Source organism: Sphingobacterium sp. HSC-15S19 (genome assembly GCF_050433745.1).
In the GTDB taxonomy this organism is placed as follows: Bacteria; Bacteroidota; Bacteroidia; order Sphingobacteriales; family Sphingobacteriaceae; genus Sphingobacterium; species Sphingobacterium siyangense.
In genome coordinates this window covers 115,343-173,013 of the sequence record NZ_JBNPWQ010000002.1, presented here as the reverse complement: position 1 = coordinate 173,013, position 57,671 = coordinate 115,343, and the positions used below count along the sequence as shown (strand labels likewise).

Genomic DNA, 57,671 nt, shown 5'->3' with positions numbered 1-57,671 from the left:
ATGATTCGTTCCTTCCTAAGTAAACAAAACACCTTACATTATCAGGCCGGCGGCGGTATCGTATTAGATTCAGACCCCGAAATGGAGCTACAAGAAGTAAATAACAAAATTGCTGCGCTACGAAAAGCATTACAATTAGCAGAAACATTATGATCAGACCATTGGAATACTGTGTCAACAAGCAACATATCCATGATTCGGTAGACACCATTGACAACCGCATCGTTGAGCTATTGGCATTACGAAAAACCTATATCGGCAAAGGCAAGTCCTTCGAGGATGAGCAAAACGAAGAGCAGAATATCATTCGGAACCTGGACAGTAATTATGTCCTACTGGCAAAAAGATTTCATTTGCCAATCGAATTTATTCAGTCCATATTCCAGGAAATTGAAAATTATATTAATCAAGATTTTATAGCAAAAGGTTATGAGCAACAATAAAATAGTCGTTATAGACAACTACGATTCGTTCACCTACAACTTGGTCCATTTGTTACAGGAATTAGATCAAGAATATGTTGTATGGAGAAATGATAAATTTAAACTGGAAGATATTGATGCTTTCGATAAAATACTTCTTTCGCCGGGCCCAGGTATTCCAGAAGAAGCTGGATTATTACTTGATGTTATCCGTACCTACGCTCCACATAAAAGTATATTGGGTATTTGCTTAGGCCAACAGGCTATTGCAGAAGTCTTTGGTGGTACACTATTCAATATGGAAAAACCTTTGCATGGCGTAGCAACAAATATTTCTGTTGTTGATGAGTCAGAGAAATTGTTTCGGGACTTCCCAAAAGATTCCAAAATTGGACGCTACCATTCTTGGGCTGTAAACAAAGACACCCTACCAGCTAGCCTCAAGGTAACGGCAATCGACGAGAATGGCATCATTATGGCCTTAACCCATACCGAATACGATGTAAGGGGAATGCAGTTCCACCCAGAGTCGGTATTGACCACAAATGGTAAAAAATTAATTGAAAACTGGTTGGGAATCTAACATCTAAAAAAATGACTATACTTGATAAAATCATTGAACGAAAAAAAATAGAAGTAGAAAAAGCAAAAGCTTTAGTTCCTTTTGAGGAACTATTAAACTATCCCTATTTCAGTGTGGCTTGTCTATCGTTGAGAGAATCTATTCTTGATCCTGAAAAAACAGGAATTATAGCGGAATACAAAAGAGCATCGCCATCAAAAGGAGACATCAATAGTACTTCAGCAGTGGAAGATGTTGTAAAGGCATACGAGGAGGCAGGTGCTTCGGCAGTCTCGGTTCTTACTGATAGCGAATTTTTCAAAGGCAATTTAGAAGATCTATCGAAAGCACGCGAGGCTATTAGCATTCCTATCTTAAGAAAAGAATTCATCGTGGATAAATATCAGATCACCGAAGCGAAAGCTTATGGAGCAGATATCATCCTCTTAATTGCAGCATGTCTGAAAAAGGAGGAAATACAGGAATTTGCAGCCTATGCACACCAATTGGGTTTAAATGTTTTACTTGAGGTGCACAACGAACAGGAACTGTTGGATAATCTTTTCGATGACATTGACGCAATTGGTGTCAATAATAGAAACCTTAAAGATTTTTCAGTCGACATTCAGCATTCTTATGATCTCCTGAACAAAATACCAACAGAATATATTAAAGTGTCTGAGAGCGGTATATCTGATCCTTCGACAATTAAAGCTCTAAAAAGAGCTGGATTCCAAGGATTTTTAATTGGTGAAAATTTCATGAAGACAGCCGATCCTGGACAAGCTATCAAAGAATTTGTAAAAGAAATATAAGGAAATCAAACCCTGACGTTAGGAAGACTATACTTTCACTTAACTCTGAATTTGGCGGGGTTAGCGATTCGAACGGTCAACGTTCGACAGGATCTGAAGAGATCAAAAATCGGCTCTAAACTCGTGACAGTTAGCTAACTTTATACTAATGCCAAATTTTGTACCTTTGTAAAAAATTATCGAAGATGTCGGTCAAGATTGGTGAAAATATTGATTTGGGTAAATTCCCATTGTTATTAGCTCCGATGGAGGATGTAAGTGATCCTCCGTTTCGCTATGTGTGCAAACAGAATGGTGTTGATTTAATGTATACTGAATTTATTTCCTCGGAAGGCTTAATTCGGGATGCTGCAAAGTCAATTCAAAAACTTGATATTTTTGAATATGAACGTCCTATTGGCATTCAGATCTTTGGTGGAGATATTGAAAGTATGCGTCAATCTGCTGAGATCTGCACAAAAGCAGGGCCTAATTTAATCGACATCAATTACGGCTGTCCAGTTAAAAAAGTAGTCTGTAAAGGAGCTGGTTCATCCCTGCTACAGGACATCGATAAAATGGTTGCAATGACAAAAGCTGTCGTTGAGGCTACGGATCTACCCGTAACGGTGAAAACACGTCTTGGCTGGGATGACAACACAAAAAATGTATACGAAGTTGCCGAAAGGTTACAAGATGTGGGGATCAAAGCACTTGCGATTCATGGACGTACGCGCGCGCAGCTGTATAAAGGTCAGGCGGACTGGTCTATGATTCGTGATATCAAACGCAATCCGCGCATCAAGATTCCAATTTTTGGCAATGGCGATGTAGACTCTGTCGAAAAAGCTGCGGCATGGCGGCAGGAGTTTGAAGTGGATGGCATTATGATTGGCCGTGCAGCAATCGGATACCCCTGGATCTTTAGAGAAATAAAACATTTTTTCAATACTGGTGAGCGTTTAGAAGGACCAACTATTGCCGAACGTGTCGAGGTTTGCAGAACACATCTGAACAAATCCATTGAATGGAAAGGTGACAAATTGGGTATTTTTGAAATGCGCAGGCATTATGCGAATTACTTCAAAGGAATCCCCAACTTTAAAGAACACCGAATGAAATTGGTTAGCCTTCAAAGCCAGGCAGAGATTCTTGAGGTACTTCATGAAATTGAACACAATTTCTCGGCAGAAATGGTATAATCCTGAAGTCCACAATTTATAAAGAAAAAGGTCGTGCTAAGTTAACATTAGCACGACCTTTTTTCGTTTAAGCGTCTTTCTTTATGAATCGCTTGAGCTGATTTCTTTCCATCAGAAATACACCTCCAATGTAAGCAATCAAAAGCCCATTACCAACGAAGGTATTATGATTAAATACAAAATAGGATAGATAGGAGAAACATATTCCTACAACTATATACATCAGGATCTTGCCCAATTTATAAGGTATAGGATAATGTTTTTGTCCCCATACATAAGATAGCACCACCATAGAAAAGTAGGCTAAAAATGTGACTATTGATGCTCCAACATAACTGTATCTAGGAATCAGATAATAATTCGCAACGACAGTTATTCCTGCGCCTACCAATGAAATATACAAAGCGTACCGCGTTTGGTCAGAAAGCTTATACCATACCGAAAGATTCATATAGATTCCCAGCAGCACATAATTGAATAGTAATAGCGGAACGATGAAAAGTCCAGACCAATATAAGTCACGAGTTTCCACATTTCCTTTAATAAAATACTTCAGCCAGTCGATATTCGCTGTAATCCCCAGCATAACTAACATCATGGCAATTACGAAATATTCCATAATCAACGCATAGGTCTTCTTTGCATTAGCATTTTTTGCATAAGAAAAGAAAAATGGTTCGGCGCCCAATCGAAAAGCCTGAACAAAAATACTCAGAAACATCGCTAATTTTCCAACGGCTCCATAGATCCCCAAATCGCGATCACCAATATCCTTAGGCAGGTAGATTGGCAATACAATTTTATCTAAATTTTCGTTGATAATATAAGAAATATTGGCAATTAAAATCGGAAAGCTATACGATAGCATCTTTAAGATTAACTGCTTTTCGGGTTTAAAATAGAAACCCCTCATCTCAGGAAGGAGCAATAGAAAGGTTGCTGCACTTGCCACAATATTAGAAATAAATACATAACCTATCCATTCATTTCTATACCAGCCGGAACACCAAGTGCCCAAAGCACCACCATCTTTTATCAAATAGGGAACTAGCGCAATAAAGAACAGGTTAAGAGCAACCATAATACCGATGTTGGCCAATTTAATGGCACCAAATCGAATAGGCCTTCCCTCTGATCTCAATTTCGCAAAAGGAACAATAGCTAATGCATCCAATGCCAATATGAGGGCGAAATATTTTACATAGCTCTCGTAATCGGCATTGTAAGTTCCCTTATTCAACCAGCTACCAAAAGTACCCGCAAAGACGAAGGCCGTTATAAAAAATAATACTGCCAGAGAGGCAATGACGATAAAACTGTTATTGAAAACCTGCTTTTTATCCTTTTCTTCGACTTTTTGGAGAAACCTAAAAAAAGTTGTTTCCATACCAAATGCCAAAACAGCATTGATCATGGACGCCCAGGCATACATATTGGTAAATATTCCGTAGGACGCAGGTGGATATTTGAGCACATATAATGGCGTCATGACGAAATACAGCATACGAGCTATAATCGTACTCAGGCCATAAATCATGGTCTGTCCGGCGAATTTTTTAAGTACTGACAAGGCGAAAAGACTTAAGATTGAACTCTTTTAACTACTTCAAAATTGGAAAAGCCCTTCATTTCGCCTTCCTTTACCTCAACACTTTCAACAATTGCACCCTCCGGTCCTTCTTGGCAGAAGTCCAACAGTGAATCTAGTGCAAAATCATCACCCTCGCCCTCGATATAAACAGAACCATCTTTTAAATTGACAACAAAGCCTCTAACACCGACTTGATCTGCAACCGCCTTGGCTGTCAATCTAAAAAAGACACCCTGTACTTTACCTCTTATTGAAATATTCAAATGTTTCATCTGTAACTTATTTTTTCTTCCATCGGTCAGATGGAACTTACCATGACTATAGTTTCGTTATTATAGTCATGGACGGTTCAATAAGAGCAAAAGTACAGAAGTTTTGGGGAATTAAATACTACGCTAAACGTTTTACCTTAACATCTTCATTTAGGCGCATGTGTTCCATACCTTGCAACAACACAATCCCAGGTTTTTTACCCACTTCAAGTGAGCCAAATTCATTCTCAATGTTCAACGCGATAGCACCATTGATTGTAGCCCATTGAATAGTCTGCAAGAAATCCAGATCCTCAAAGTGCGCATGCAATACCTTTAGCTCCTCCAAAATGGACAATGTGTCGTTTGAAGCTAAACTGTCCGTTCCAATTACCAAACGCTGTCCGGCATTCATAAAATTCTGAACCTTTGGTAATGTTCCCTCAATATAAAGGTTGGCCTTTGGACAGAGACACCACATCACATCACGATCCATACGCTCTACAAAATCCAAATCTTTAAGAGAGGTATAGGTATTATGAACCAACAATAATTTATTTGGATAAGGCAAATAAGGAAGATAAGACTGAATCGAATTTCTTGCCTGCGCCTTAATCGCATCAGCATTTTTTCCTATACTTTTATAAAAGTCCAAGAACTCACCCATTTTATAACGGAACAGTTTATTCTCCTCTTCACTTTCTTGATTGTGAATACTGATAATATTTGTTTCCGGAACCATCTTCTTGAATTTTTTAAAAAGGACCTTCGAACAAGAATAGGGAGCGTGCGGAGTAATGGATACATGCCCATTCCTAAACTCTTGGGTCAACGATTTAGCCTCCTTTAACTTAAAGTCAGCTTCTTCAGGTTCAATTCCGAGCACCTCCACAAATGTGTGATATAATATCTGTGAATCTTCCTTCAATTTTGAAGAATTATCAGTGTTGGCGTGATCTCCGACTGCGACAATACCATTTTCGTACATATCTCGATCGGCTTTGGCCATAGCGTCATCTATTTTTTTCATCGATGCCGACCGCGTTGTCATCACCTTACTGAGAAAGCTCGGAAGCCCCGTACCTTTAGGAACAATACCTTTCATATGCGACAATTCAATGTGGCAATGTGCATTGATAAAACCTGGAATTATCACTCCTTCATATCTCTCAACCTTCGTTTTATCTGAAGGTGTAAATGAAGTTGGGTCATAGATACCTTGAATTACCCCCTCCTCATCTACCGAAACAATACCGTCTTTTATTGGCATTGAAGTAATCGGCAGAATATAATTAGCGCTTAAATATTTTAACATTTTATCTCCTCACTATCAATTTAGTAACTAAAATTTTTTGACCTGTATGAATACATACCTTTAGTAGAAAAATTCATGCCAAGGTACCTAAAAAGAACAATAAATACCAAAAACAACAATTTGCACAAATTTTTAACCAAAAAGAAATAATACCGCAAATCCGCTCTTTTTCATTTGTCATAAATTACTTCTTTATACTTCATTTCAATTTTAAATTTATATATTCGCAGCATCGAATAGGGGTGCCTTGTTTTGTCAGGAACACAAATAAAGGCTGAGATTATACCCAACAGATTAAATTCTGTACACCTGATCCAGATAATGCTGGCGTAGGGAGAGGTTAGTTAAATAGTGCGGTCGTAGTAACCCCTTGCTATGATTTGTTTAACTCAAACAAAATACATTACCATGATCAAATTTTTGATTTGTAGCTCCTTAGCTACTATTTCAAGCCAAATTGCCATTGCGCAACAAAATCTGACAATTAAAGCTGTAGACAATACCAATCAGACCCCCTTACAGTATGTTTCCATATCTATAGATGGACAAGCATCCTTTGCTGGCCAATCGGACAAAAATGGGCTGATTAAACTATATCGTATCAATACAGGTAAGCACCAGATCCAGGTATCTTCTCTTGGATATAAAACATGGAGCCAAAATGTGGATGTTAAAGACAATTTGGAGCTTACGGTAGCGTTAGAACCTAGTACAATTCAAATGGAAGAGGTGCTTGTTCAATCTACCCGTGCCAAAAGAAATGCTCCTACAACCTTTAAAAACATCTCCAAAGAAGAAATAACACGTAACAACCTCGGCCAGGATATCCCATTCCTTTTAAATCAGACTCCATCCGTGCAGGTCAATTCCGATGCCGGGGCAGGCATAGGTTATACCGGAATGACAATCAGGGGATCAGATAATCAACGAATCAACGTAACATTAAATGGAATCCCTTTAAATGATGCCGAGAGCATGGGTTCATTTTTTGTAAACCTTCCCGACTTTGCCTCTTCTACCGAGAGCATCCAAGTTCAGCGTGGTATTGGGACTTCGACGAATGGTGCCGGATCATTTGGAGCCTCATTAAATATTCAGTCCAATACGTTAGTCGAAACCCCTTACGCAGAGCTCAACAATTCATTTGGCTCCTACAATACCTGGAAAAATACAGTCAAGGTAGGTACCGGGCTAATTAACGACAAATTTGCCTTTAATGCCAGATTATCTCGAATCAGTAGCGATGGTTATATCGAAAGAGGTAGTTCAGACTTACAGTCTTTTTATGTGGACGGAGGTTATTATGGCAAGAAACATATTTTAAAAGGAATTGTATTCTGGGGAAAAGAAAAGACATATCAAGCCTGGAATGGCGTTCCCGAACCATTGATTACTGGCGATCGATCACGCATGGATGACTATGCAGATAATGCACTCGAAATCTCGGGCGCAGAGAAAGATCGTTTCATGAACGCCGGCCGGAATTATAATCTATATACGTATCAAAATCAAACAGATAATTATACGCAGAAACATCATCAACTTCATTATACCAATATCCTGAACGACAAATTGACGCTCAATACAGCCCTACACTATACAAGAGGTTATGGTTACTATGAAGAAATGAGACCCGGAGATAAACTAAGTAAATACGGCTTGCCTAACGTCATCATTGGTAAAGATACCATACAAAAAACAGATCTCGTCCGCAGGAGATGGCTTGATAATTATTTTTATGGCATGACCTATGCCCTAAATTACAGACCGAATGATCAGCTTGAAATTACTTGGGGTGGAGCTTATAATCAATACAAAGGAAAACATTATGGCCAGGTGATTTGGGCACAATATGCATCAACAGGTTTTCTTGACGATAAATATTACTTCGGGAAATCACAAAAAAATGATTTCAGTAATTTCTTAAAGGTCGATTATAAACTAGATAAGTGGATATTAATGGCCGATATTCAATATCGGAATGTAGATTACCACATGTATGGTGATGATGATAAGGTGAAAAATTATAATTATCATCCTAAGTTTAATTTCTTAAACCCTAAAGCTGGTGCAACTTATTTGCTAAATGACCATTCAAATGTATACGCTTCCTATGCCTTTGCACAAAAAGAACCTGTTCGCAAGGATTTTATAGAGAAAAATAGCGCCTTACCAGACCCTACCCCAGAGAAAATGCAGGACATCGAATTTGGCTATCGCTTTACAAATGAAAAATTCAACATCGGATTGAATGGGTATGGCATGTTTTACAAGGATCAGTTGATCCCAACAGGTGAAATCAGTGATACTGGCTCTCCAATTCGACAAAATGTCAAAGATAGCTATAGAATGGGACTTGAATTCGATGGATCATGGAACATCAGCAAACAGTTCAACTGGAAAGCAACAGCTAGTTTCAGCCAAAATAAAATTAAAGACTTTGAAGAGGTAATCGGTAATACAAGGATATTTTATTCGAAAACAGACATTGCTTTATCTCCGGGAACGATTTTGTCAAGTAATTTTTCTTATAGTCCGATAACATCACTGACATTCTCTCTACTATCCAAATTTGTAGGAAGACAATATCTAGATAATTCATCTGCGAAAGAGAGGAGCATTTCCTCTTATTTTGTCAACAATCTGTTAGCAAATTATAGCTTTACAGCATTAGGTATCAAAAACATCAGTGCAACTTTACAGGTCAACAACATCTTAAACGAAAAGTACGAAGCCAATGGCTACACCTTCGGTTGGATGGAAGGTGATACCCGAAAATATTATAATTTCTATTTCCCACAAGCACCAACAAATTTCCTATTGGGCCTGAATTTCAAATTTTAGAAACAATTTATTTAAATAAAAAAACGTCTCTTTTTTCCTGAGGAAGCAAGAGACGTTTTTTATTTAATATGGTGGATAAATTGCACATTACATCGTGTTTAACAATCGGAATTTTTACCTTTGGTTTTATACTTTTCATTATGCGCGCAGTTATACAACGAGTGAAAAACGCCTCTTGTACGGTAGATAATCAGATTACAGGCCAGATCCAGAAGGGTTTAATGATTTTATTAGGAGTTGAAGAAGCAGACACAACAGAAGATCTTAAATGGTTAGGACAGAAATTCATCAACTTACGCATCTTCGAGGATGAACAGGGCTTGATGAATAAATCGATACAGGATATAGACGGAAATATCTTACTCATCTCACAATTCACCCTCTTTGCTCAAACAAAAAAAGGAAACAGACCTTCTTTTATCAGAGCAGCAAAACCGGATAAAGCCAAACCAATGTATGAAGAGATGGCTTTATTGTTAAGTCAATTGCTCCAAAAAGAGGTTCAACTGGGCATATTCGGAGCAGATATGAAAATCGACCTACTGAATGATGGTCCAGTTACCATCGTCATGGATACAAAAGATAAGGACAACTTTTAATTTTTTATTGAAAAAGATGACAATTAAAGAAGCACAAGACATTATTGACAAATGGATCAATAGTACCGGAGTACGTTATTTCAACGAACTGACAAACACCGCTATACTCATGGAAGAAGTCGGTGAGGTTGCCCGAATAATGGCTCGGCAATACGGAGAGCAATCTTTCAAAAAATCAGACAAAGAAGTCAATTTAGCAGATGAAATGGCCGATGTATTATTCGTTTTGATGTGTCTTGCCAATCAAACGGGAATTGATCTAACAGAAGCTCTGCAACAAAATCTTCAAAAGAAATCAATTCGGGATGCCGACCGCCATAAAAACAACGAAAAACTTAAATAATTGGAGATCGTATTGTTTGTACAACTCTTTGAGATAATATTTAAAGTTTTAAATCGAGTACGATGTATAAATTCATAACCTATTCGCTCATAGCGAGCATATGTCTTGCCTCTTGTGCTACAAAACAACAGCTAAATTCTAAGGTCGAGCAGGCCAGTACTTTTAATAAGGCTGCCGTAGTCACAGCGCATCCTTTGGCTTCAGAAGTCGGCGTAAAGATTTTAAAACAAGGTGGAAATGCAATAGATGCTGCAGTTGCCGTGCAATTTGCTTTGGCAGTTGTTTATCCAAATGCAGGAAATATTGGCGGCGGCGGCTTTATGCTCTATCGCGATCATCGGGGTAATTTAGATGCCCTAGATTTTCGTGAGAAAGCTCCTCAAAAAGCATCCCGGGATATGTATCTCGATGCCCAAGGTAATGTTATTCCTGAGTTGAGTCTTTACAGTCAATTGGCCTCAGGCATCCCTGGGTCTGTTGCCGGTATGTGGGAAGCACACAGAAAGTATGGCAAGTTGCAATGGAAAGATCTCGTACTCCCAGCAATACAGCTCGCCAGAACAGGTTTTAAAATCAGTCAACGACAAGCCAATGAGTTTGAAAGCCATAAAGATCGTTTTGTCAAGCTGAATCCCTCTGGTGCTGCAATTATCAAAACCACAGCTTGGAAAACAGCTGACCCATTTATCCAGGAGGAACTCGCGAAAACGCTGGAAAGAATCGCAATAGAAGGGCGAGACGGCTTCTATAAAGGTAAAACGGCCGACTTAATTGTTGCCGAAATGGACAAAGGGAAAGGCATTATCAATCATCAAGATTTACTGGATTATCAGGCAATTTGGCGTACCCCAATTTCCACAAATTACAGGGGGCACAAAGTTATTTCCATGCCGCCGCCTTCGAGTGGGGGAACATCTCTTTTGGCCTTGCTCAAATCAGTCGAACAGTTTCCACTTCAACGCTGGGGCTTTCAAACCGATTCAACCATTCGTGTCATGGTCGAAGCTGAACGCTATGTATATGCCAATCGGGCCAAATATTTAGGAGATCCTGATTTTATTAGGGTACCCGTCCAACAGCTTATTGACTCCAGCTCAAATGCACATAAACTCAATTCATTCAATTTCCGTAAAGCGACATTAAGCAAAGATGTCAATGCAGATGTCATTCCTGGCTATGAAAGTGAACAAACGACACATTTCAATATCGTAGACGAGCAAGGGAATGCAGTATCCATTACAACAACACTCAATGATTCTTATGGCTCGGGAGTATTTGTGGCCGGCGCAGGTTTTCTCCTAAACAATGAAATGGATGATTTCTCTGTGAAGACCGGTGTCCCAAACATGTATGGGCTTACAGGGGAAAAAGCGAACGAGATTCAGCCCGGCAAAAGAATGCTCAGCTCAATGACACCCACTATTGTAGAAAAAGATGGCAAACTATTCATGGTTGTGGGAACCCCGGGGGGATCAACCATCATTACCTCTGTTTTTCAGACTATCCTCAACGTTATTGACTTCCGACAAAATGCACAATCTGCTGTGAGCCTGCCAAGATTTCATCATCAATGGCTTCCTGATCGCATTGATGTCGAAAATAACGCTATCAATTCCAATTTACGTGGCCAATTGACAAAAGATGGCTATACGATAAATCCGAGAGGGGCAATCGGCCGTGTGGAGAATATACTTGTATTACCAAATGGTAAATTACAGACAGGAGCCGACCCACGTGGAGACGATACAGCGAAAGGTTATTAGATTAAAAATGATTAAACTATTTGATGCAATCCCTATCTTACAAGAAACAACATATTATGATTCAAAGGAACTACAACAGGATTTTCAGAGCAACATTAGCGACCATATTTACGTTGATTTTATTTTCAAACTGCAAAATACTTCAAGGGCCTGATCTTACAAAGATACAAGTTGGTATGACCAAAGCACAAGTTATTCAAAAACTTGGAAAACCAGACGCTATTGTGGCTGCTAAGAAGTATCAGGAAGGCATCTTAGAAATATACGAATATAATACTCCTCAACTTGAAAATCCAGTAGATTCAGCCTCAGGATTTCGTCAATATTGGTTACATTTTTTTAATGACGAGCTGCAGGAATGGGGTACTAAACGTAATTATTCACCTCGAGAATACGATCATTATTACGAGAAATACAGAAGGCGTCATTAAGTACAAGGCATAAAAAAACCTGTTATCTAAGATAACAGGTTTTTTTTATAAGGATGAATCTTACATCATTCCACCCATACCGCCACCCATTGGAGGAGCACCAGCACCTACAGGGTTTTCTTCAGCTTCGTCAGCTAAGACACACTCGGTAGTCAATAACATTGAAGCAACTGAAGCTGCATTTTCCAATGCTACACGAGATACTTTAGTTGGATCAATTACACCAGCAGCGATTAAGTTCTCGTAACGGTCTGTACGTGCGTTGTAACCGAAATCTGCAGTTCCTTCTTTCACTTTTTGAACGATTACTGCACCTTCAATACCAGCGTTATTACAGATCTGACGTAATGGCTCTTCGATAGCGCGTTTAATGATGTCAATACCGATTTGCTCATCTTCGTTGTCACCTTTAAGGTTTACCAAGGCTTCAGTTGAGCGAATGAATGCAACACCACCACCAGCGATAATACCTTCTTCAACAGCTGCACGAGTTGCATGTAAAGCATCATCAACACGGTCTTTTTTCTCTTTCATTTCAACCTCAGTAGTCGCACCTACATATAACACAGCTACACCACCTGACAATTTTGCCAGACGTTCTTGTAGTTTTTCGCGATCGTAATCAGAAGTTGTTGTTTCGATTTGTGAACGGATTTGAGCAACGCGTGCTTTGATATCCTCTACATTACCAGAACCATTGATAATAGTTGTGTTATCTTTGTCAACTTGAACTTTTTCAGCTTGACCCAAGTAAGATAACTCAGCATTCTCTAATTTGAAACCTCTTTCTTCAGAGATAACAGTACCACCAGTTAAGATAGCGATATCTTCTAACATTGCTTTACGACGGTCACCGAAACCTGGAGCTTTAACAGCTGCAACTTTCAACGAACCACGGATTTTATTAACAACTAATGTTGCAAGTGCCTCACCATCTAAGTCTTCAGCAATGATCAATAATGGTTTACCAGTTTGAACTTGTTTCTCCAAGATAGGCAACAATTCTTTCATGTTACTGATTTTCTTGTCGTAGATCAAGATGTATGGGTTATCTAGTTCCGCTTCCATTTTGTCAGAATTTGTCACAAAATATGGCGATAAATAACCACGGTCAAATTGCATACCTTCCACAGTTTTTACTTCTGTTTCAGTACCTTTTGCCTCTTCAACAGTGATAACACCGTCGTTACCTACTTTTTCCATTGCTTGAGCGATCAAAGCACCAATTACTTCGTCATTGTTCGCTGAAATAGTAGCAACTTGTTTAATTTTATTGTTGTCTTGACCAACTTCTTGAGATTGAGATTTCAAGTTAGCAACAACAGTTGCAACAGCTTTGTCAATACCACGTTTTAGATCCATTGGATTAGCTCCAGCCGCAACAGATTTGATACCTGGAGCAACGATTGCTTGCGCTAATACAGTAGCAGTTGTAGTACCGTCACCAGCTTGATCAGCTGTTTTGGAAGCTACTTCTTTTACCATTTGTGCCCCCATATTTTCTAAAGCGTCTTTCAATTCGATTTCTTTCGCTACCGAAACACCATCTTTAGTAATTACTGGAGCACCAAATTTTTTCTCAATAATTACGTTACGTCCTTTAGGACCCAATGTTACTTTAACTGCATTAGCTAAAGTATCTACACCTTTTTTAAGGGCCTCGCGAGCCTCAACGTTATATTTTACTTGTTTTGCCATTGTTATATGAGTATTTAGTATTTCTAAGAAGCATAATTAGGCGTTGAAATAGAACCGTAAACCAATTTTATCTTTTAATACGTCTAATTTTAAAGCTTCACTAAAATAATCTATTGAATTCTTATTTGAGCCAGCAAGCTCATTTTTAAATAACCTGTTCGTATTAATTAGATAACAGCGTAAATATCAGACTCACGCATAATTAAGTACTCTTTTCCTTCATAAGTGATTTCAGTACCTGCGTATTTTCCATACAATACTTTATCACCAACTTTAACAGTTAACGGCTCGTCAACTTTACCTGTACCTACAGCAACTACTGTACCTTGAGATGGTTTTTCTTTCGCTGTATCGGGAATATATAACCCTGAAGCTGTTTTTTCTTCTGCAGGAGCAGCCTCTACTACTACTCTATCTCCGATAGGTTGGATACTTAATGCCATAATTAATTTACTTTTTATCTGTTATTGAATTTATTTTAATGTTATAATCGTTATAAACACATCATCTTTTATGCCAATTGTAAATAAGACAGCTTATAAGACAATTTTTCACAGAAAAGTTAATATCTCCATCGACAAAAATTCATTTTGCTGTCACACTGTCATTCCCGGCCTGCCAGTCTTACTTCCGTCGACCGCCATCCCAATAAAATTAACGGTACAGGTCTGCCTTAGACAAAATACCCAACATAAAAAAGCCCCGTCTGTGAAAACAAACGGGGCTCATAATTCTTTAATGACAACTATTTCTTAGCTTCTTCTGCTGGTTTTGTTGCCGGTGTAGTCACTGGGGCCTTTTCTTGCGATTGAGACGGAGCAGCTTGCTCTTGTCCCGCAGGAGCACCAGCAGGTTGTTGTCCAGTACCCAAATTCAATGGACCTTGTTGTTTAGGCGCTTCAATTTGACCTCCCAATCCACCTTTAGATGTACTTGGAGACGTACCAATAACATTTACACCTAAGCTAAATACCATAATGGCAATAACCATGATCCAGGTACCTTTTTCCAAAAAGTCACCTGTACGTTTTACTCCCATAAGATTCGTTCCACCTGAAAAACCAGATGACAAACCACCTCCTTTTGGATTTTGGATTAAAACCAAAAACGCTAAAATAATACTAGCTAATATGATTAGACCGATTAATAATCCTTGCATCTCTTTATGTTATTAATTTAATTTCTTTTCTAATTCTGTTATGCGTGCCGCAAAGTAAGCATTTTTTTCTGGATATTTCAAAACTAATTTTTTGTAAACCTCTATTGCTTTTGGATATAAGCCTTGCTCCATATAGATCTTTGCAAGCGTTTCGGTAACAAGTGAATGTTGATCTTCCGAACTTTTCCTAGCTTTATTCTCCAAGTCTAATTTTTCCGCTTGCAGAGGCTGAATCATAGGCTCCTCACGAATAAACTTCTCGATCACCTCATCAGTTTTACGTGGTATTTGAAAAGATATGGTCGTTTTAACCTCATCACTCAACTTTGCTTCAGGCGATTGTAAGTGAAAGATATTCTCCCGGATCTGTTGATCGAGTAGCTGACTATCCAGTTTCTCATGAATTTTAGCAATATCGTCATTGGAGGGCGTCATCGGGCCTAATGGAGATTTAACATAGGGCTGATAGGTATCAGCATATTCTAATCTCGTCTTATGCAACCACCATAAGAAACTGTATGGCATGGTATCATCATCATAGACCGAAACACGCTCTTGACCATCATCCATTATTTCGGCAACAGATTCCGATAGAACAGGTGTTACTAGTGCCGACTCCTCTGAATCGGCAATAATTTCTTGCTGCTGATCGCTTGACCGAAAATAATCTTTTGCAACCCCCGCTTGAATCAAACGATCCAATTCATCAACCTCCACCTTGGATAAAACTGGTTCAGCAACAATTTCGCTCTCAGTTTCAATTTCGACAATCCCATCATCGTCGCGAATTGCTCCATCCACTAGAAATTCATCTGAAGGCATTATTGTATCAGGCTCTGCCGCTGATTTACAATGCATAAATTCATACAACCAACTCGGAGAAGATGCATAGAGCAAAGTAGACGATAAATTCTGAACTGAACTATGCTTGCCAAAAACTTTACGCTCATAGACAAATCGCAGGCTTTGGGCATACGGGTATTTTTCAATCAATGCTAAAACAACATCTTCGGCCACGGTGTCCGGATGATTGATTGCTTGAAAAAAAAGCTCGTTATTGGATAATGATATATTAAGATTCATCTTGGAAATAGAATTACCAATTAGCAAACGCTTTATTGTATATATCCTCAGTTAACATTTGAATAATTTCTTTACCCAAGGTCTCTTCTTGCGCGCTCTGAAGGTTTCCTGCAAATTCTTTAAATCGCGTAAAAGGTTGCTCAAAATCATCCTTCGGATTAATTTTATTATGATAGGTAACCTTGATTGTAATAGTCAATCTATTCATAGCTGCACGATCTGTCCCAGCTTCAACAGCTGCCGGACTTATCGAATACTCTGTAATAAATCCCTCAAAGGTAGCATCACCATCTTGATTCACCTGACTCAATCGAGATTGGTTACGGATACGCTCTTTCAGTGCCTCCGTAAAATTCTGACTTAAGGTCGGATAAACCAAAGGAGCTATATTTTCGAAATATTGAATATTGACTGTTTTCATTCCCTCAGGAATGGATCCACCAGTAAATCCATATTTTACCCCACAACTATTCATTACAAACAAAAAGGTTGTGGTGAGAAAAGCATATAAAATTTTTCTTGACAACATCTGTAAACCTTAATCTAAATTTAAGTCTTTAATTTTTCTGTACAAAGTTCTTTCAGAAATTCCCAACTCTTGCGCAGCAGCTTTACGTTTACCGCGGTGCTTTTTCAGTGCTTTCTTGATCAGATCAGACTCCTTATCAACAAGCGATAAAGATTCTTCAACTTCTTGAGCATCCTGCAGATATTCATCCTGTGCAACAGGACTTTTTAATACATTTGTCGTATTTGCCGGAGAATGTATCGTTAGCGTTGGGGTTGTATTATAATTTTCTGGATCCGCTTTCAATTGTGGTTCAATCTCTTGGTACAATTGATTAATGTAGGGAGAATTTTGATCAAATGTGCTAGAATCGACACCTTTCTGAATTAATTCAACCACCAGTTTCTTCAGATCAACCATATCCTTCTTCATATCAAATAAGACTTTATACAGCAAGTCTCTTTCTGAAAAATCCTCTTTTCCACCATTATTTGAAGGAACGACCGCTGGCAAACTCGTTCTGGATTCATTGGGCAGATAATTTTGAAGTGTATATGAATCAACAATGCGTTCTTTTTCCAAAACAGCGATTTGTTCCGCAACATTTTTCAGTTGACGCACGTTTCCAGGCCAGCTATAGTTGCGTAGCATATTCTGTGCATCTTCTGTCAGTTGAACCCCAGGTGTACGGTATTTCTCAGAAAAGTCCACAATAAACTTGCGAAATAATAAGTTGATATCTTCAGGTCTTTCACGTAAAGACGGTACGCGCAATGGTACAGTATTTAAGCGATAATAAAGATCTTCGCGAAATTTACCTTTTTGTACGGCTTCAAACACATTCACATTTGTCGCAGCAACCACCCGCACATTTGTCTTCTGTACCTTGGATGACCCTACCCGTATATACTCACCGGACTCCAATACCCGTAATAATCTTGCTTGTGTACCCAAAGGCAACTCACCTACTTCATCTAGAAAGATTGTTCCACCATCAACGACTTCAAAATATCCCTTCCTGGCTTCATGGGCACCCGTAAAAGAACCTTTTTCGTGACCAAACAACTCGGAGTCAATGGTCCCCTCTGGTATAGCTCCACAATTGACCGCAATAAAAGGGCCATGCTTACGGGAGCTCAATTGATGGATAATATGCGAAAAAACTTCTTTACCACTCCCACTTTCACCCTGTATTAATACGGAGATATCAGTTGGAGCCACTTGTCGTGCAATATCGATAGCACGGTTCAACAAAGGCGAATTACCGATAATTCCAAATCTATTCTTTATATCTTGGTTATCCATAAATTTCCAGTTGGAAATAAAACAATCTAAGTTTTCTTAATCAACAATCTTTCCTAATAATGTCGCAGAAGTACATGACTCGATAAGTACATTCACATAATCACCTTGTTTAAATCGAGGATCGATTGGAAATACCACCAATGCATTTTGATCATTACGACCGCAAAAATCGAACTCAGACCTTTTTGAAAATCCCTCAACAAGCACTTTACATACTTTGCCAACAAAATGTTGATAACGATATAAGCTATGATCGCGCTGTTTATTGATAACTTCTGTTAAACGACGTTTTTTTACATCCTCTGGAATATCATCTGCGTATCTTTTTGCAGCCAAAGTACCTGGCCTTTCCGAGTAAGCAAACATATAGGCGAAATCGTATTTGACATAATCCATCATAGATAATGTTTCCTGATGCTCCTCTTCCGTTTCAGTACAGAAACCTGTAATAACATCTGTAGAAATAGCACATTCAGGAATAATACGACGAATGGCATCCACACGTTCCATATACCATTCACGGTCATATGTACGATTCATCAATTCCAATACACGGGAATTTCCAGATTGAACTGGCAAGTGAATATAATTACAGATGTTTTCATGCGAAGCTATTGCATATAAAACTTCATCTGTAATATCTTTTGGATGGGAAGTAGAGAAGCGAATACGTAAAAGCGGGCTGATTTCAGCAACCATCGTAAGCAAGCTAGCAAATGTTATAGTTTCACCCGGTTCCTCCCCTTCAGCTACTGGAGCAGTATATTTGTAGGAATCCACATTTTGTCCCAACAACGTAACCTCCTTATAGCCTGCATTAAAGAGATCTTGGGCCTCCTTGACGATAGATTGCGGATCACGGCTACGTTCACGTCCACGTGTAAAAGGAACAACACAGAAAGAACACATGTTGTCGCAGCCACGCATAATCGAAATAAAAGCTGTTACACCGTTTGAATTCAAACGAACAGGATTAATATCGGCATACGTTTCCTCTCTAGATAACAAGACGTTTACAGCTTTAGCTCCATCGTCAACCTTATCAATCAAATTTGGCAGATCGCGATAAGCATCTGGCCCTACAACGACATCAACCAACTTTTCTTCCTCTAAGAATTTCGATTTCAAACGCTCGGCCATACACCCCAGCACTCCAACGATCATTCCAGGATTTTTTGCTTTAGCAGCTTCAAATTCCTTTAGACGATTGCGCACTCGCTGTTCTGCATTTTCGCGGATTGAACAGGTATTAATAAAAACCACATCAGCTTCCTGATAATTCTTGGTTGTTTCAAATCCCTTATCCAACAAAATAGAAGCAACAATCTCACTATCCGAAAAATTCATCTGGCAACCGTAACTTTCAATATACAGTTTGCGTCCATTACTTAAAATCGGATCCTGTTCTAATAATAATGCCTCACCCTGACGAGATTCGTCGTGTTCCTTAGTGGTATGTGTTAAATCTAGCATAGCTCGATATTCAATAGAATATAATTTTTATTATTTTCGATGGCGTAACCAATGCAATGACCGATCTTTTGCTGATCTGATTTTATGCCCTTAGTTATTTCAAAGACTACAAAGTTAGAAATTTAAATCCATATAATGACAGTTTGTCAGACAGAAATATGGTTTATCCTTTGTCAAATTTTAGGAGCAAATGGACCATATAAAAATTCTGACACGCTGTATTTCACAAAAAAAGCGTTGATTAAATCAACGCTTTCTTATGATTCAAGATCAATAAATTTGTTTCAGGAGAATATTCCTAAAAATGCTTACTGACCTGCTTGTTGTTTTGCTTCTTTTTTCATTTGATCACCTGCTACAATAACGATTTCAACACGACGGTTTTGAGCTCGTCCTGCTTCCGTATCGTTACTTGCAATTGGCTCAGAGAAGTTTCTACCTTCAGTTCTAATACGCGAAGACGCTAAGCCTTTAGATACCGCAAATGCACGTACAGAATTTGCGCGGTCCAAAGACACTTTTTCATTCGCAGCCAACGTACCTACATTATCTGTATGTCCGATAACCAGGATTTCAGTACCTTGTTCTTTGTTCAAGGTTGTTACCAAATTTGCGATATTATCTTTAGCTGACGCTTTTAAATCTGATTTATTGAAGTCAAATAAAATACCTGAATCAAACTTAACCACGATACCTTCCGCAGATTGCGTAACTTCAGCACCTTCAACAGTTTTAGAAATCTCAGCAGCTTGCTTATCCATTTTTTTACCAATCAATACACCGGCAGCTCCACCAATGGCAGCACCCGCTAATGTACCGATAGCCGTATTACCGGCTTTGCCACCGATCAATGCACCTAAAGCACCTCCAGCAACACCACCGATTACACCACCTTTAGTCGTATTATTTGTATTTTGGATGGTAGAACAACTTCCAAATAACATAGCTGAGGTTGCAACTGTCAAACCTAATACAGCTAATTTTCTATTCATTTTCATATGTATGCTATCTAAGACTTTTAATATTCAAATTAAATACCGTTCTACTAAAATCAAACAAAGTGCCAAAAGACATTTTTATCAACTTTTTTGTTACAAAACACTGAAAAAGGCCGTTAAAACTTCCAAAAATGACGTCGATACGCTACATAATTTTAAATCACCTTTTCCTACTCGTACAAACAGCTAACAGTAACAAAAGCAAAATGTTTTTATTTTTCTTGAGTCTTTACTTCAATATCAGGTAAAAGAGCTCCTTTAGGCCTTCCCTTTGCATTAAAGTCGTCCATAGATTGTTGTACGTAATGCATTAAATCATACTGTCCCCAATGCTCAGCCAAATCAAAAGATGGACGGTAACGTATCATAAAAGCATCTAATTCTGTACTATCCAGCTTCGTCAGATTTTTAACAGCTTCACGAGAGAAAATACGATCAACTTGTAATTCATCCTTCTCTTTGTCCATAAATCGCCCAAAGCGTTTTGCATTCTTGGCTTCCCTTCCAAAAAGATTATAAAGGGCGGTTGCAGGACTACCCAGATAGGTTCCGAACTTATTTTTACCCCCATTATAAACACCCTTTTTAGCGTAATTATTCATGGCATCATTTAATTCGGCCTCTTTCGTTTTTCGCTCAACGATGACGGTCTCCAATCGTATCCCTTCTTGCAATTCCACATAAAACTCATTCAGGTTGGTCAGCACGGTTTTAACAGGTGAATACCCGACTTTGGTAAAAGACAGGGAGTCTCCTACCGATGCATCAATCGTAAAAACACCAAAAGAGTTACTCAACGTTGATCTGTGCGTGCGCATATTAAGCACCACAGCATCTCCAATGCGATTACCGTTCCCCTTTTGCAGCACCATTCCCGAAACCTTCTGCTGTTGTTGCGCAGTAGCTCCAAAATAGGTGAATAACAGCAAAAAAAGCCCTAATATATGTATATGTATTATTTTCATCCTATTATCTCTCTTCAATTACCCCAATTGGTTTCAGTGCGATTGTAAATCAACAATTTCATTGGGTCAAACATTCATTTCCGTAAGGAACAGCTTATAATTTATTTCAATCTTATTAATTCCCAGCTACACCTAACCTACTTTGTTAAAAGTAATAATAGTTTGACACTTGTACTGTTAAAAAAGTTTAAATATTCTTTGTTTATCATTTGTATGGATAAAAAACAAAATTAGCCCCTTCAGCAACTACAACAAACAAGCACATATAGTCTTTCGCAGGCTTATAGTTCTGAATAAAAGACGCTTTACGATCTTCTTGAATAATATCCATTTCTACAAACTCTTCCAGTGTCGAGGCGTTTATGCTCCATTTCGTCTCCAGTTCCTTACGATCTAATATCACTTCGCCAACGGAAACTTCATGCTGATGTGCGACAAAAATTGGGTAGTCAGAATAACCTTCTTCAACAATCTCCAGCGCTACTTCGCGGATTGATTCACTATAAAAATCGAGATCTACCTGCAGACTTTTTAATGGACTTTGCTCTGTAGACGGTGTATTTTCTTCTCTTGCAGATCCTGCAAATAAATCTTCTACTTCCATACTGTATGCTATTACTTCTTTAATTCCAATAAAACCACATTCTCAACGTGTTGGGTATGCGGAAACATATCTACTGGCTTGATCCGCTTCACCTCATATTTTTCGCCCAACAACACCAAATCGCGTGCCTGTGTAGCAGCATTACAACTGACATATACAATACGCGGTGATTCCATTTCTAACAAACGAGCTACAACGTCAGCGTGCATTCCTGCACGTGGTGGATCTGTAATCACCACATCTGGTTTTCCGTGTTCAGCTATGAAGGAAGGGGTCAACACATCTTTCATATCTCCAGCGTAGAACTTTGTATTCGTAATATCATTGATCGACGAATTGACTTTAGCGTCCTCAATGGCAGTAGGAACATACTCTACACCAACAACTTCTCTCGCCCTCTTAGCGACAAAGTTTGCAATTGTACCCGCTCCTGTATACAAGTCATACACCAACTCATCCCCCTTTAAATCGGCAAAGTCACGTGTGATTTTATACAGCTCATACGCTTGTGCAGAGTTTGTTTGATAGAACGACTTAGGCCCAACTTTGTAACGCAAGCCCTCCATCTCCTCATAGATAAAATCACGACCGGCATATACATGAATATCCTGGTCGAAGATTGTATCATTGCGTTTCTGGTTTACAATATATAACAGGGAAGCGACTTGAGGAAACTTTTCTTTAACAAATTCCATCAACAACTCAACCTGTCCTTCTTCCGGATATGCAAACACAACGATCACCATCATCTCCCCGGTTGAAGAAATACGGATAATCAAATTACGCAATACACCTGTGTGTTCACGCAAATCGTAGAACGTCATATCTTGACTAAGAGCAAAATCACGGATACTATTACGAACTTCATTTGAAGGATCTTCTTGCAAAAAACAATGATCGATATCTAAAATCTTATCAAAACGTCCAGGCACGTGAAAACCCAGTGCATTCATTTCTAATTGGGACGAATCTTCATCAACAGAAGTCAACCATTTTTTGTTTGAAAAAGTATATTCTAATTTATTTCTGTAATATTCTGTTTGCACAGAGCCTAAAATACTTTCCATCGCTGAAGTATCTACTTTCCCAATACGCGACAGCGCATTATCGACAGATTGTTGCTTAAATTTTAACTGAGCATCATAGGTCATATGCTGCCACTTACATCCACCACACACTCCAAAATGTGCACAAAACGGATCTACGCGATAAGATGAAGCCTCTTTTAAACTGGTTACCCGAGCTTCCGCAAAATTCTTTTTCTTGCGCATAAGCTCCACGTCAACAACATCACCAGGAACAGCTTTTTCTACAAACAAAACCAAATCTTCGGTTTTTCCAACACCTCTACCCTCTTCGGCAATATCAATGATGGCAATATCTTTCAAGAACTTTTTATCTTGCGGAATTCTTCTACTCATAGGGTGCAAAAATACAAATTTATACCGATTTTCCATCTGCATAAATTATTTATAGGCATTGATTATCACTGGTATAAACGGGTTCTTAACAGGCTCGTAACTTCGTAAAGGAAACAATGGGACAAAGGAATATGAGCAAAAGCAACTCCCCTACAAGAGAATCATAAGAAAAGAGAGCTATACTCAAAAGATGGCGCCGCGATTTGGGCAGAGATGAAAGGCTTAGGATAATTTTACTGAACTGTTGCCTGAACAAGATAAGGAAGGATCTCTTTCTGAAACGAAATAAAGTTTTTTCGTACATCGGCATCTGAGACGGCCGTAAAAGCAAAAGAAAACACAATGCTTTTACTGGACTTGATCAAAAAGGTCAGCTTTTCTTCGCTAATCGCTTCATTTATTTTTTCATTCTGAATGAATGTGCTTAGGAGCAAAAACTCCAAATCTTCAGAAAGCGTTTTTAAATATTCTTGTGCGTTCGCAGATTCCCGGATAAACTCCCAACCGATCAATTCATTGCAAGCCGTATAAGTCAGTCGGCTTACCCGCAAAATTGTTGAAGCCAAAAACGAAGCCATATCATCTTCATATTTGGTTGTTTTCAAAATATCCTGCAGACTCGCACGAAGATAATCCATGAGAATGGCATGCAAGATCATCTCTTTACTATCAAAATACTTGTACACCGTCGCCTTCGCAATCTTAGCTTTTTTTGCCAATGTGTTTACACTGGTTTTATGGTAGCCATTTTGACGAAAGAGCTCACGTGCTGTTCTTTTTATGGATTCAATAATATAATCTGGTTCCATATACGTTAGATCGTACGAATGTTGAAAGTCATCTACAAAGCTTAAAGACCAAAAAGCATCACATTATTCTCTTGCCTAGTTATCGTAGAGAATAATGTGATGCCACAATCTTTACAATGATTAATTTATATTAATTCAGTCTCAAATTGAGACAAGAAACGTGTGTCATTTTCTGAGAAAAGACGTAGGTCTTTAATCACATATTTAAGGTTTGTGATACGTTCTATTCCCATACCAAAAGCAAAACCCGAATATTTTTTACTATCGATACCACAGTTATCAAGCACGTTAGGATCGACCATACCGCAGCCTAAAATTTCTACCCAGCCAGAGTACTTACACAAGTTACACCCTGCCCCTTTACAGATTGTACAGGAGATATCCATTTCTGCCGAAGGTTCAGTGAAAGGAAAATAGGATGGACGGAAACGTACTTTGGTACCTTCGCCATACATCTCTTGAACAAAATGATATAAAGTTTGTTTCAAATCCGCAAAAGAAACATTTTCATCTACATATAAACCTTCTACTTGATGAAAGAAACAGTGTGCACGTGCTGATATAGCTTCATTTCTATAAACACGTCCAGGCATTATCGCACGAAACGGTGGTTTACCGGCTTCCATTAAACGCACCTGAACCGAAGAGGTATGCGTTCTCAATGTAATGTCATTACCTTCTTGTTTTTTGATAAAGAAAGTATCTTGCATATCACGCGCAGGATGTTCCGGCGGAAAATTCAACGCAGAAAAATTATGCCAGTCATCTTCAATTTCCGGCCCTTCTGACACAATAAAACCCAATTTCTTGAAAATTTCAACAATTTCTTTACGAACTAAAGAGATTGGATGTCTAGACCCTAGCTGAAAACCTTGACCAGGCAATGTTAAATCACTCGCTAATTCCTGGGATTTTTGCTTCTCACCAGACCCGAACTTTTCTTGTACTTCTTTGAATGTATTTTCTGCTAACTGCTTAAATTCATTCAACACTTTTCCCAAAGTACGTTTCTCTTCAGGCGTAACTGTTTTGAATTCATCAAAAAGATTTTTCACAATCCCTTTGGAAACCAAAAACTTCAATCTGAAATTTTCTACATCGGCTGAAGAAGTTGGCACAAATGCCTTAATCTCTTCAGTATACTGCGTAATTCTATCTTGCAACATAATTAGAGCAAACATAGCCAAAATTTCCGCTAAAAAGAAATTTTGAACTTCGACTGAGCATCATAAAAAAACACGCAACAGAAACAGCATACTCGCTTGGGAGAAAGCTATCAGATTTCAACCCCCAAAATACGAATAAAACAAAAGAGCAGGCATAGTTGCCTGCTCTTTTGTTCTTCGATGATTTTACTATATTTACTATACATGTAAAGTTTTTACATAATCTCAAATTCTTCCGCTTAAAATGGTAATGGATTATCCTCCTGATCATTCTCCGTAAAATCGACCTCCACTTCCTTATCTTCGACTTTTTGCGCTTGTGTGTTTGCTGTATTACCAGCACTTACACCAGCATTCGGCTCAAAATCCGATTTACGGCCTAAAAGCGTAAAGGTTTCGGCGACAACCTCTGTAGCATATCGTCTAATACCTTCCTTATCTTCATAAGTACGAGTCCGCAGCCGACCTTCAATATAAACTAACTTCCCCTTTGTTAGATATTTTACAGCCACGTCAGCCAGACCTCGCCACATAACAATATTGTGCCATTCGGTTTGTTCTACTCTTTTTCCGTCTTTGTTATACGTTTCTGATGTTGCCAATGGAAAACTGGCAACAGAGACATTGCCTTCTAAATAGCGAATTTCGGGATCTTTTCCAAGATGTCCCACTAAAATGACTTTGTTAACTCCTGACATAATTTAAAAGCATAAATGGTTAAAAATTTGACCTTTCCAAAAAGGTAAAGATCAACTTGTGTTTAGCTAATTTATCTAAATCTTTTAGAAATACATAATCCCAATTGGATTTTTTTTGAATTAGATCGCCTTTTAACCGCACCTCAAAAAATGTCGCATAAATATTCTGATGACTCAAGATATGTTTTGTCTGCTGCTGTAAAACATGCAGCTCTGCATCGGGACCGAAACAGGAAATAAACCACTCATCGCTAAGAACATCCGGAATTGACAAGCTGTAATTAGACTCCAAAAGTGGAAACTCATATAGATTCTGCCAAACGTCACCTTCACCACGTTTAGACATCAGTATCTGATCGTTATCCTTCGAGATAAAATAATTAAAGTATCGATCTTTGCTTGCCTTGGCTTTAAGCTTTACAGGCAATTGATCTACCTGGCCTTTAGATAACGCATAACAGGAAGGACGAAACATACAGAATTCACATAAAGGCAGCTTGGGCTTACAATGGGTAGCACCAAAATCCATAATCGCCTGATTATACAATGCCGGGTGTTTAGGATCAAGATTTTCTTTGGCTATAGCTGTAAAAATCTTCTTTCCTTCCGTAGAATTGATAGGTGTTTCTATGCCATAGTATCGCGCCAATACACGAAACACATTTCCATCCAATACCGCCTGGGCTTCATCGTTCGCAAAAGAGGATATCGCCGCAGCAGTATACTCTCCTATTCCAGGAAGCGTTATTAATGTTTGATAATCTACCGGAAAAACACCCTGATACTGATCGCGAACTATTCGCGCAGCCTTATGCATATTCCGGCCTCTAGAATAGTAACCCAGACCTTGCCAAAGATGAAGAATGTCATCTTCTTCTGCATTCGCAAATTCCACAACATTCTTAAATCGCTCGACAAAGCGTACATAATAGGGCAAGCCTTGTTCGACACGAGTCTGTTGCAGAATAATTTCAGAAAGCCATATTTTGTAGGCATCTTTTGTTTCTCGCCATGGTAGATCTCGCTTATGTTGTCGATACCATACTTGCAATTCCTCGCCAAATTTCATAGCGACAAAAATGCGTAATTTTTCGCTAATACCAACATTCCATCATTCGAGGATAGGTCTACGAATGTAGGTAATCTGTTCATCAGGTTCTAAAATCGTATTTTCCAATGTGATAAACCCCTTATATTTTTCCTTTAGCGCCTGATAGAGACGTCCATCATAAGAAACAGCAAATCGCCCATCGGCTTTGAGATAAACCGGCAAATGTCGATTGCCCACGTCGAAGCAGAACTCGCCCACAACAGATAGATTCTGACTATCCAACAATACACAAAGACAAGGTAAAATGTTGACCTGGATAAATAAATCACCGCGATGATAAATACACTGCCCTGAACGCAATGCGCTGCTATCATCACGCTGTATGCGCACTCGATTACCCTTTCTTGTTTTCCGCTGGATAACGCGCTTATTTACTTCATAATAGGAAAGATCCAAAATATCTGAATCGCGGCCCAGCTTCAATTTGTCAAAATCAGGGATAACATCAATCCATATCTCGTCGTGCAGGTTTCCCTTATGCATAGTTAGTTCCTTCCACCACTACAGCATCCACCAACTCCCGCTTACTTTTTCGACGAGGTTTTCTGTGTTCAATGACGGTGATTTCCTGCGCCTTCGATTTCTCATCTTCGGCTATAGCTTCAACTGTTGTGTCTTCCTTCTTTTCAGAAAGCTTATGTTGTGTAAAATCCCAACACAATTGCCCCAACATATGTAAAAAGTCATAAAGCAACTCTCCATCAGTACCCAAAGCACGTAGGATAACCACATCTTTTGAAGCCTGCGTAAAGCCGTAAGAGATGTCATTGTATTCAACAGTTAGGATTTCATCCAATTCATATTTTAATTCTTGCGCAAAAAGAGCCGAGAACACAAAAGTTGCCTGATGGGTGTATCCCTCAAAAAATAACATCTTCTGTATCGGCTGACTTTTGGGACGCAAAAGCTGATTGTCAATAAAGGACAGTTTACCTTGTCTAAAAATCTTGGTTTGGGTATGCAGGCTACCAAACTCAAAAGCTTCTTTCATGTGGATTCTTCCCACACTAATAATGTCCCCCCACATCAAAACTGCATCTTCAGCCAAGTGAATATGATTGCTTGCCTTAAAAATAGAATCCTTAAACGGGGTTACTGGATGTGGAATGTAATGAAACAGGCCTCCGGCATCCACATGCACGTCCGTATGTTGTCTTGCTCCGGTTTTCATAGGATGAAGCTTATTGAAAGACTGTGTAAAAAGTTTCAATTGTGCATCTTTTTTCACATGAACATCAATGTGCAAATAATCCGTATCCATAATACCAGGCGATGCACTCATGATGATCATTTCCAAATGATTGGTCAATCCTGACGCGCCATAATGCGTTAGTTTATAAGGTGCATTATGATAACTTTCCTTCAATCTACTTCTGCCGTCCTCTTTGGCAACATTTAATACGATTTTGCTATCCATATACGATAAATTTTAACCTACGGGCTCCAACAAAGCATACTTTTTGATCCATGATTTCACATCTTCTAAACCTTCTAAAGTCATTAAGTTTGTAAAAATAAATGGTCGTTCACCACGCATGCGGATTGTATCCTGACGCATAACTTCCAAGTCGGCATTTACATAAGGGGCAAGGTCTATTTTATTGATCAACAACAAATCCGAGCGCGTAATACCTGGCCCACCTTTACGCGGCATTTTCTCTCCTTCAGCAACATCGAGAACAAATATGGTCAAATCGGCTAGATCCGGACTAAAAGTCGCCGTCAGGTTATCGCCCCCACTTTCAACAAAAATCAGTTCCACATCCTCAAAACGATTCGCTAATTCTTCTACAGCTTCAATGTTCATCGAAGCATCTTCACGGATAGCCGTATGCGGACAACCTCCTGTTTCAACACCAATAATACGTTCAGCGGGCAGTGCCGAATTCTGTTGTAGATACATAGCGTCCTCACGCGTATAAATATCATTTGTTACGACACAGATACTATAATCTGCCGACATCGAACGTGTCAACCGTTCAATAAGTGCCGTCTTGCCAGAGCCCACAGGACCAGCAACACCAATTTTCACGTAATTTCTCTTAGACATCTTTTATTTCAGTTATTTTTACGAAATGTAAATTCTCGTGTATAATTTTTCATGTTGCATGCATCCAATATCCTGAGCGATACAACAATTTCCAATCAGATCATCATCCAGTTCGGGCTGTAATGCAACCAATTTATTAATCAAGGGCTGTAGTTTAAACAAAATCTGCTGTGCATCCATTTGGCTAATTGGAACCAGTTTGGCACAATTCGTCATAATACCATTCAAAGAATTATAATAAAAAGCACTCAGTGCGTCTGCATAACTAATTTCCTGCGCATGGGCAAACATGGCAAATGCCATCGCATAGTGACCATGCAATTCTTGCGCATTTATCGCCTTTAGATAAGCCGAACAACGCTTGACCGGTTTTAACTTTTCTGTCAATTTTAAAAACCGTATTCCCAATTTCTTACTGGCATCCCGAATCTCATAAGGGGCTTTGAAAGCGGTTATCAATGCATCCAGTTCAGCGATCTTTTTCCTAGTTGCTCTTGATTCACACAATTGCCAGGCCTTATGAAAAAAAGCGGCATCGTTGTAATAGAAACTATGCTCCAATAAAGTCTGTGCATATTCTTTTGCAGTTTTAGCATCATGTACAATCTCTTTATTGATATAAGTTTCCAAGCCATAGGAATGTGTGAAGCCTCCAATCGGAAATACAGAATCATTAATCTGCATTAATGTCAACAATGGATTCATATGTAATCGTTATTAATTAAGTATTAGAGTCCCTTGGCCAGGGTAATTTTGTGCTGGACTACGGCATACTGATGTATGCGTAACGTATGGGTTCTTTCAATCACCCGTAGTTCTTTCGTCGGCGTAAAACCTGCTCTTTCTAAGGTTTCCCAAAGGGGATTTTCATAGGCTGCAATAATTTCATGTGCAGCGTTGATGAAAACAGGGATATGTTTGTTGCCAATTTCGAGACATATCCGAGCCATATCCAAGAGGTTTTTAGGACGTACAACAAGGCAAGGACAGGGCAATATTCGAACAGCAATGCGCAGTTCCTTTGTTTCGAACAAAATATCACCGTCAAACAAGGATTCCGTCCCCAAATTTTTAAAGCCTATTTCACGGCCTTCAACAGTGAACCCTCGGATAATACGTCTTTCCGTATCAAACCATTCGAGTTCCAAAAAATCAAGTTCAACACCGTTCTGATCTGTGCTATCGGCCCAAATATTCCCCTTAATGTCTCTTGCTAACAACATAAATAACCAATTAGAATAAGAAGTACCGTTGGGCCATTGGAAGTTCCTTCAATGGTTCACAGGTCGCCAACACACCATCGACTGTTACTTCATAGGTTTCTGGATTAACGACGATATTTGGTGTTGCATGATTATGTACCATATCTTTTTTCATCACCGTACGACATCCCTCCACAGGCAGGCATTTACGTGACAAATTCAATTTTTGAATATTTCCGTTCTCCAAAGAAATTTTCGAAACGAAATTGAAGCATAGTTTTGAAACTGCTTTACCATAATTCCCAAACATTGGCCTATAAATGATTGGCTGTGGCGTCGGAATTGACGCATTGGCATCCCCCATTTTAGCGCCCAAAATCATACCGGCTTTGATGATCAACTCGGGTTTTACACCAAATAATTCTGGTTTCCAAAGGATCAAATCTGCATACTTTCCTTTTTCAATCGAACCAATATATTGGTCAATACCATGTGCTTTAGCAGGGTTGATTGTAAATTTAGACACATAACGTTTGACACGGAAGTTATCATTTTCTTTGCCTTGATCTTCAGCTAAAGGGCCGCGTTGGATTTTCATCTTATGGGCGGTTTGGAATGTACGGGAAATGACCTCTCCCACACGTCCCATCGCTTGGCTATCCGAACTCATAATTGAAAATACGCCCATGTCTTGCAAAATATCCTCGGCAGCAATTGTCTGTGGACGGATACGTGAATCAGCAAATGCCACATCTTCTTTCACATTTTTATCCAAGTGATGGCAGACCATCAGCATGTCCAAGTGTTCTTCAGCAGTATTTACCGTAAAAGGTTTTGTTGGATTGGTAGATGCAGGGAGGATATTGGGATACATGGCGATCTTAATAATATCCGGAGCGTGTCCACCGCCGGCTCCTTCCGTGTGAAAAGTATGGATTACACGACCATCTATCGCAGCAACAGTATCTTCCAAGAAACCGGCCTCATTCAGTGTGTCGGTATGGATCGCAACTTGTACATCGTATTTATCAGCAACTTTCAATGCCGCATCAATTGTTGCCGGAGTCGCTCCCCAATCTTCATGGATTTTCACGCCCAGTGCACCAGCTTCAATTTGTTCTTCGATAGGTTTAGTGGTCGATACGTTACCTTTTCCGAAAAAACCAACATTGATAGGAAGGTTTTCAAAAGCTTCAAACATACGCTCGATATACCACTTTCCTGAAGTCACTGTCGTTGCCAGTGTTCCATCTGCAGGTCCCGCACCGCCACCAATAAAAGTAGTTACACCAGAATATAGCGCTGTTTCAATCTGTTGCGGCGAGATAAAGTGAATGTGCGTATCAATACCGCCTGCAGTTAGGATATAGCCCGCTCCCCCATGCACTTCCGTAGAAGCACCGATGATCATGCCTTCGGTTACACCATCCTGTACATCTGGGTTTCCAGCTTTACCAATACCTACAATTTTACCATCCTTAATACCGATATCGCCTTTTACAATACCCCAGTGATCAATGATAATGACATTAGTGATGCAAAAATCCAACACACCCTCATCACGCAAGGCACGAGCAGATTGCCCCATACCATCACGAATAGTTTTACCGCCACCAAATTTGTTCTCTTCTCCGTAAACATTGAAATCTTTTTCAATTTCAATAAAAAGCTCTGTATCTGCCAGACGAACCTTATCTCCAGTGGTCGGTCCAAAAAGAGCGGCATATTTGTCTCTCGGGATATAAAGTTCCCCATCAACATATTTTACAGATGATTTATCTAAACCTAGTTTATCTAAACCAAGCGCATGTAGACCAACAGTAGTACCCAAAGTAGTGAGCCCTACAACTTTAATCCATTCGCGTCTATTCCATCCTCCCATATTTATTTAGATTGTCTGAATTTCAATTTTTTCATTTTATCAATGGCTTTGGTCTTCACCGATTGATCTGTATACTTCCCATTTGTCAATCCATTAAAACCGTGGATTTCCTTACTTCCGCCAAATTCAACCAGAACAACTGATTTTTGTTCCCCTGGTTCAAAACGAACAGCGGTGCTGGCTGGAATATTCAAGCGCATCCCAAACGCTTTCTCCCTGTCGAAGGAAAGCAACTTGTTCGCTTCAAAGAAATGATAGTGTGAACCTACCTGAATCGGTCGATCACCTTCATTTTTCACAACAATGCTTGTGGTTCTGTGCCCAACATTAGCTTTGATTTCCTCTTTTTTTAAAATGTATTCTCCTGGAATCATATCATTCAATATTTATTAACGAATAGGATCATGGACAGTCACCAATTTAGTTCCGTCCGGAAAAGTAACTTCGATCTGTACATCATGGATCATCTCGGGGACTCCTTCCATGACTTGGCTCCTCTTCAATAAGGTAGTACCATAAGACATTAAGTCCGCCACAGACCTTCCGTCCCTAGCCTCCTCCATAATCTGGGCACTGATGTAAGCGATACACTCTGGATAATTTAATTTTACCCCGCGTTTCAATCGCTTAGCCGCCAATTCGCCGGCCAAATGCAACAACAGCTTTTCTGTTTCTCTCGGTGTTAAACGCATAAAAAAATAATTATTTGTTAATTTGTTAAAGGAATTATTATAAAACTGGAATGGTAAAATATGCCCCAAAGGCTAAGCGGTTGTACTGACTCTTGGCCATATCCATATAGCCCTTATAGTTTACGGTGTTACCAACGTAACCTAAATAAAACCGAAGATCCTGGTTGTGAAACGGCTTATGTTGCAAAGCCGCAAAATAGGTCCAGTTTTGGCGAAAATTCTTACCGAGTTGATTATCATCTCTCGATCCCGCGATCTCATACCCACCTTTCAAAGCAACCTCCCATTTTTTACTCAAAAATTGATCATAGCGCAATATGGCAGAGCTGTAGTTCACATCTTTGGCCAATACACGGTTCTCGCCAGTTCTACCATAAAATTCGTTGATCGCCGAAGATGCAATCATCGCATGATCGACAGCAAGATAAGAGTACTGTAAATCAAGATATAGCATCTGTTTTGCTGTTTTGAATTTATTCGCTAATGAAACGGCATGATTAGTATGTCCCTTTGCAAACTGAGAGATGTTGTAAGACCATTTCGTATTAAAACGCTTATCCATAAATGCACCCACCCAAGTGAAATAGGCTCCCATTGGTACACTAGAGCGTTCCAAATCACCTACAGCAAAACCATTTTTTGCATGAAGCTCCATAAAACTATCATTGGTCGTGTTGTAAGCTTGGGCATGTAACGAATGATTCGGGTTGACTTCATAAGATAACATTCCACCGACAACAAAGAGATTCAGTATACGGTCGACATAGTCTGTGAACTTATATTCGTAAATTGGGTTATTTTCAAATTCATAACTCCCGACCATCGCACTTTGCTTGCCGGCCGTAACGGACCATTTGAGATCCTTGCCAAACTTGTACTTGATCAATGCCATGTCCAAGGCTCTGGATCCATTATCCTGACTCGTTGGAGCAAATGACCGATTCAAGCGAAAACGTACTTTATACGACAGTCTATCATTGTATTCCCCGCTCATCAAAATACGGGCATCATCAAGGTTTGCTTTTGCTTGAGACGCCCCCTCCCCATTGTCCGTTTGCAGGCCTGCTCTTAACAGGACATCCAATTGAAATGATTTTGCTCTCGCGGGTTCTTTCAGTAACAAGCTGCTCCTTTGCGCCTGAACAGAGTCCGTTTGGATCTGCTCCTGCGCATGCAATGATGCTATGCCAATCCCCAGTGTTGTAAAAAGTGAAAGTGTTTTTTTCATCCTTATATTTTGTTCCTTTATGGTAACGAAGCAATCCCGCGGTTTCAAAACATAATTCGATTCGAAACAACAAGATAGATCCATGAGTTATACTTATCTCTGGTACAAGTATATCACAGCCACCTAAAAATGGAATAAGGATGAGATTAAAATGAAATTAGAGAGGAGTTTTTGGGATTGTAACAACGACCAAAGTGCCTTGACCTTCCGTTGAATTGAGGAACAATTCAGCACCATGGAGGTCAAAGATATTTTTGGCTAAAACAAGCCCCAAACCATTGCCATAGATGTCACCTACATTAGAAGCACGGTAAAAAGAGGTAAAAATATGTGGCTGGTCTTTTTTAGGAATACCTATCCCTTGGTCAAACACTTTTATCGTAATATTTTTGCTATCGCTACTTATGGCTACGCCAACCTGCGTTCCATTGCCGTACTTAAATGCATTTGAAATAATATTGCTAAAGGCAATAAAAAACAGATCCGGGTTCGCCAAAACCGTAAGTTCATCACTATCTTCTGGAATTTCTGTTAGATCAAAAGAAAGCTTGAGGTCCTTATGAATACTTTTTTCGGCTTTATAAATTTCATAGAGTAACTCGTCAATTCGAATAATTTCTTTATTGTCCACTTCCCCCTTGAAGCCCATGCGGGATAGTTGCAAAAGATTGTTGATAATCAACTCCATTTTATCCGCATATTTCGCGATAGTCTCCAGGGAATAGTAGGCTTCATGCTCTTTCGACAGGAGCTGTTGTGCCAATTCGGCTTCTCCCCCAATAATTGTAAGTGGGGTCTTTAGCGAATGAGAGGCATTTCCAATAAAACTCTGTTGCGACTGAACCGAGATATCCAATCGGCTAAGCATTGAATTTAAGTTCGCAATCAAAACACCCAATTCATCTTTGCTATTGCTAAATTTACTAAACAGGCGATGGTCTAAATGTGCGATATCAACTTTATCTAAATCATTGTTGATATCCTTAATGGGTTTCAATAATCGGTCAGCAAAGTAAAAAGACATCAGTACAATTAAAAAAATCGCCAAAATCCCACCTGTGATCAGGGTACGATCCAATTGACGCTGTTCATCATGGCCGTAATCATCAATACCTTCCGATACAACAATCAAATTTTCCTGGTGAAGATGATCCTGAAAGAATACCGCTACAAAGGCAGTCTTACCATGCATATATCTTCCCTTTCCATGACGAATTACATCGGCATAGAATGTTTTTGGCATAGGCAGCTCAGGCCTCAATTGAACTCGATCACTTCCCTTAACAACACGAATGAGATGGTCTGTTCCTTCAGATAATTGTTTCAGGTATTTACGTTTTACCTGAATATAAAGCGCCCTATTTTCATCCTTCTGATGGACGATATGATCTCCGACAATCACGGCGTTCTCTTCTAGCCGATGAAAAAATTTGGTCTGTAGACTGTCGTACGTGAAATAAGACACATAAATGGCAAAAATAACAAGCAGCAGGGTGCTGATGATAGAAAATAGGAGAACTATTTTGGTCCTAATTTTCATGACGGATTACATAGCCCATCCCAATCACTGTATGGATAAGTTTACGTGAAAATTGTTTATCGATCTTTTTCCGAAGGTAATTCACATACACGTCAACAACATTGGTACTTAAGTCGACATCCATACCCCATACTTCTTCTAGGATATCGATCCGACTTAATACCTTATTTCGGTTGAGCATTAAAAATTCAAGTAAACGAAATTCAGTAGCTGTGAGAATAATAGGAGAATTGGCACGTTGAACCGATTTACTGTCTCTATCCAATTGAAGATCGTCAAATACCAATATATTTTTCTGCTCGGTAATGGTTTTGGATTTGCGGCTGTAGCGACTGATTCGAGCTTTTAATTCCTCTAAACGGAACGGCTTTGTCAAGTAATCATCCGCATCCCTGTCAAAGGCCTCGACAATGTCCTCCGTTTGATTTAATGCCGTTAAGATAATAATTGGGACTTCGTTGTTGGACATCCGAATGTTTTTACAGACATCTAAGCCATTCATACCAGGCAACATCACATCCAATAGGATCAGGTCATAACGGTTCAATCCCGCCATTTTTAGACCAGTATAACCATCCATAGCAATACTAATATGATAGCCTTCTTCTTTTAAGCCTCTTTCGATCAATGATATGACGGATGGTTCATCCTCTATTAGTAATAGTTCCACAGGTATCTTTTTTAAACAGTAAAAAATTCGAGGTTTGTAAAATACAAAATTAACATTTCACCTTTTTCCAAAAAGCTACATTCCCTAATTATTTTCGCTTTTTCTTGACGATTATATGATAATAACCTATAAAACAAGTAAAAAATACATACACCCCCGCAAGACCGCTATCTCAACCGTCGTCCTTACAACGATTTACTTCACTTGATATAGAAATAGTCCACAACTTAAGGTCTCTACTCAAAAGATAGGACTATTTCGAGCACCTGAATCTGAAGCACAGACCAAAAATTAGATTTAAACAACCAAATACAATAATATCTATTTTTGAAAGAATTTCCACAAACAGCGAAAGATTATTTCAAAAATCAATCGAATTTCAATATTTTTGCAGCTTAAAATCACACAATGAAACAATTTATCCTTTGTTTACAGTTGGCGTTTTTACTCCTTATCGGACAAGGACACGCTCAGCAAAAGCTATATAAAATTTCATATCAATTTGCTGATCCTGAAACGGGAACAGATACCGCATCTTCAGAATTCATCAAAATATTGGCTGGAAATAATGAAGCATTAATGCAGGCCTTCATCACCAAAGACCAGATGCGAATTGAAAGTTTATTATTCGGAAAATCGATACAGATCAGCAATATCCACGAAGGCAGCTCTTTTCTACTGGATGAAATAAATAAAACCTATACTGCAACAGAGCTGGCCACCGGCAAACTCATTGAGACTGCCGTAAACGAGGGTGATAATTATGCCTATTCGGGAGATTTTGAGATCAGCTTAGTTCCCGATCAAAAGAAGATAATTGCAGGAATCACCTGCGAAAAAGCAACATTCAATCTAACAGGTAGCCAAGATCCACAAACGGAAATTACCGTTTGGTATGCACCAAAATTGCCAAAGTTATACTGGGGCACTTACGATTATCTCGAAAAAGTGCCCGGGGCAGCGCTCTATATCGGATCGGCCGGGCTCGGAATACAAGCGACCAAGGTGGAAGAAATAACATTCGACAAATCACTCTTTGAAATTCCAGCGGATTATGAAGAAGGTGAACCTATTGAGGAAGCTATAGATTCCACGCTAAACGACCATTTATCTTGGTATCAAGATTCCAATACAGCATATTTTGGTGTACAGGACAGCTTAGGAAACAAATTAACACCAGCAAAGTATACGGCAATATATAGCTATGTAGGAGATTATGCTATCGTAACTGATGCAGCTCAAATGTTTGGCTTAATAGACATACAAGGCAGAGAAGTTATTCCATGTCAATATGAATCGCTCAGTTTAGAAACCGAAGGCGGTCCAGTGGTTTACATGAGAGATCTTAAGTATGGGCTGTTGGATACAAACGGTAAAATATTGCTGCAGGCCAAATATGACTTTATTTCAGTTCCTAGCCCAGAATATGCACTTTTTACGGAAGGAGATCATACGGGTATCATGGACCAAAAAGGCGCTGTTTTACTTCCTGCCAAATATGAAACCATTTCGGATTATCGCGATAATCTCGCGTTAATTCTAGTCAACCAATCCTACCAGCTTATTAATAAAACGGGGCATAATCAACTTAAAACGGATTATGAGTTTCTATCTTTTGCGGGTGAAAGACTTCTACTGGCATTTAATGACAATAAATATGGGTACATTGATTACACAGGAAAAGTCGTTGTTCCATTTAAATTACAAAATGCCCAAGCTTTTGAAAACGGGCTGGCGCTTGTAACGGAGGATCTAGAGAATTTTTACTATATTGACGCAAAAGGGAAGTTTATCAAGAAATATGAAGAGTAATCCACAGACATTCCACTTGTCGACATTGCATCGTGGAAAATACATGTTAATCTTGCTGATTTCAATCTTTTTGATCGGAATGGGAATGTCTAAAGTTCCCATACAGGAAATTCTCAAGATTATTATTGCTCTTTTAATGATTCCTTTAGCACTGTATCTGGCCATAAAGTCTTCGACTTTGTCGTCGACTTGGGTCTTGGATGAAAATACACTTCAGATAAGCAACGCTAAAAAAACAATCGTTTTCCCTTTGAATAATATTTCTCATATCAGGAATCTCAAACGTTCCGGTGGCAACCTGATCATTATCAACCAAAACAAAGGGCCAGCCTTCCGTACCTGGCGCAACAAATTATTTCAAAAGGAAGATGATCTTCCCCTGCTAACGGAAGCCCTAAAGGACGCCGACATTGAATATTACGACCTATAAATTCTTTCTTCCTTCGGTAACATTTGTTACAGGCTTTTGCAAAGGCAGTATGTACCTTTGTAACATCACTTAAGAACAATGTTATGCTATTGGAATACATCAAACAACCATGGCCCTGGTATATTTCAGGACCTTTAATTGCACTGGTCATGTACCTGCTGCTCAAACAGGGAAAGGATTTTGGCATGTCCAATAATCTGCGCACCATGTGTACTGTATTAGGGGCCGGAAAAACTTCCTCTTTTTTCAGATTCGATTGGAAGACCCAGTCATGGAATTTATTGGTAGTACTCGGGACAGCTATTGGCGGTTTTATTGCACATAATTTTCTGAGCGATGGCACTGCAAGCCATATTAATTCCAAAAGTGTTGCCGACTTAAAAGAGCTAGGTATTATCGACCATTTACAAGGCTACCTTCCTGAATCCATTTTCATTTTCGACGGATCTTTGTTTCAGTTTCTACTTTTAAGTATTGGCGGTGTATTGATTGGGTTTGGAACCCGCTATGCTGGTGGATGTTCATCCGGCCATGCTATTTCTGGACTTAGCAATTTTCAGCTTCCTTCTTTGATCGCCGTTATAGGTTTCTTCCTAGGTGGGATCATCATGGTTCATTTTTTATTCCCGCTAATTTTCGCATAAATGAAAGCACTAAAATTTATTTCCATCGGTATATTGTTTGGAATCATCTTATACAAATCAGAGGCCGCATCATGGTATAGAATCTACGAAATGTTTCAATTTCGTTCCTTTCATATGTATGGGATTATCGGTACAGCACTGACCACAGCAATTATAATCGTACAAATCATCAAGAGAAAGCAAATCAAAGATAGTAACGGGATGCAAATAGCATTCCATGATAAAGACAAAAGTATTACACGATACCTGCTCGGGGGAACAATCTTTGGCTTAGGCTGGGCATTGACAGGCGCTTGTCCGGGACCAATGTTTGCCCTAATCGGTGCTGGTTATTGGACTATAGGAATCCTCTTGCTTTTTGCTTTGTTGGGTACTTGGCTTTATGGAGTCTTGCGCAATAAGTTGCCGCACTAGTTTTAACAAACTACTTTAGACCAAATTACCTCATATACGCGCAATCTGAGGCCTGTACCACTAGTTAAAATTTTAGAAAGAGAAAATGGAATTAATATTTATAGCTGGTTTTATATTAGCTGTTCTGGTCGGCCTGTCAATGGGTTTGATGGGGAGCGGCGGAAGTATTCTAACATTGCCAATATTTGTTTATATTTTTCATATAGAACCTCAATATGCATTGGACTATTCGTTGTTTTCTATAGGAATATTAGCCTTGGTCGGATCAATTTCTCCGTTGAAAAAAAGAGAAATTGACCTGAAAACTACGGCCGTTTTTCTCTTTCCATCGCTAATTTCGGTCTATTTGACCAAGCGTTATCTCCTTGTAGCCATACCAGAGTCATTCCACCTTGGCGAGATAGCGATCTCTAGAAACCATATCATTATGCTCCTTTTCTCGATTGTGATTTTGATTTCTGCGACAGCAATGGTACGAAGACGTAAACAGGTTCGGCACGATCGATTCAGGGGTGGAATTGGCCAGATTTTCAACGTTGTCCTCGTCGGATTGCTCGTCGGTATCATGACAGGCCTGGTGGGTGCAGGAGGAGGCTTTATCATTGTGCCGGCCCTCGTATTACTCTTAGGAATTCCACTTAAGCAGGCCATTGCAACTTCGTTGTTTATCATCGGTTTAAACGCCTCATTCGGTTTGATCGCGAATTATCAGTTCCTGGAACATATGAATTGGTTTATATTGGTTACCTTTACGTTAATCACTTTAATAGGCCTCCAGATTGGTTCCAAATGGAAAGACAAATTAGATGCGGCAAAATTGAAAGGTATTTTTGGGTACTTTTTAATTAGTATCGGCATCCTAATCTTTGCTTTCGAATTCATTCAATTTGTAAATTATTAAAATCACACGTTATGTTTTTTCAACACATTTTTGAGTCATCTTTAGCACATTCGAGTTATATCATTGGTTGTCAAGCCAAGGGTGTAGCGCTAGTCATTGACCCTAAAAGAGATGTAGACAGCTATCTTGAGATTGCACAAAAGAATAATCTGACCATAACCCATATTGCGGAAACGCATATACATGCCGACTACCTTTCAGGTACGCTAGAGTTAGCCGCATTGACAGGCGCCCAACCTTATCTTTCCGATGAAGGTGGAGAAGATTGGGAATATGAATTTCCACATATTGGATTAAAACATGGAGATCAATTTCAAGTTGGAAATCTGATTTTCCAAGTTATCCATACCCCTGGACATACGCCCGAGAGTATCAGTTTTATATTGATTGATACGCCTGCAACCATGGAGCCAGTCATGATATTTACAGGTGATTTTGTATTTGTTGGGGATATCGGACGCCCAGATCTGTTAGAGAATGCAGCGGGAATGATCGGAACCAAGGAAATTGGAGCCCACCAAATGTACCGATCGTTGCAACATTTCTTGGCTCTACCTGATCATATTCAAGTATGGCCCGCACATGGGGCCGGATCCGCGTGTGGAAAGGCCCTAGGCGCCGTTCCGAGTTCAACAGTTGGTTATGAAAAAATACGAAACTGGGCGCTTCAATACCAAAACAACGAAACAGCCTTCGTGGAAGAGCTATTATCAGGACAGCCCGAACCGCCACGCTATTTTGCCATGATGAAAAAACTCAACAAAATAGCACGGCCTTTGCAAACGGCAGTTCCTCAGTACAAGAAGTTAACGAACGAAACTTTTCTGCGTTTATACCACAAAGGAACAACTATCATTGATACACGCCATAAGTTTGAGTTTGCCAAAGGATATCTCCCCAATAGCATCAATATTCAGCATAACAAAACGTTTAATACCTGGGCTGGTTGGATCCTTAATTACACGGATCCTTTTATACTCATTGTAGAGGAAAGCCAATTGGACGACATTACCCGCAAGCTTATGCGCATTGGATTGGATCATGTCGCTGGATATATTACGCCTGATACGATTCCTCATTTGGGGATTCCATTGGAACATCAGCAACTCATCGGTTTCGAAGAGATGAATAGTGTATTGGGCAAATCCGACATCCAAATACTTGATGTGCGTAATGCCGCTGAGTTTTCAGAGGGCCATTTACCGCATGCGACTCATATCTTTGTTGGTACAATTGCAGACAATCTTAACCAAATTGATCGAAGTAAACAGCTGTACCTGCATTGTCAGTCTGGAGACCGCGCAACCATAGCGGCATCCATATTGGCGAAAAATGGTATTAAGGACGTCAAAATTTATAGTCCTTCCATCAATGAATGGAAATTAAAGGGTGGAACATTGGTACAATAATATGTAAAAAAGATCCCGGGATATTTATCCTGGGATCTTTTTTTAAAGAACCAAGCTATACGACCGAACTTTAGCTGCCAGTGCATTCAATATAGAGCAACTCAGCTCGGCAGTATGTTTCGTTTATAGACTATTTCTATTGATCCGCAAGAATTCGATGATCTCATCCTTCTTCTCTTCCATCTTGCCTTTCTTTTCCGTAAATTGGTGATTATAGATGGTCAGATACTGATGGTCGTCCGTTTCAGATTCATATAATTCGGCCGTGGCAAAAGAGAAATGCTCTTCTTCATCTGAAAGATGATCATACACATAGGCAAAATCATGATTCCCCAAGGAGCTTACGACGGCATCTTTATCCGCCACGAATTTCAACCTTCCGGGCAATGTCCGCTTATTCATCCATACTTCGTCTTTTTCAGAAAAAGGATAAATAGTAATACCGCGGAAAGCCATAATAAGCGGCGTAATCAGAATAATACCCATCTCAATCGCCCAAACGGCCCACAACATACCACCCGAAACCGGGCTCTTTTTCAAGGTAAAGGTACCGACTTCGTTTAAACCTTGCATCGCTTCCCAAATAAATGAAGGGTGTAAGAAAAAGGCTTTGAACCCTTCCAGATTGAAAGATGATTTTACCCAGGTATCTCCGCCCATGGTTCCCTCCGCATTGTACATCAGCGAAACGAAAAGAGCCCATTGCGCATAAAAGGCTAAAAGCGCGACTAGCAAAGTAATCAATAGTGCAATGCCCTTATTTCTTAATTTCCATTTTTTGAAACAGAAATTCAGCACATAGAATATCCCAGCACCAAATCCCAATGTAATAAATACATTAAAATAAATAATAGGGATAAACCACTGCAAAGCGATGTAAACAATTGCCAATACAACGGCACTAATTGTGCCTAGCACAAGAGATCCGATAAATACCAAAGCAGGAGCCTTTCCCGAGGGCTTATAATATAGATTTTCCATAAAAACAGTAAAATTGATTTTTAACTTAACAGTTAAATTCCCTAACCAAAACCAAGCCAATTCCCAAAGAACAGTCAACTTTCGTCAAGATTTGATGACATTAACTTCGTTACATTCGTTTAAGTGCCATTTATTGAGACAATTTTGTAAGTTTGGGGCATGAAAATCAAAATAATATCCTTTTTTACACTTGCATGTGTATTGAATATTTGGGGGGCAGTAGCGAAGGCCCAAAGAAAAGGATTCTGGCAACAGAAAGTTGACTACCATATGGATGTCAACGTGGATGAAAAAGCATATCAGTACGATGGAAAAATGACCTTGAAGTACAGCAATAATTCAGGGCAATCACTTAAAAAAGTATATTTCCATCTATATTTCAATGCTTTTCAACCAGGATCGATGATGGATTACCGCTTAAAAAACATCAGTGATCCAGACAAGCGCATGGTGACCAACCTTGGCACAAAAGAAAAGCCGGTATATCAAAGCCGCATCGGAGAGCTTAAGACCAATCAAATTGGTTATCAAAAAATCAAAAGTTTAACAATGAATGGGGCTAACGCATCATTTAAAATTGACGGAACGATCTTGGAGGTCGCTTTACCAACTCCTATCCAAGATGGCGAAACAGCACGTTTTGATATGGAGTGGACCGCACAAGTTCCGGAACAAATCAGAAGAACTGGCCGGAATTCTGCCGAAGGTGTAGCATTATCTATGGCGCAATGGTATCCGAAGATGGCCCAATTCGATGAATTCGGCTGGCATTTGGATGAATATACAGGTCGTGAATTTATTGCTCCTTTTGGCAATTTTGACGTCACCATACACCTCAATAAAAATTATGTTGTTGGTGCCTCAGGTGTTCTTCAAAACCCATCAGAGGTCAAAGGTTATCAACAGAAAGCGAAAGTAAAAGCCATCGACAATAAAGCGACCTGGCACTATAGAGCCCAAAATATCCATGATTTTGTCTGGGCCGCAGACCCCAAATTTGTTGTGGATTCCGCTTCAAGTAAAAATGGTATAAAAGTATATACCGTATTCTTGCCAACTGACAAAGAAGTTATTTCAAATTGGAAAACGGCAATAGGCCTTTCTACCGAATTCTTTGACTTCTGTAGTGCGAAGTTTGGTAAATATCCATGGCCAACTTATACCATCATTCAGGGTGGCGATGGTGGTATGGAGTATGGCACAGCTACTCTGATCACAGGCGGCCGCAATCTAAAAAGTCTTGTTGGTGTCATATTCCATGAATCGGCACACTCCTGGTACCAACAATTGTTTGGGATCAATGAAACCGTAGATGAATGGTTTGATGAAGGTTTCACCTCCTATGTCGAAGAGTTGGCCATGCAACATATCTTTGAAAAAAGAGGTGCTATTGCCTCCAACCCACAAATTGCCGCCTACCGTGGCTACTATAAATTGGCTCTTTCAGGTAAAGAAGAACCGATGAGCTTACTGGCAGATTATTATAACACCAACTACGGCTACAGCAACGAAGCATACAACAAAGGTGCCGTGCTTGCAGAACAGTTGGGTTATATTATTGGTCAGGAAAATTTGGAAAAAACCTTCCTGAAATTTTATGACATCTGGAAATTTAAACATCCGACACCAAATGATTTTAAACGCGTTGCTGAAGAGGTTTCCGGTATAAACTTAAAATGGTATTTCAATCTGTTTATCAATACAACACGTCAAATTGATTACGCCATCGAAAAAGTAACAGACACCGACATTTTATTGGCTAATAAGTCAAATTTTGCCATGCCACTGGATGTTCTGGTAGAATACACAGATGGAAGTAAAGAACTATTTTATATTCCTTTGCGTGAAATGCGGGGAGAAAAACCGGAAGAACATTTTGACATATACAAAGGTGTTAAAAGGACCGTGCTTGAAGATTGGTTTTGGACCAAACCCGACTATACTATCCATGTGTCGAAAACACCAAAAGCGGTAACTATTGATCCTTCACTACGCTTAGCGGATGTAGAATCGGCAAACAACAGTTTTAGTAAGTAACTAAATATACTTCCCATTATCCGAACAGATGGGAAAATCAAGACAGCTTCCAAACCCAATATATATGACGCGGTTTGGAAGCCGTTTTTTAATTCCGTGGCTTATATACTCTTAAGAGGAATAACCATATTCCATGTACGTTCAAATTGATAGGGCTCTGAACCATCCCCGGTTGCCGCAAACAAATGAGTAGGCTTCCCATTTTCAAATAGTAAAAACGGTCGTTCAAAATTGGCCTGATGACTCGTCGTGCCATCATCCCATTGAATTGTTTTAGAATAAGCTTTTACAGACTTCGAAAGATGCCAATCTATGCCATCTTTGGAATAAGCATGTATCCCGCCCCCCTCTTCACCGCAGATCTTTCCGTAACGGTCCTTCATAATAAGTTCAAACTGCTGACCGTTATACCAGACAAATGGATCTTCTACATCGTTTTCATGGTTTTGGTCTGTATGAAATGAAAAAATAGGCTTGTCCGATAAACGGCGATAAGGTCCGAGGAAAGAATCCGCTTGCGCGGCTCCCAATAAAAGTGGTGGATTATAATTTACTGGGGAAGATTTATAAACTAAATAAACCTTTCCGTTCGGTAAGACAACTGGCGAAGGATTTGATGTAATGGAGGCATCCCATTCCCCTTTACGGGGATTCAGAATCGGTTGATCAACTCTCTTCCATGGCCCTGCAATTGACTTGGAATAGGCCATCCCAATACGTTTATGCATCCAGGCTTTCTGGCCTAAGCCCGACTCCCATACATTTTCTGTAAAAGAGGGATTTGGTTCGTCATAGTTATTGCCAAAGTAATAAAGCACATAATAGTCACCATTTTTTACAATTCGAGGATTGTGTGTCGTACAGCCATCAAAATATTGCTTCCCCCGAGCAGGCAGTACAACTTCAACAAATTCGTATGGCCCTTCAGCGGTATCTGAAATAGCCCTGACGACTTCGGAATTTGTCACCCAATTACCAAAGCCATATTGTTTGCTCCAACGCGAAGCAAACATATGATATCGTCCATCTTCTCCTTTTATGACCGATGGATCCCAAATCCAATAATCTTTCATCGCAAATCCTCCTCCTTTTGGCGCCGGTAATAACTTATCTATAAAGGAGTCTTCAAGACTGTCCCCCAAAGCATATCCATGGTTTGAAAATAGGAAGAAGCCAGAAACACCGGCTACATTTTTTAGAAAGTCTCGACGAGAGGTTTTCATACGTTTTACATTTATTAGAAGAAAATAATTCGTTCTTTAATCTATTTGATAGGCTCCCATGAAATAATTTAAACGCGGCTGGTACCGATAGCTTTTTTATTTCTAGAAGGAAACCTTTGAATTCACTCCTCCTTCATCTGACATTAGGTGCTATATTGGTGCTTTCTACTAACAAATATTGACGACAAGATAAAGAATAACTAGCTTGCTGTCAACCATCTTTTAGATGATTCTTCCATCCTATTGCACTTTCTTTTTAAATCACTTCGTGTGCAGACAGAAGAGTCCGACGAATATTTCTGGATACATCGTCGAGAAAGAAGAAATAATACGAATAAGAAGCGAAGTTGGTCAGGTCTTGGTATATTTGTCCCCATGATTTATGTCCATATCCCCTTTTGTAAACAGGCTTGTCATTACTGTGACTTCCATTTTAGCACTTCACTACAATACAAAAGTGAGATGATCAATGCCATACGACGGGAAATCGAGCTCAGAGCAGCCTATTTGGAAGACAAAAAGGTCGAATCGATCTATTTTGGTGGTGGCACGCCATCCTTATTGGAAGCTGAAGAGATCGCACGGATCATCGATACGATAGCAATGCATTTTGACATCGTAAATCAGGCTGAAATTACGCTGGAAGCAAACCCCGACGATCTAAATGCGGCCAAAGTAAACAGTCTGCGGAATACAGCAATCAATCGATTCAGCATAGGCATACAGTCTTTCTTTGAAGAGGATCTTAAATGGATGAACAGAGCACATAATCAGCAGGAAGCACTGGCTTCTATCATGCGGGTGCAAGACGCGGGCTTTGAAAATATTACCTGTGATCTTATTTATGGCTACCCACTGTTGACTGATGAGAAATGGCGCCACAATATGCAACAGCTGATTGACTTTGAAATTCCCCATATTTCTTCGTATTCCATGACTGTAGAAAATAAGACAGCATTGGATCACTTCATTAAAAAAGGCTTAAGTCCGGCAATAGATTCTGATCAGGCAGCGGATCAGATGAGTCTTCTTATCCATACATTGAAAGCCGCGGGATATGAACAATATGAAATTTCCAATTTTGCAAAAAATGGCCTATATGCACGTCATAACACAAATTATTGGAAAGGCAAACATTACCTTGGCATAGGCCCTTCAGCACATTCGTTCAATGGAACTTCCAGAGCTTGGAATGTTTCCAACAACGCGAAATATATGACCTCAATCAATTCAAACCAACTTCCCCTGGAAATTGAGGAGCTTTCTACGCTGGACCAGATCAACGAAAGTATCATGACTTCGCTAAGAACCATGTGGGGACTGGATTTGATTGCGCTGGAAAGCAAATTCGGGCAATCTGTCAAAAACCGAGTCCTAAAGGATGCTGAACCATTTCTAGGAGAGAAAAATCTCGTTTTGGAAGAAAACAAATTACGCTTGACGGATCCCGGTAAATTAATGGCTGATCATATCATGTCTGAATTATTCATAATAGAGGATTAACAAATAAATCACTAATATTTTATTAAAATAATAATATTAAGAGTGTTTACATTTAAAAAATTACGAAAATAAAAATATAAATCTATTTTCTAGGCGGTTTGTACTATGTTTGCAACATAATCTATTATAAAATTATGATGTCACACAAGCCATCTTTTGATTTAGAGATCAAAAGTTACAGAGAGCAACAAAACGCTGCCGTAAGCTTAATTCAAATTGTCAGTAACCTGTGGTATAACCACGCTATTGAACTTGTCTTTTTTCGAAATCAACTCATTGATGTAAAATCGAGTTCAATTCTCAACCTGATCAAGGAAAGCGTCCTCCTTACCGACGAGCCATTCCATATTTTTGACACCCTCCACGTAGCACAGGCATTGGAAAAACTCACGCTATCACCTGCGCGTATCGATATCGGAAAACTTACCTTACAGGTCAAGAAACAGACTATTGACAACAACGATCTGCCTAGTTTTATTACAAATGAATTAAAAGATATCAATCAACAAGCGGAATTAAAACCACGCGATGTTGTGCTTTATGGATTTGGCCGTATCGGCCGTTTACTCGCCCGAGAACTTATGCATAAAGCCGGTGCTGGACAGCAGCTTCGCCTTCGTGCCATTGTAACGCGAGACGCCAATGATAGCAAGTCCATATTGAAAAGAGCGACACTATTAAAAACAGATTCCATACATGGTGCGTTCGAAGGCGACGTACAGGTCGACATTCCAAATCAGGCACTTATTATCAACGGCATCACTGTCCACCTTATCTCTGCCAAACAGCCAGAGGACATCGATTATACCTATTATGGAATACAGCATGCTTTAGTCGTCGACAATACGGGTGCTTTTCGAGATGAGCACGAACTGAGTCGCCACCTGAAATCCAGAGGTGCCGCCCAAGTTTTATTGACAGCACCCGGAAAAGGTGTTCCAAATATCGTATATGCTGTCAACGAAAATGATATTGACGTGGAACAGCATGCGATATTTTCCGCCGCTTCCTGTACGACCAACGCAATCTCTCCTATTTTGGCGGTCCTTGAAAATAGAATAGGTATTGAAAAAGGGCATATCGAAACCATACATTCCTATACCAACGATCAGAACCTTGTCGACAATATGCACAAGAAGTCCAGAAGAGGGCGTGCCGCAGCGCTCAATATGGTGATCACAGAAACTGGAGCGGGGACTGCCGTTTCAAAAGTATTGCCTTCATTGAAGGGCAAACTGACCTCCAATGCAATTCGCGTTCCCGTGCCAAATGGATCATTGGCAATTTTAAATCTCGAAATTAAATCTAAAACTACCGTCGAAGAAATCAATGCACTTTTAAAAGAGGCATCACTACAGGGTGACCTTGTCGAACAGATTAAATTTTCTAAAGACAGTGAACTCGTTTCTTCAGATATCATCGGCTCCACTGCTGCTGCGATCATAGATGCTCCAGCGACGATAGTCTCGTCAGATGGTAGGAATGTCATCCTATATGTCTGGTACGACAATGAATACGGATATTCTCATCAGGTAATGCGCTTATCTCGTCATATTACTGGCGTAAGAAGGTATACATATTATTAGCATCAAACTTTAAAAATATAAGCGGTAGTTCGTTGTGCAATTACCGTTTATATTTTTACAGGATTGCTTTTGAGGTATTTCATAATGATCGGTGTTGCTCCTGCTTTCTGCAGAACATATTCACGGGCCAATTTTCCGGCCTCTTGACGGACAGTCTGATCTTGTAAAACAGCAAAAACTTTCTTTAATTCTTTAGCACTGGCAATGGCGAAACCCGATCCATTTTGTACGAGATCTTTCGCTTCCTGAAATTTCTTGAAATTTGGTCCAAATAGAACCGGTATGCCATATGTTGCTGCCTCTAGAGTGTTATGTATTCCAACGCCAAAACCACCACCAATATAGGCCAGTTGGCCATACCCATACAAAGACGAAAGCATTCCAATGTTATCGATAACCAGCACCTTTGAATTGGCTATTGTTGCGGCATCGTAGGTAGCCATGTCCGAAAAGCGGAGTGCCTTCGGCCAAAGGTTAAAAATGCTCGCCAGATGTGATTCATTGATTTCATGCGGAGCCAAGATCAGCTTATAGTCTGAATAATCCAAAAGCAATTCCTGTAGAGCCAGCTCATCCTCGGGCCAGGTACTTCCTGCAACCAGGGCCGGATTTTCCCCAATAAATTGGCTGATCTCAGGAATCATTTTTCTGCTTTTAGGAATGTCTACCACACGATCAAAACGTGTATCTCCGGCTAACCCGGCATTCCGTATCCCAAATTCTTTCAAAAGACGTACACTTTCTTCATTTTGCACAAAGAAGTAAGTCACATAACTTAAAATTTTCAGAAAAAAAGTACCATAGGCCTGAAAGAAAATCTGATCGGGTCTAAATATTGCTGAGATCAAAAACAAGGGAATGCCCCGTCTATGCAGGCCTTCAAAAAAATAATACCAATATTCATATTTCGTAAACACAGCGAAACTTGGATTGATCAAGTCGAGAAAAAGCCGTGCGTGCTGAGCAGTATCGTAGGGGAGATAAAAAACATAATCGGCCAAAGCAGTGTTTTTTCTGATTTCATAGCCAGAGGGAGAATAAAATGTTACAATTATTTTATAATCCAAATAATTATTTTTCACTGCTTCCAGGACAGGTCTTCCTTGCTCAAATTCCCCCAATGAAGCAAAGTGAAACCAAATATGTTTTTGGGAAGAATCAACCGTTTGTTTCATCCTCGAATACCAGTCTTTTCGTCCCTCTACCATGAGCTTGGCTTTGGCATGAAAAGGAGCCAAAATACGCAGTAAGAGTCCATAAAGAAAGATTCCAATTGAATAAAGCAAACGCATGTTTTTAAAATAATGTTTATCTTAGTCAAAGATATTAAACCCATTTCATTAAACGGAACCATTGAGTGGAAAATAAACATCGCAAACGGATTTTGATAACAGGAGCAGCTGGCTTCCTCGGTTCTCACCTTTGCGATCGCTTTATTGCGGAAGATTACGATGTAATTGGAATGGACAACCTGATTACCGGAGATCTACAGAATATAGCACATCTATTTAAGTTGGAAAATTTTGACTTCTATCATCACGATGTCTCAAAATTTGTGCACGTTCCCGGGCACTTGGATTATATCCTGCATTTCGCTTCGCCAGCCAGTCCCGTTGATTACCTTAAAATTCCCATACAAACATTGAAGGTAGGATCTTTGGGCACACATAATCTCTTGGGCCTAGCGCGTGCTAAACAAGCACGCATTTTGGTAGCCTCCACCTCTGAGGTATATGGCGATCCACTGGTTTCACCACAATCCGAGGACTACTGGGGCAATGTAAATCCCGTGGGACCTCGTGGTGTATACGATGAAGCGAAGCGCTTCCAAGAGGCAATAACGATGGCCTATCACAATGCACATGGTCTGGATACCCGTATTGTCAGGATATTTAACACCTTTGGTTCCAGAATGCGTCTCAATGACGGCCGAGCTATTCCCACCTTTATCGCACAAGCGATACGTGGCGAAGACATCACGATTTTTGGCGATGGTTCACAAACACGATCATTCTGTTATATTGACGACCAGGTCGAAGGCATCTTTCGCTTGTTGCATTCGGCATGTGCTACACCTATAAATATTGGTAATCCAGACGAAATCAGCTTGCTACAATTGGCCCATGAAATTGTCGAATTGACAGACAGCTCGAGTAAAATCGTCTACGAACCATTACCGGTTGATGATCCCAAACAACGGAAACCCGATATTGGCTTGGCCAAATCAAAATTAGCCTGGGAACCTCAAATAGACCGAAAAACAGGATTGAAAAAAACCATAGCATTTTACAAAAAGATCCCTTTGGATACCTTATCACATAAAGACTTTACTTACTATAATCAACAATAATGAACAAAAAAATACTAGTCACAGGAGGAACAGGTTATATCGGTTCGCACACAGTGGTCGAACTACATCAAGCAGGATATGTACCTGTCATCGTGGATGATCTGTCCAATTCAAACATCAAAATTTTGGATCAGGTTGAAAAGATCATCGGCGTTAGACCTGAATTTCACCAATTTGACCTTTGTGACACAGAACGCGTGAATGAATTTGTAAAAAACAATACCGATATCTCAGGAATTATCCATTTTGCGGCCTCTAAAGCTGTAGGTGAATCTGTACAGAAGCCTTTGAAATATTACCACAACAATTTCTTCTCGTTAATTAACTTATTAGAGGCATATCAAAATAAGCCTATTAATTTTGTCTTTTCTTCAAGCTGTACTGTATATGGTGAGCCAGACTACTTACCTGTAGACGAGAGTGCTCCCGTAAAAAAGGCAACCTCTCCTTATGGAAATACAAAACAAATTGCTGAAGAAATTCTGCAGGAAACTGCTGCTGCATATGACAACTACAATATTATTGCGCTCCGTTATTTCAACCCTGTAGGTGCACATGAGTCGGCACTGATCGGTGAATTACCAAACGGTGTTCCTCAGAACCTGCTTCCTTTTATCACACAAACAGCCATTGGAAAAAGAGAAAAATTAACGGTATTTGGCTCTGATTACGACACACCGGACGGATCTTGCATCCGCGACTATATCCACGTTGTTGATTTAGCAAAAGCTCACGTTGCAGCAATCAGATTATTGGAAAAAGGCAACCCGAACGGAAAATACGATGTCTTTAATGTGGGAACAGGAAATGGATATTCTGTCCTTGAAGCGATCAAGGCTTTTGAGAAAGCTTCAGGACAAAAATTAAATTACGAATTTGGTCCACGTCGTGACGGAGATATCATCAAAGTTTACGGGGACGTCACTAAATCGGCCAATCAGTTGCATTGGAAAGCAGCACTTGGTATTGATGAAATGATGGCTTCTGCCTGGGCATGGGAAAAAAATCTGAAGGAAAATCCATTGGATTAAACAGTAGCCTCTGCTGCTACAGCAAAGCATTATACCCAGCTTAACTTTATATGACCGTCTTAAAAACGTAGACGGTCATAACTTGGCTCCCAAAGGGTCCTTCTGCCAACTGAAGGTCGACATTAAACAAACTCTTTGTCGGAAATATATTCCATGAGCATCCCGGCCTGATCTCCGAGCTTCTTTTTCAAGCGCTGCATAGATTTTTTTATCGCGTCTGGAGTAACCCCCAATACGTTGGCTACTTCCTTATTATTTAGCCCCAGTTTCATAAGCACAATTATCCTCAGATTAGATTCCGTTATATCGGGAAATCTAGATTGTATATCCTGGAGTAAATTGGGAAATTCTTTTACAATCAATAATTTAAATTCCTGCCATTTCTCTTCAGTGATGAGATGTGACTGCAACAATATTTTTAGCTCCTCGCGATCTTTTTCAACAACATTCCCTTTTTCTTCAAGCATCGCAGAAAGTACATTTATCTGTTCATTATTCCGCTTAAGAAAAGCGACGTATTCTTCAACTTGGCTTTTAGAACTCACCAGTTCCCTGTCTAATTCTGCTTTTGTATACTTTAAATTAAGAAGCTGATATTCATAGTCACGTATCCGTTTTCTAGCACGGGATCGAATAGCATTATAAATAAAAAAGAATAATACCAATACCAATAAACTTAATATTAGCCATAATCGCCTCTCAGCTTGCTTTTTCTTAATAACAGCTTGTGCCAGCGATAATTTATCGGCGTACTTTTGCTTGTCGGCCATAAACTTCAATTGGGACAATACTGGATCACCATCTAAAAAACGTAGTGAGTCTTGGAGACGTTCTATTCTTCTTCGTGCATTCAGCTCACGACCTATATCGTTACTTTGCATCGCCAAATTCAACTTGTGAATCTCAAGTTCAAGTATTGTCTTCTTATCATCCGAGCCCAATAAAAGAGATTCAGCTTCCGCAATCATATGACGAACATCCTTCGTTTCCTTATTCGCTATATTTAATCGAATACGCATCACTAAGGCGAAAATTGTATTTCGGTCATTCCCAAGAGATCTGGAAATCTCAAGATCTTTATCTAGGAGCGATAAAGCCTTATGGTAATCCTTCATACCTTCAAACACAGCCGCCTGATTACCTAAGATCTTCGCGTAGCGTAATGAGTCATTTTCTGAAAGTGCTAAAGTTTGAGCCAATTCAAAAATTTTCATTGCCTGCAAGGTATCACCACCACTTTTCAATGTCAGTAAACCTAAATTGTCCAAGATTTCAGCTTTCAATTTCGGTGAAATTTGTTCTTGTCGTTGCCCTAAATCCAGATATTTAATTCCAGAAGTATAATCACCTAAAGTTCCAAAAAAATAGCCAAGCTTCTTGTAAGTTTGCGTTAGGTCTAAAACAAGCTCTTTCGGTATATCTTCAAGCCCTTTCTCTCCTTCCAAGATAAAAGGTAATGCCTCAGAGGCTTTCAGGCATCGATATAGGTAAAAGCCATACATTACCTTTACCCAAATGCGTACATTTTGATAGCTATAGCCTTCTTCAAGGTCCAGCGCTTTTAAATAGTATTTATCACTAAAGTTATTTCTTGCGCCTTCGGCATTAAACGACTGATCCGCCAGTAAACAATAATAGATTGCCAAAAGTGCCTTATCATTTTTTCGTACCGCTTGGCTAAAATATGGTGCAAGATATTTGCTTAACGACAGACTAGAGGATTGATACTGCGCTGATTCTTTTATAATTGTTTCGTAAAAGTTCTTCTCTTCTATCGAGGAATTGGAATCCATTAAATCCATACCATAGACAAAACGACAAGGGATGATTGTTAGAAAAAGAAAAAATAGAAGACATCGAAACATATCGGCTCAGGCATTGAATTTCGCAATAAAAATAAAAAATAATTTTAATTAAATCATCATGAGACAAAATCAACCAACCGCAAACACAGTTAAGGTTTAGACCGTAATCATGCCTTACATTCTTCGATTAAAAATAACAATAGTGTATTAAATAATACGCTACTATTGTTCGCGAATTAAACAAAGAAGCCACTTATTGGAAAACCTTGTGACTATTCACTAAACGTGGTGAGATTATTCTTTTGACCAATAGTATTACTTTTTATCAAAAAAATGATAAATATGATCTGGTGTTATAGCTTTCGTTAATTGGACATCATATTCATTTTTATCCGCAATAACATCAATTGGATTAAAAAAAGATAGTCCGACACGCTGTACACCAACTTTACAAGACGAGAAAAAACGGTCGTAAAACCCTTTTCCATAACCTACTCTATAGCCGAAAAGATCAAAAATTAACAACGGCACTATAATCATATCAATAAGCGATGAAGCTACCTTAATGCCAGAGGTTGGCTCTGGAATACCCCAGTTGTTCGTCTCAAATCGTGTATGTTCATCCAATATGAAATGTTGCATCGAGTAATCATCAAAATTAGATCGCGAAACAACGATCTTTATCTGCGGAAAAAACGCTTGAATATAATTTATTATTAAATATGTATTGGGTTCGTGGTATTTCCCTATGGGAAGGAAAATATGCAAAAATTCGACCCTTGAGAGATCAAGCTTTGTAAATTGCGAAAGTAATCGTTCATTGAGCGCAGTTTCTCTCTCTAAAGACAATTGACATCGCTTAGTTTTATATTCAAGTCGTAATTCTTGTTTCGATTTCATTTGTAGAATAGTTATTCCTAAAATTTATTTCCCTTTCTTACCAAAATCCCCATTAAATTCCATCACTTATGCCAAGATCAATCAAAAATAGCATTCCTTCCAATTCAATTTTTATTTAAGCTTCAAAAGCAAATAGAAATTCTCGTTCAGAATAGAAAAACCAGGTGTTAAACGCAGTCTAGTCATAAAAAAACGGCCTTGTAGCGAGCGCTAACAAGACCGAATAATCAACCTAAACCTAAAATCTTTCTATTATTTTACGCGCTCGATATAATTACCTGTTTGCGTATCGACTCTTACTTTCTCACCTTGATTAATGAACAACGGTACCATAATTTCAACACCAGTCTCTACAGTTGCTTTTTTCAACGCATTTGTAGAAGTATCTCCTTTTACAGCCGGTTCAGTATATGTAATTTCTAACTCAACACTTTTTGGAGCTTCTGCCATGATAGGCTCATCACTTTCAAAAGCAATAATTACAGTCATTCCCTCTTTCAAGAAACGAGCTGAATCACCGAACAAAAATTTAGGAATATTGAATTGCTCGTATGTATTGTTATCCATTACCACGAAGAAATCTCCATCCTCATACAAATACTGATAATCGCTAGTTTCTACACGTGCAATTTCTACAGATTCGTCAACTCTAAAACGGTATTCAACTAACTTACCAGTTTTAACATTACGCATTCTCGCTTGATAAAACGCACGTAAATTGCCTGGTGTACGGTGTATATATTCTTCTACGGATACTAATTCTCCATTAAATCTTAAGATATTTCCTGATTTTACCTCTGATGCCTTAGCCATTCTTTGAATTGAACTTTAAACGGTTATCTCATTATTGAGTCGTCAAAAGTACAAAAACTAATTGTGTTATTAAAATTTCATTCGCTACTTTTTTTTCTGAAAGTGTTTGTTTTTATTGGCCGGAGAGAACCTTCAGTTCACTTTCGTAGCTGTTAATGGTTATGCAATCTTGATGGTTTATGGGAAATAATCATTTTTGATACAGGACAAAAAACTTTTCTCCTATTTTTAATAGGGCAGAAACAATTGTTGATCCCCTAAGACTTGAAATCGACGATAGAAATACTTTCATCGCAGAATTCATACTCTTTTTTTTGGTTGGAACAGACGATAAACAATCTAGATTCCACTTTTGTGCGCTCAATTAAACGAAGATACCATTGTTCACCCGCACTATCCAAATTACTTGTAGGCTCATCCAACAAAACCAAGGCAGATGCAGAACAACAAGCTAGCGCTAGCTTTACACGTTGACGCATGCCTGATGAAAAAAACCGGATCTCTCTGTCAAGCGCATGTTCCAATCCCAATACGTTTACAACAGTTTCTTTATCAAAAGAAGGAAGATAATTTTTAAATTTAAAATGAAAATCAATCAGCTCGTTTAAGGTAAACTCCTCGATCAGTTCAACATAAGGAGCTGCGAGAGACAGCTGCTGATATATAGTTTCCACACCTAGGACTTGGTCTCCATCCGTGTAGATCAATTCACCCGATGAGGGTGTCAAACTACTTGAAAGCACTTTTAGGAAAGTGGACTTTCCGGAACCATTATGGCCAAGGATGGCATAACTCTTGCCGGACTCGAAGGTATAGTTTATATGCCTAAAAATCCATTCATTGTTATACCTCCTACCAATATCTTTTAATGTAATTTTCAAATTCACTAGAATCGACAACGCGACTACATCGCTCTATTATTGAATCCTTTCATGATACCCCGGCCGGAGTTCCGAATAAAATCCAAAATTTCATCACGGATTTCCGTTGCCTGATATTCAGCTTCTATAATTTCTATTGCTTTAGCCAGGTTTCTGTTTTGGACAAAAAGAATTCGATAAAGATTCTGAATCTCGGCAATTTGCTCTTCCGAAAATCCTCTTCTTCTCAATCCAACAGAATTAATACCAGCATAAGAAATCGGTTCACGTGCGGCCTTAACAAAAGGAGGAATATCCTTACGCACCAATGAACCACCGGTAACAAATGCATGCGAACCAATTTTGACAAATTGGTGAACAGCAACCATTCCAGCAAGTACAACATAATCACCTACTGTAATATGTCCAGCAAGTGTACTGTTGTTCGAAAAAACACAATTATCACCTACTTCACAATCATGTGCAACATGACTATAAGCTTGGATCAAACAGTTTTTTCCAATGACCGTTTTATACCTATCCTTGGTTCCTCTATTGATTGTTACACACTCACGAATGGTTGTATTGTCTCC

58 protein-coding genes (2 of these 58 running past the window's edge) are annotated in these 57,671 nt (G+C 39.3%); 21 read left to right on the top strand and 37 right to left on the bottom strand.

Annotated elements, in window-relative coordinates; all coding sequences use genetic code 11:
* The 5 genes from L1283_RS02630 to dusB all read left to right on the top strand — a co-directional run.
* Window positions 1-153 carry the 3' end of an anthranilate synthase component I family protein gene (locus L1283_RS02630; RefSeq protein WP_286848172.1) on the top strand. It extends 1,251 nt beyond the left edge of the window, so 153 of the gene's 1,404 nt are visible here — the last part of the coding sequence; its start codon lies beyond the left edge, outside the window; the stop codon is at window positions 151-153.
* Complete coding sequence (locus tag L1283_RS02625) at window positions 150-443, top strand: chorismate mutase (RefSeq protein WP_075990830.1); 294 nt, start codon at window positions 150-152, stop codon at window positions 441-443. Before L1283_RS02630 ends, L1283_RS02625 begins: the two co-directional genes overlap by 4 nt.
* Window positions 430-1,005 carry an anthranilate synthase component II gene (locus L1283_RS02620; protein ID WP_145327205.1) on the top strand — a complete coding sequence of 192 codons (576 nt, stop codon included), beginning with the start codon at window positions 430-432 and terminating at the stop codon, window positions 1,003-1,005. Before L1283_RS02625 ends, L1283_RS02620 begins: the two co-directional genes overlap by 14 nt.
* Before the next feature lie 11 nt (window positions 1,006-1,016).
* Window positions 1,017-1,799: an indole-3-glycerol phosphate synthase TrpC gene (gene trpC / locus L1283_RS02615; RefSeq protein ID WP_075990828.1), complete on the top strand. Its 783-nt coding sequence runs from the start codon at window positions 1,017-1,019 to the stop codon at window positions 1,797-1,799.
* A 185-nt stretch (window positions 1,800-1,984) separates the two neighbouring features.
* Window positions 1,985-2,980 carry a tRNA dihydrouridine synthase DusB gene (gene dusB / locus L1283_RS02610; RefSeq protein ID WP_046674816.1) on the top strand — a complete coding sequence of 332 codons (996 nt, stop codon included), beginning with the start codon at window positions 1,985-1,987 and terminating at the stop codon, window positions 2,978-2,980.
* A gap of 67 nt (window positions 2,981-3,047) precedes the next feature.
* Here dusB and L1283_RS02605 read toward each other — a convergent pair whose 3' ends face one another.
* The 3 genes from L1283_RS02605 to L1283_RS02595 form a co-directional block, all read right to left on the bottom strand.
* Window positions 3,048-4,517 (bottom strand): lipopolysaccharide biosynthesis protein, encoded by a 1,470-nt coding sequence (locus L1283_RS02605; protein ID WP_286851477.1) that lies wholly within the window; start codon window positions 4,515-4,517, stop codon window positions 3,048-3,050.
* 44 nt (window positions 4,518-4,561) lie between these two features.
* Window positions 4,562-4,843 (bottom strand): acylphosphatase, encoded by a 282-nt coding sequence (locus L1283_RS02600; RefSeq protein ID WP_286732295.1) that lies wholly within the window; start codon window positions 4,841-4,843, stop codon window positions 4,562-4,564.
* 118 nt (window positions 4,844-4,961) lie between these two features.
* On the bottom strand, window positions 4,962-6,137 hold the full coding sequence (locus L1283_RS02595) for an amidohydrolase family protein (protein ID WP_088160035.1): 1,176 nt from the start codon (window positions 6,135-6,137) through the stop codon (window positions 4,962-4,964).
* Between the two features lie 408 nt (window positions 6,138-6,545).
* On the opposite strand from L1283_RS02595, the gene L1283_RS02590 reads away from it, so the two are divergent.
* From L1283_RS02590 to L1283_RS02570, 5 genes are all read left to right on the top strand, one after another.
* Window positions 6,546-8,981 carry a TonB-dependent receptor gene (locus tag L1283_RS02590; protein ID WP_145327209.1) on the top strand — a complete coding sequence of 812 codons (2,436 nt, stop codon included), beginning with the start codon at window positions 6,546-6,548 and terminating at the stop codon, window positions 8,979-8,981.
* A 140-nt stretch (window positions 8,982-9,121) separates the two neighbouring features.
* Window positions 9,122-9,580 (top strand): D-aminoacyl-tRNA deacylase, encoded by a 459-nt coding sequence (gene dtd / locus L1283_RS02585; RefSeq protein WP_120333195.1) that lies wholly within the window; start codon window positions 9,122-9,124, stop codon window positions 9,578-9,580.
* A 16-nt stretch (window positions 9,581-9,596) separates the two neighbouring features.
* The gene (locus tag L1283_RS02580; protein ID WP_286732292.1) at window positions 9,597-9,923 is read left to right on the top strand and encodes a nucleotide pyrophosphohydrolase; all 327 of its coding nucleotides are present in this window, start codon (window positions 9,597-9,599) and stop codon (window positions 9,921-9,923) included.
* A 62-nt stretch (window positions 9,924-9,985) separates the two neighbouring features.
* Complete coding sequence (ggt, locus tag L1283_RS02575) at window positions 9,986-11,686, top strand: gamma-glutamyltransferase (RefSeq protein WP_145327213.1); 1,701 nt, start codon at window positions 9,986-9,988, stop codon at window positions 11,684-11,686.
* Window positions 11,687-11,742: 56 nt separating this feature from the next.
* A complete protein-coding gene (locus L1283_RS02570; protein WP_075990822.1) occupies window positions 11,743-12,117 on the top strand; it encodes a hypothetical protein in 375 nt (124 codons plus the stop codon).
* A 60-nt stretch (window positions 12,118-12,177) separates the two neighbouring features.
* Here the strand turns inward: L1283_RS02570 and groL are convergent, their stop codons facing one another.
* From groL to L1283_RS02440, 26 genes are all read right to left on the bottom strand, one after another.
* Window positions 12,178-13,815, bottom strand: a complete 1,638-nt coding sequence (gene groL / locus L1283_RS02565) for a chaperonin GroEL (protein ID WP_070561631.1) — start codon at window positions 13,813-13,815, stop codon at window positions 12,178-12,180.
* A gap of 167 nt (window positions 13,816-13,982) precedes the next feature.
* Entirely contained in the window at window positions 13,983-14,258 is a 276-nt protein-coding gene (locus tag L1283_RS02560; protein WP_088160030.1) for a co-chaperone GroES, read from the bottom strand.
* Window positions 14,259-14,560: 302 nt separating this feature from the next.
* Complete coding sequence (secG, locus tag L1283_RS02555; RefSeq protein WP_088160029.1) at window positions 14,561-14,974, bottom strand: preprotein translocase subunit SecG; 414 nt, start codon at window positions 14,972-14,974, stop codon at window positions 14,561-14,563.
* 12 nt (window positions 14,975-14,986) lie between these two features.
* Window positions 14,987-16,057 carry a hypothetical protein gene (locus L1283_RS02550; RefSeq protein ID WP_088160028.1) on the bottom strand — a complete coding sequence of 357 codons (1,071 nt, stop codon included), beginning with the start codon at window positions 16,055-16,057 and terminating at the stop codon, window positions 14,987-14,989.
* Between the two features lie 13 nt (window positions 16,058-16,070).
* Window positions 16,071-16,586 carry an LptE family protein gene (locus L1283_RS02545; protein WP_088160027.1) on the bottom strand — a complete coding sequence of 172 codons (516 nt, stop codon included), beginning with the start codon at window positions 16,584-16,586 and terminating at the stop codon, window positions 16,071-16,073.
* Between the two features lie 9 nt (window positions 16,587-16,595).
* The gene (locus L1283_RS02540) at window positions 16,596-17,870 is read right to left on the bottom strand and encodes a sigma-54 interaction domain-containing protein (RefSeq protein WP_088160026.1); all 1,275 of its coding nucleotides are present in this window, start codon (window positions 17,868-17,870) and stop codon (window positions 16,596-16,598) included.
* A gap of 36 nt (window positions 17,871-17,906) precedes the next feature.
* On the bottom strand, window positions 17,907-19,343 hold the full coding sequence (miaB, locus tag L1283_RS02535; protein WP_088160025.1) for a tRNA (N6-isopentenyl adenosine(37)-C2)-methylthiotransferase MiaB: 1,437 nt from the start codon (window positions 19,341-19,343) through the stop codon (window positions 17,907-17,909).
* Between the two features lie 308 nt (window positions 19,344-19,651).
* Entirely contained in the window at window positions 19,652-20,335 is a 684-nt protein-coding gene (locus tag L1283_RS02530) for an OmpA family protein (protein WP_349681403.1), read from the bottom strand.
* 218 nt (window positions 20,336-20,553) lie between these two features.
* On the bottom strand, window positions 20,554-21,306 hold the full coding sequence (locus L1283_RS02525) for a hypothetical protein (RefSeq protein ID WP_088160023.1): 753 nt from the start codon (window positions 21,304-21,306) through the stop codon (window positions 20,554-20,556).
* 205 nt (window positions 21,307-21,511) lie between these two features.
* Window positions 21,512-21,910, bottom strand: a complete 399-nt coding sequence (locus tag L1283_RS02520; protein WP_088160022.1) for a hypothetical protein — start codon at window positions 21,908-21,910, stop codon at window positions 21,512-21,514.
* A gap of 11 nt (window positions 21,911-21,921) precedes the next feature.
* Window positions 21,922-23,331, bottom strand: a complete 1,410-nt coding sequence (gene rlmD / locus L1283_RS02515) for a 23S rRNA (uracil(1939)-C(5))-methyltransferase RlmD (protein ID WP_088163427.1) — start codon at window positions 23,329-23,331, stop codon at window positions 21,922-21,924.
* Window positions 23,332-23,564: 233 nt separating this feature from the next.
* Window positions 23,565-24,140, bottom strand: a complete 576-nt coding sequence (locus L1283_RS02510; RefSeq protein WP_046674798.1) for a TetR/AcrR family transcriptional regulator — start codon at window positions 24,138-24,140, stop codon at window positions 23,565-23,567.
* Window positions 24,141-24,265: 125 nt separating this feature from the next.
* The gene (gene pheS / locus L1283_RS02505) at window positions 24,266-25,306 is read right to left on the bottom strand and encodes a phenylalanine--tRNA ligase subunit alpha (RefSeq protein ID WP_088160021.1); all 1,041 of its coding nucleotides are present in this window, start codon (window positions 25,304-25,306) and stop codon (window positions 24,266-24,268) included.
* A gap of 239 nt (window positions 25,307-25,545) precedes the next feature.
* Complete coding sequence (locus L1283_RS02500; RefSeq protein ID WP_046674796.1) at window positions 25,546-26,004, bottom strand: single-stranded DNA-binding protein; 459 nt, start codon at window positions 26,002-26,004, stop codon at window positions 25,546-25,548.
* 19 nt (window positions 26,005-26,023) lie between these two features.
* Window positions 26,024-27,073, bottom strand: coding sequence for an A/G-specific adenine glycosylase (gene mutY / locus L1283_RS02495; protein ID WP_429625735.1), 1,050 nt, complete (start codon window positions 27,071-27,073; stop codon window positions 26,024-26,026).
* A gap of 42 nt (window positions 27,074-27,115) precedes the next feature.
* Window positions 27,116-27,598, bottom strand: coding sequence for an urease accessory protein UreE (locus L1283_RS02490; protein ID WP_088160019.1), 483 nt, complete (start codon window positions 27,596-27,598; stop codon window positions 27,116-27,118).
* Complete coding sequence (locus L1283_RS02485; RefSeq protein WP_088160018.1) at window positions 27,591-28,532, bottom strand: urease accessory protein UreD; 942 nt, start codon at window positions 28,530-28,532, stop codon at window positions 27,591-27,593. The genes L1283_RS02490 and L1283_RS02485 overlap by 8 nt, the downstream gene beginning before the upstream one ends.
* 12 nt (window positions 28,533-28,544) lie before the next feature.
* On the bottom strand, window positions 28,545-29,165 hold the full coding sequence (ureG, locus tag L1283_RS02480) for an urease accessory protein UreG (RefSeq protein WP_088160017.1): 621 nt from the start codon (window positions 29,163-29,165) through the stop codon (window positions 28,545-28,547).
* An 18-nt stretch (window positions 29,166-29,183) separates the two neighbouring features.
* Complete coding sequence (locus L1283_RS02475; protein WP_088160016.1) at window positions 29,184-29,870, bottom strand: urease accessory protein UreF; 687 nt, start codon at window positions 29,868-29,870, stop codon at window positions 29,184-29,186.
* Window positions 29,871-29,893: 23 nt separating this feature from the next.
* On the bottom strand, window positions 29,894-30,388 hold the full coding sequence (locus tag L1283_RS02470) for an urease accessory protein UreE (protein WP_088160015.1): 495 nt from the start codon (window positions 30,386-30,388) through the stop codon (window positions 29,894-29,896).
* A gap of 10 nt (window positions 30,389-30,398) precedes the next feature.
* Complete coding sequence (ureC, locus tag L1283_RS02465) at window positions 30,399-32,249, bottom strand: urease subunit alpha (RefSeq protein ID WP_088160014.1); 1,851 nt, start codon at window positions 32,247-32,249, stop codon at window positions 30,399-30,401.
* 2 nt (window positions 32,250-32,251) lie between these two features.
* A complete protein-coding gene (ureB, locus tag L1283_RS02460) occupies window positions 32,252-32,623 on the bottom strand; it encodes an urease subunit beta (RefSeq protein WP_075990804.1) in 372 nt (123 codons plus the stop codon).
* A gap of 15 nt (window positions 32,624-32,638) precedes the next feature.
* Window positions 32,639-32,941, bottom strand: coding sequence for an urease subunit gamma (gene ureA / locus L1283_RS02455; RefSeq protein ID WP_046674789.1), 303 nt, complete (start codon window positions 32,939-32,941; stop codon window positions 32,639-32,641).
* 37 nt (window positions 32,942-32,978) lie between these two features.
* Window positions 32,979-34,169 carry a porin gene (locus L1283_RS02450; protein WP_088160013.1) on the bottom strand — a complete coding sequence of 397 codons (1,191 nt, stop codon included), beginning with the start codon at window positions 34,167-34,169 and terminating at the stop codon, window positions 32,979-32,981.
* A gap of 157 nt (window positions 34,170-34,326) precedes the next feature.
* Window positions 34,327-35,709, bottom strand: coding sequence for a sensor histidine kinase (locus L1283_RS02445; protein ID WP_429625734.1), 1,383 nt, complete (start codon window positions 35,707-35,709; stop codon window positions 34,327-34,329).
* Window positions 35,699-36,379 carry a response regulator transcription factor gene (locus L1283_RS02440; protein ID WP_088160011.1) on the bottom strand — a complete coding sequence of 227 codons (681 nt, stop codon included), beginning with the start codon at window positions 36,377-36,379 and terminating at the stop codon, window positions 35,699-35,701. The genes L1283_RS02445 and L1283_RS02440 overlap by 11 nt, the downstream gene beginning before the upstream one ends.
* 408 nt (window positions 36,380-36,787) lie before the next feature.
* Between L1283_RS02440 and L1283_RS02435 the strand changes: the two genes are divergently transcribed.
* From L1283_RS02435 to L1283_RS02410, 6 genes are all read left to right on the top strand, one after another.
* Window positions 36,788-38,191 carry a WG repeat-containing protein gene (locus tag L1283_RS02435; RefSeq protein ID WP_429625733.1) on the top strand — a complete coding sequence of 468 codons (1,404 nt, stop codon included), beginning with the start codon at window positions 36,788-36,790 and terminating at the stop codon, window positions 38,189-38,191.
* Window positions 38,181-38,621 carry a hypothetical protein gene (locus tag L1283_RS02430; RefSeq protein WP_083663466.1) on the top strand — a complete coding sequence of 147 codons (441 nt, stop codon included), beginning with the start codon at window positions 38,181-38,183 and terminating at the stop codon, window positions 38,619-38,621. Before L1283_RS02435 ends, L1283_RS02430 begins: the two co-directional genes overlap by 11 nt.
* An 83-nt stretch (window positions 38,622-38,704) precedes the next feature.
* Window positions 38,705-39,265: a YeeE/YedE family protein gene (locus tag L1283_RS02425; protein ID WP_286732282.1), complete on the top strand. Its 561-nt coding sequence runs from the start codon at window positions 38,705-38,707 to the stop codon at window positions 39,263-39,265.
* A complete protein-coding gene (locus L1283_RS02420; RefSeq protein WP_286732281.1) occupies window positions 39,266-39,679 on the top strand; it encodes a DUF6691 family protein in 414 nt (137 codons plus the stop codon).
* Between the two features lie 85 nt (window positions 39,680-39,764).
* Window positions 39,765-40,580, top strand: coding sequence for a sulfite exporter TauE/SafE family protein (locus L1283_RS02415; RefSeq protein ID WP_286851464.1), 816 nt, complete (start codon window positions 39,765-39,767; stop codon window positions 40,578-40,580).
* A gap of 11 nt (window positions 40,581-40,591) precedes the next feature.
* A complete protein-coding gene (locus tag L1283_RS02410; protein ID WP_286851463.1) occupies window positions 40,592-41,989 on the top strand; it encodes an MBL fold metallo-hydrolase in 1,398 nt (465 codons plus the stop codon).
* Window positions 41,990-42,112: 123 nt separating this feature from the next.
* On the opposite strand, the gene L1283_RS02405 is transcribed toward L1283_RS02410, so the two are convergent.
* Window positions 42,113-42,970 carry a hypothetical protein gene (locus L1283_RS02405; RefSeq protein WP_286851462.1) on the bottom strand — a complete coding sequence of 286 codons (858 nt, stop codon included), beginning with the start codon at window positions 42,968-42,970 and terminating at the stop codon, window positions 42,113-42,115.
* 159 nt (window positions 42,971-43,129) lie between these two features.
* On the opposite strand from L1283_RS02405, the gene L1283_RS02400 reads away from it, so the two are divergent.
* The gene (locus L1283_RS02400) at window positions 43,130-45,007 is read left to right on the top strand and encodes a M1 family metallopeptidase (protein ID WP_070561674.1); all 1,878 of its coding nucleotides are present in this window, start codon (window positions 43,130-43,132) and stop codon (window positions 45,005-45,007) included.
* Between the two features lie 101 nt (window positions 45,008-45,108).
* On the opposite strand, the gene L1283_RS02395 is transcribed toward L1283_RS02400, so the two are convergent.
* Window positions 45,109-46,230, bottom strand: coding sequence for a glycoside hydrolase family protein (locus L1283_RS02395; protein WP_208734111.1), 1,122 nt, complete (start codon window positions 46,228-46,230; stop codon window positions 45,109-45,111).
* 270 nt (window positions 46,231-46,500) lie between these two features.
* Between L1283_RS02395 and hemW the strand changes: the two genes are divergently transcribed.
* Together hemW and L1283_RS02385 are read left to right on the top strand one after the other, a co-directional pair.
* The gene (gene hemW, locus L1283_RS02390) at window positions 46,501-47,733 is read left to right on the top strand and encodes a radical SAM family heme chaperone HemW (RefSeq protein WP_429625732.1); all 1,233 of its coding nucleotides are present in this window, start codon (window positions 46,501-46,503) and stop codon (window positions 47,731-47,733) included.
* 134 nt (window positions 47,734-47,867) lie between these two features.
* Window positions 47,868-49,319: a glyceraldehyde-3-phosphate dehydrogenase gene (locus tag L1283_RS02385; RefSeq protein ID WP_429625731.1), complete on the top strand. Its 1,452-nt coding sequence runs from the start codon at window positions 47,868-47,870 to the stop codon at window positions 49,317-49,319.
* Window positions 49,320-49,366: 47 nt separating this feature from the next.
* Here the strand turns inward: L1283_RS02385 and L1283_RS02380 are convergent, their stop codons facing one another.
* Entirely contained in the window at window positions 49,367-50,611 is a 1,245-nt protein-coding gene (locus tag L1283_RS02380; protein ID WP_429625730.1) for a 3-deoxy-D-manno-octulosonic acid transferase, read from the bottom strand.
* A gap of 65 nt (window positions 50,612-50,676) precedes the next feature.
* Between L1283_RS02380 and L1283_RS02375 the strand changes: the two genes are divergently transcribed.
* Both L1283_RS02375 and galE read left to right on the top strand, forming a co-directional pair.
* Window positions 50,677-51,669 carry a UDP-glucuronic acid decarboxylase family protein gene (locus tag L1283_RS02375; RefSeq protein WP_088160001.1) on the top strand — a complete coding sequence of 331 codons (993 nt, stop codon included), beginning with the start codon at window positions 50,677-50,679 and terminating at the stop codon, window positions 51,667-51,669.
* Window positions 51,669-52,700, top strand: a complete 1,032-nt coding sequence (gene galE, locus L1283_RS02370) for a UDP-glucose 4-epimerase GalE (protein WP_088160000.1) — start codon at window positions 51,669-51,671, stop codon at window positions 52,698-52,700. The genes L1283_RS02375 and galE overlap by 1 nt, the downstream gene beginning before the upstream one ends.
* Before the next feature lie 122 nt (window positions 52,701-52,822).
* Here the strand turns inward: galE and L1283_RS02365 are convergent, their stop codons facing one another.
* From L1283_RS02365 to lpxA, 5 genes are all read right to left on the bottom strand, one after another.
* On the bottom strand, window positions 52,823-54,493 hold the full coding sequence (locus L1283_RS02365) for a helix-turn-helix transcriptional regulator (protein WP_429625729.1): 1,671 nt from the start codon (window positions 54,491-54,493) through the stop codon (window positions 52,823-52,825).
* A 327-nt stretch (window positions 54,494-54,820) separates the two neighbouring features.
* On the bottom strand, window positions 54,821-55,405 hold the full coding sequence (locus L1283_RS02360; RefSeq protein ID WP_088159998.1) for a 5-formyltetrahydrofolate cyclo-ligase: 585 nt from the start codon (window positions 55,403-55,405) through the stop codon (window positions 54,821-54,823).
* Between the two features lie 252 nt (window positions 55,406-55,657).
* Window positions 55,658-56,218: an elongation factor P gene (efp, locus tag L1283_RS02355; protein ID WP_046674772.1), complete on the bottom strand. Its 561-nt coding sequence runs from the start codon at window positions 56,216-56,218 to the stop codon at window positions 55,658-55,660.
* A gap of 257 nt (window positions 56,219-56,475) precedes the next feature.
* Window positions 56,476-57,105, bottom strand: coding sequence for an ABC transporter ATP-binding protein (locus tag L1283_RS02350; RefSeq protein ID WP_312208582.1), 630 nt, complete (start codon window positions 57,103-57,105; stop codon window positions 56,476-56,478).
* Window positions 57,106-57,122: 17 nt separating this feature from the next.
* Window positions 57,123-57,671 carry the 3' portion of an acyl-ACP--UDP-N-acetylglucosamine O-acyltransferase gene (gene lpxA / locus L1283_RS02345; RefSeq protein WP_075990789.1) on the bottom strand. Its footprint extends 240 nt past the window's final position, so the window shows 549 of its 789 coding nt (coding positions 241-789); its start codon lies off the right edge, out of view — the gene reads right to left on this strand; its stop codon occupies window positions 57,123-57,125.

What these genes read in the sequence shown, in the direction of transcription:
- trpC (WP_075990828.1), top strand. Translation starts at nt 1,017, where the DNA reads ATGACTATACTTGATAAAATCATTGAACGAAAAAAAATAGAAGTAGAA.
- L1283_RS02525 (WP_088160023.1), bottom strand. Translation starts at nt 21,306, where the DNA reads ATGAAAATAATACATATACATATATTAGGGCTTTTTTTGCTGTTATTC.
- L1283_RS02450 (WP_088160013.1), bottom strand. Translation starts at nt 34,169, where the DNA reads ATGAAAAAAACACTTTCACTTTTTACAACACTGGGGATTGGCATAGCA.
- L1283_RS02470 (WP_088160015.1), bottom strand. Translation starts at nt 30,388, where the DNA reads ATGTTGTTAGCAAGAGACATTAAGGGGAATATTTGGGCCGATAGCACA.
- L1283_RS02435 (WP_429625733.1), top strand. Translation starts at nt 36,788, where the DNA reads ATGAAACAATTTATCCTTTGTTTACAGTTGGCGTTTTTACTCCTTATC.
- L1283_RS02490 (WP_088160019.1), bottom strand. Translation starts at nt 27,598, where the DNA reads ATGCATAAGGGAAACCTGCACGACGAGATATGGATTGATGTTATCCCT.
- L1283_RS02400 (WP_070561674.1), top strand. Translation starts at nt 43,130, where the DNA reads ATGAAAATCAAAATAATATCCTTTTTTACACTTGCATGTGTATTGAAT.
- L1283_RS02550 (WP_088160028.1), bottom strand. Translation starts at nt 16,057, where the DNA reads ATGAATCTTAATATATCATTATCCAATAACGAGCTTTTTTTTCAAGCA.
- L1283_RS02605 (WP_286851477.1), bottom strand. Translation starts at nt 4,517, where the DNA reads ATGATTTATGGCCTGAGTACGATTATAGCTCGTATGCTGTATTTCGTC.
- ggt (WP_145327213.1), top strand. Translation starts at nt 9,986, where the DNA reads ATGTATAAATTCATAACCTATTCGCTCATAGCGAGCATATGTCTTGCC.
- L1283_RS02500 (WP_046674796.1), bottom strand. Translation starts at nt 26,004, where the DNA reads ATGTCAGGAGTTAACAAAGTCATTTTAGTGGGACATCTTGGAAAAGAT.
- L1283_RS02570 (WP_075990822.1), top strand. Translation starts at nt 11,743, where the DNA reads ATGATTCAAAGGAACTACAACAGGATTTTCAGAGCAACATTAGCGACC.
- ureA (WP_046674789.1), bottom strand. Translation starts at nt 32,941, where the DNA reads ATGCGTTTAACACCGAGAGAAACAGAAAAGCTGTTGTTGCATTTGGCC.
- ureC (WP_088160014.1), bottom strand. Translation starts at nt 32,249, where the DNA reads ATGGGAGGATGGAATAGACGCGAATGGATTAAAGTTGTAGGGCTCACT.
- groL (WP_070561631.1), bottom strand. Translation starts at nt 13,815, where the DNA reads ATGGCAAAACAAGTAAAATATAACGTTGAGGCTCGCGAGGCCCTTAAA.
- L1283_RS02595 (WP_088160035.1), bottom strand. Translation starts at nt 6,137, where the DNA reads ATGTTAAAATATTTAAGCGCTAATTATATTCTGCCGATTACTTCAATG.
- L1283_RS02485 (WP_088160018.1), bottom strand. Translation starts at nt 28,532, where the DNA reads ATGGATAGCAAAATCGTATTAAATGTTGCCAAAGAGGACGGCAGAAGT.
- L1283_RS02625 (WP_075990830.1), top strand. Translation starts at nt 150, where the DNA reads ATGATCAGACCATTGGAATACTGTGTCAACAAGCAACATATCCATGAT.
- efp (WP_046674772.1), bottom strand. Translation starts at nt 56,218, where the DNA reads ATGGCTAAGGCATCAGAGGTAAAATCAGGAAATATCTTAAGATTTAAT.
- mutY (WP_429625735.1), bottom strand. Translation starts at nt 27,073, where the DNA reads ATGAAATTTGGCGAGGAATTGCAAGTATGGTATCGACAACATAAGCGA.
- secG (WP_088160029.1), bottom strand. Translation starts at nt 14,974, where the DNA reads ATGCAAGGATTATTAATCGGTCTAATCATATTAGCTAGTATTATTTTA.
- dtd (WP_120333195.1), top strand. Translation starts at nt 9,122, where the DNA reads ATGCGCGCAGTTATACAACGAGTGAAAAACGCCTCTTGTACGGTAGAT.
- L1283_RS02545 (WP_088160027.1), bottom strand. Translation starts at nt 16,586, where the DNA reads ATGTTGTCAAGAAAAATTTTATATGCTTTTCTCACCACAACCTTTTTG.
- L1283_RS02560 (WP_088160030.1), bottom strand. Translation starts at nt 14,258, where the DNA reads ATGGCATTAAGTATCCAACCTATCGGAGATAGAGTAGTAGTAGAGGCT.
- L1283_RS02360 (WP_088159998.1), bottom strand. Translation starts at nt 55,405, where the DNA reads ATGAAATCGAAACAAGAATTACGACTTGAATATAAAACTAAGCGATGT.
- L1283_RS02420 (WP_286732281.1), top strand. Translation starts at nt 39,266, where the DNA reads ATGAAAGCACTAAAATTTATTTCCATCGGTATATTGTTTGGAATCATC.
- L1283_RS02520 (WP_088160022.1), bottom strand. Translation starts at nt 21,910, where the DNA reads ATGGAAGTAGAAGATTTATTTGCAGGATCTGCAAGAGAAGAAAATACA.
- L1283_RS02445 (WP_429625734.1), bottom strand. Translation starts at nt 35,709, where the DNA reads ATGAAAATTAGGACCAAAATAGTTCTCCTATTTTCTATCATCAGCACC.
- L1283_RS02475 (WP_088160016.1), bottom strand. Translation starts at nt 29,870, where the DNA reads ATGAATCCATTGTTGACATTAATGCAGATTAATGATTCTGTATTTCCG.
- miaB (WP_088160025.1), bottom strand. Translation starts at nt 19,343, where the DNA reads ATGCTAGATTTAACACATACCACTAAGGAACACGACGAATCTCGTCAG.
- L1283_RS02580 (WP_286732292.1), top strand. Translation starts at nt 9,597, where the DNA reads ATGACAATTAAAGAAGCACAAGACATTATTGACAAATGGATCAATAGT.
- ureB (WP_075990804.1), bottom strand. Translation starts at nt 32,623, where the DNA reads ATGATTCCAGGAGAATACATTTTAAAAAAAGAGGAAATCAAAGCTAAT.
- ureG (WP_088160017.1), bottom strand. Translation starts at nt 29,165, where the DNA reads ATGTCTAAGAGAAATTACGTGAAAATTGGTGTTGCTGGTCCTGTGGGC.
- galE (WP_088160000.1), top strand. Translation starts at nt 51,669, where the DNA reads ATGAACAAAAAAATACTAGTCACAGGAGGAACAGGTTATATCGGTTCG.
- L1283_RS02410 (WP_286851463.1), top strand. Translation starts at nt 40,592, where the DNA reads ATGTTTTTTCAACACATTTTTGAGTCATCTTTAGCACATTCGAGTTAT.
- L1283_RS02600 (WP_286732295.1), bottom strand. Translation starts at nt 4,843, where the DNA reads ATGAAACATTTGAATATTTCAATAAGAGGTAAAGTACAGGGTGTCTTT.
- L1283_RS02430 (WP_083663466.1), top strand. Translation starts at nt 38,181, where the DNA reads ATGAAGAGTAATCCACAGACATTCCACTTGTCGACATTGCATCGTGGA.
- L1283_RS02510 (WP_046674798.1), bottom strand. Translation starts at nt 24,140, where the DNA reads ATGGAACCAGATTATATTATTGAATCCATAAAAAGAACAGCACGTGAG.
- L1283_RS02365 (WP_429625729.1), bottom strand. Translation starts at nt 54,493, where the DNA reads ATGGATTCCAATTCCTCGATAGAAGAGAAGAACTTTTACGAAACAATT.
- L1283_RS02620 (WP_145327205.1), top strand. Translation starts at nt 430, where the DNA reads ATGAGCAACAATAAAATAGTCGTTATAGACAACTACGATTCGTTCACC.
- L1283_RS02530 (WP_349681403.1), bottom strand. Translation starts at nt 20,335, where the DNA reads ATGAATAGAAAATTAGCTGTATTAGGTTTGACAGTTGCAACCTCAGCT.
- pheS (WP_088160021.1), bottom strand. Translation starts at nt 25,306, where the DNA reads ATGTTGCAAGATAGAATTACGCAGTATACTGAAGAGATTAAGGCATTT.
- L1283_RS02380 (WP_429625730.1), bottom strand. Translation starts at nt 50,611, where the DNA reads ATGCGTTTGCTTTATTCAATTGGAATCTTTCTTTATGGACTCTTACTG.
- L1283_RS02425 (WP_286732282.1), top strand. Translation starts at nt 38,705, where the DNA reads ATGCTATTGGAATACATCAAACAACCATGGCCCTGGTATATTTCAGGA.
- L1283_RS02415 (WP_286851464.1), top strand. Translation starts at nt 39,765, where the DNA reads ATGGAATTAATATTTATAGCTGGTTTTATATTAGCTGTTCTGGTCGGC.
- rlmD (WP_088163427.1), bottom strand. Translation starts at nt 23,331, where the DNA reads ATGAGTAGAAGAATTCCGCAAGATAAAAAGTTCTTGAAAGATATTGCC.
- L1283_RS02395 (WP_208734111.1), bottom strand. Translation starts at nt 46,230, where the DNA reads ATGAAAACCTCTCGTCGAGACTTTCTAAAAAATGTAGCCGGTGTTTCT.
- L1283_RS02540 (WP_088160026.1), bottom strand. Translation starts at nt 17,870, where the DNA reads ATGGATAACCAAGATATAAAGAATAGATTTGGAATTATCGGTAATTCG.
- dusB (WP_046674816.1), top strand. Translation starts at nt 1,985, where the DNA reads ATGTCGGTCAAGATTGGTGAAAATATTGATTTGGGTAAATTCCCATTG.
- L1283_RS02590 (WP_145327209.1), top strand. Translation starts at nt 6,546, where the DNA reads ATGATCAAATTTTTGATTTGTAGCTCCTTAGCTACTATTTCAAGCCAA.
- L1283_RS02405 (WP_286851462.1), bottom strand. Translation starts at nt 42,970, where the DNA reads ATGGAAAATCTATATTATAAGCCCTCGGGAAAGGCTCCTGCTTTGGTA.
- L1283_RS02385 (WP_429625731.1), top strand. Translation starts at nt 47,868, where the DNA reads ATGATGTCACACAAGCCATCTTTTGATTTAGAGATCAAAAGTTACAGA.